This is a genomic window from Microvirga mediterraneensis, from assembly GCF_013520865.1.
In the GTDB taxonomy this organism is placed as follows: Bacteria; Pseudomonadota; Alphaproteobacteria; order Rhizobiales; family Beijerinckiaceae; genus Microvirga; species Microvirga mediterraneensis.
In genome coordinates this window covers 1-45,008 of sequence record NZ_JACDXJ010000004.1, presented here as the reverse complement: position 1 = coordinate 45,008, position 45,008 = coordinate 1, and the positions used below count along the sequence as shown (strand labels likewise).

53 protein-coding genes are annotated in these 45,008 nt (G+C 64.1%); 20 read left to right on the top strand and 33 right to left on the bottom strand.

What is annotated here, in order from left to right; translation table 11 throughout:
- The 18 genes from H0S73_RS25245 to H0S73_RS25160 all read right to left on the bottom strand — a co-directional run.
- A partial coding sequence (locus H0S73_RS25245) for a phage tail protein (protein WP_484502648.1) occupies window positions 1-1,135 on the bottom strand: 1,135 nt, incomplete at its 3' end.
- Window positions 1,136-1,139: 4 nt separating this feature from the next.
- Entirely contained in the window at window positions 1,140-1,754 is a 615-nt protein-coding gene (locus H0S73_RS25240; RefSeq protein WP_181054974.1) for a phage connector family protein, read from the bottom strand.
- A gap of 2 nt (window positions 1,755-1,756) precedes the next feature.
- Window positions 1,757-2,092, bottom strand: a complete 336-nt coding sequence (gene gp10, locus H0S73_RS25235) for a capsid staple protein (RefSeq protein WP_181054973.1) — start codon at window positions 2,090-2,092, stop codon at window positions 1,757-1,759.
- Window positions 2,093-2,167: 75 nt separating this feature from the next.
- Window positions 2,168-2,572 (bottom strand): hypothetical protein, encoded by a 405-nt coding sequence (locus tag H0S73_RS25230; RefSeq protein ID WP_181054972.1) that lies wholly within the window; start codon window positions 2,570-2,572, stop codon window positions 2,168-2,170.
- Window positions 2,573-2,613: 41 nt separating this feature from the next.
- Window positions 2,614-3,012, bottom strand: a complete 399-nt coding sequence (locus H0S73_RS25225) for a Bbp16 family capsid cement protein (RefSeq protein WP_181054971.1) — start codon at window positions 3,010-3,012, stop codon at window positions 2,614-2,616.
- Window positions 3,013-3,070: 58 nt separating this feature from the next.
- Window positions 3,071-4,093, bottom strand: coding sequence for a major capsid protein (locus tag H0S73_RS25220; protein ID WP_181054970.1), 1,023 nt, complete (start codon window positions 4,091-4,093; stop codon window positions 3,071-3,073).
- A gap of 72 nt (window positions 4,094-4,165) precedes the next feature.
- A complete protein-coding gene (locus tag H0S73_RS25215; protein ID WP_181054969.1) occupies window positions 4,166-4,939 on the bottom strand; it encodes a hypothetical protein in 774 nt (257 codons plus the stop codon).
- On the bottom strand, window positions 4,936-5,274 hold the full coding sequence (locus H0S73_RS25210; RefSeq protein ID WP_181054968.1) for a Bbp19 family protein: 339 nt from the start codon (window positions 5,272-5,274) through the stop codon (window positions 4,936-4,938). The genes H0S73_RS25215 and H0S73_RS25210 overlap by 4 nt, the downstream gene beginning before the upstream one ends.
- A complete protein-coding gene (locus H0S73_RS25205; protein ID WP_181054967.1) occupies window positions 5,271-7,019 on the bottom strand; it encodes a portal protein in 1,749 nt (582 codons plus the stop codon). Before H0S73_RS25205 ends, H0S73_RS25210 begins: the two co-directional genes overlap by 4 nt.
- Window positions 7,020-7,022: 3 nt before the next feature.
- Window positions 7,023-7,211 (bottom strand): hypothetical protein, encoded by a 189-nt coding sequence (locus H0S73_RS25200; RefSeq protein WP_181054966.1) that lies wholly within the window; start codon window positions 7,209-7,211, stop codon window positions 7,023-7,025.
- A gap of 43 nt (window positions 7,212-7,254) precedes the next feature.
- Window positions 7,255-8,757: a terminase gene (locus H0S73_RS25195; RefSeq protein WP_181054965.1), complete on the bottom strand. Its 1,503-nt coding sequence runs from the start codon at window positions 8,755-8,757 to the stop codon at window positions 7,255-7,257.
- Between the two features lie 234 nt (window positions 8,758-8,991).
- A complete protein-coding gene (locus H0S73_RS25190) occupies window positions 8,992-9,177 on the bottom strand; it encodes a hypothetical protein (protein WP_181054964.1) in 186 nt (61 codons plus the stop codon).
- A complete protein-coding gene (locus H0S73_RS25185; protein ID WP_181054963.1) occupies window positions 9,174-9,413 on the bottom strand; it encodes a hypothetical protein in 240 nt (79 codons plus the stop codon). The genes H0S73_RS25190 and H0S73_RS25185 overlap by 4 nt, the downstream gene beginning before the upstream one ends.
- Entirely contained in the window at window positions 9,410-9,991 is a 582-nt protein-coding gene (locus H0S73_RS25180; protein ID WP_181054962.1) for a hypothetical protein, read from the bottom strand. The genes H0S73_RS25185 and H0S73_RS25180 overlap by 4 nt, the downstream gene beginning before the upstream one ends.
- Window positions 9,988-10,257 carry a hypothetical protein gene (locus H0S73_RS25175; protein WP_181054961.1) on the bottom strand — a complete coding sequence of 90 codons (270 nt, stop codon included), beginning with the start codon at window positions 10,255-10,257 and terminating at the stop codon, window positions 9,988-9,990. Before H0S73_RS25175 ends, H0S73_RS25180 begins: the two co-directional genes overlap by 4 nt.
- Window positions 10,247-10,519: a hypothetical protein gene (locus H0S73_RS25170; RefSeq protein ID WP_181054960.1), complete on the bottom strand. Its 273-nt coding sequence runs from the start codon at window positions 10,517-10,519 to the stop codon at window positions 10,247-10,249. The genes H0S73_RS25175 and H0S73_RS25170 overlap by 11 nt, the downstream gene beginning before the upstream one ends.
- The gene (locus H0S73_RS25165) at window positions 10,509-10,859 is read right to left on the bottom strand and encodes a hypothetical protein (protein ID WP_181054959.1); all 351 of its coding nucleotides are present in this window, start codon (window positions 10,857-10,859) and stop codon (window positions 10,509-10,511) included. Before H0S73_RS25165 ends, H0S73_RS25170 begins: the two co-directional genes overlap by 11 nt.
- A 2-nt stretch (window positions 10,860-10,861) precedes the next feature.
- On the bottom strand, window positions 10,862-11,533 hold the full coding sequence (locus tag H0S73_RS25160) for a terminase small subunit (protein ID WP_181054958.1): 672 nt from the start codon (window positions 11,531-11,533) through the stop codon (window positions 10,862-10,864).
- A gap of 900 nt (window positions 11,534-12,433) precedes the next feature.
- Between H0S73_RS25160 and H0S73_RS25155 the strand changes: the two genes are divergently transcribed.
- From H0S73_RS25155 to H0S73_RS25135, 5 genes are all read left to right on the top strand, one after another.
- Window positions 12,434-12,616, top strand: a complete 183-nt coding sequence (locus H0S73_RS25155) for a hypothetical protein (protein WP_181054957.1) — start codon at window positions 12,434-12,436, stop codon at window positions 12,614-12,616.
- A gap of 5 nt (window positions 12,617-12,621) precedes the next feature.
- On the top strand, window positions 12,622-12,927 hold the full coding sequence (locus H0S73_RS25150; RefSeq protein ID WP_181054956.1) for a hypothetical protein: 306 nt from the start codon (window positions 12,622-12,624) through the stop codon (window positions 12,925-12,927).
- Window positions 12,920-13,153 (top strand): hypothetical protein, encoded by a 234-nt coding sequence (locus tag H0S73_RS25145; protein ID WP_181054955.1) that lies wholly within the window; start codon window positions 12,920-12,922, stop codon window positions 13,151-13,153. The genes H0S73_RS25150 and H0S73_RS25145 overlap by 8 nt, the downstream gene beginning before the upstream one ends.
- A 207-nt stretch (window positions 13,154-13,360) precedes the next feature.
- Window positions 13,361-13,684 (top strand): hypothetical protein, encoded by a 324-nt coding sequence (locus tag H0S73_RS25140; protein WP_181054954.1) that lies wholly within the window; start codon window positions 13,361-13,363, stop codon window positions 13,682-13,684.
- Window positions 13,681-14,547 carry a DNA cytosine methyltransferase gene (locus tag H0S73_RS25135; RefSeq protein ID WP_246389506.1) on the top strand — a complete coding sequence of 289 codons (867 nt, stop codon included), beginning with the start codon at window positions 13,681-13,683 and terminating at the stop codon, window positions 14,545-14,547. The genes H0S73_RS25140 and H0S73_RS25135 overlap by 4 nt, the downstream gene beginning before the upstream one ends.
- A gap of 29 nt (window positions 14,548-14,576) precedes the next feature.
- Here the strand turns inward: H0S73_RS25135 and H0S73_RS25130 are convergent, their stop codons facing one another.
- Window positions 14,577-14,768 carry a hypothetical protein gene (locus H0S73_RS25130; protein ID WP_181054953.1) on the bottom strand — a complete coding sequence of 64 codons (192 nt, stop codon included), beginning with the start codon at window positions 14,766-14,768 and terminating at the stop codon, window positions 14,577-14,579.
- Here H0S73_RS25130 and H0S73_RS25125 point away from each other — a divergent pair.
- From H0S73_RS25125 to H0S73_RS25090, 8 genes are all read left to right on the top strand, one after another.
- Complete coding sequence (locus H0S73_RS25125; protein WP_181054952.1) at window positions 14,760-15,443, top strand: hypothetical protein; 684 nt, start codon at window positions 14,760-14,762, stop codon at window positions 15,441-15,443. The genes H0S73_RS25130 and H0S73_RS25125 overlap by 9 nt on opposite strands.
- Window positions 15,440-15,772: a hypothetical protein gene (locus tag H0S73_RS25120; protein ID WP_181054951.1), complete on the top strand. Its 333-nt coding sequence runs from the start codon at window positions 15,440-15,442 to the stop codon at window positions 15,770-15,772. The genes H0S73_RS25125 and H0S73_RS25120 overlap by 4 nt, the downstream gene beginning before the upstream one ends.
- Entirely contained in the window at window positions 15,765-16,478 is a 714-nt protein-coding gene (locus tag H0S73_RS25115) for a hypothetical protein (protein WP_181054950.1), read from the top strand. The genes H0S73_RS25120 and H0S73_RS25115 overlap by 8 nt, the downstream gene beginning before the upstream one ends.
- A complete protein-coding gene (locus H0S73_RS25110; protein WP_181054949.1) occupies window positions 16,471-16,731 on the top strand; it encodes a hypothetical protein in 261 nt (86 codons plus the stop codon). Before H0S73_RS25115 ends, H0S73_RS25110 begins: the two co-directional genes overlap by 8 nt.
- On the top strand, window positions 16,724-16,966 hold the full coding sequence (locus tag H0S73_RS25105) for a hypothetical protein (RefSeq protein WP_181054948.1): 243 nt from the start codon (window positions 16,724-16,726) through the stop codon (window positions 16,964-16,966). The genes H0S73_RS25110 and H0S73_RS25105 overlap by 8 nt, the downstream gene beginning before the upstream one ends.
- A gap of 8 nt (window positions 16,967-16,974) precedes the next feature.
- Window positions 16,975-17,256, top strand: a complete 282-nt coding sequence (locus H0S73_RS25100) for a hypothetical protein (RefSeq protein WP_181054947.1) — start codon at window positions 16,975-16,977, stop codon at window positions 17,254-17,256.
- Window positions 17,257-17,657: 401 nt separating this feature from the next.
- On the top strand, window positions 17,658-20,201 hold the full coding sequence (locus H0S73_RS25095) for a VapE domain-containing protein (protein WP_181054946.1): 2,544 nt from the start codon (window positions 17,658-17,660) through the stop codon (window positions 20,199-20,201).
- Window positions 20,185-20,490: a hypothetical protein gene (locus H0S73_RS25090; protein WP_181054945.1), complete on the top strand. Its 306-nt coding sequence runs from the start codon at window positions 20,185-20,187 to the stop codon at window positions 20,488-20,490. The genes H0S73_RS25095 and H0S73_RS25090 overlap by 17 nt, the downstream gene beginning before the upstream one ends.
- Before the next feature lie 87 nt (window positions 20,491-20,577).
- On the opposite strand, the gene H0S73_RS25085 is transcribed toward H0S73_RS25090, so the two are convergent.
- Genes H0S73_RS25085 through H0S73_RS25065 form a run of 5 tightly spaced genes read right to left on the bottom strand, consistent with a single transcriptional unit; the run spans window position 20,578 to window position 23,510 of the window.
- Complete coding sequence (locus H0S73_RS25085; RefSeq protein WP_181054944.1) at window positions 20,578-20,985, bottom strand: hypothetical protein; 408 nt, start codon at window positions 20,983-20,985, stop codon at window positions 20,578-20,580.
- Complete coding sequence (locus tag H0S73_RS25080; RefSeq protein ID WP_181054943.1) at window positions 20,985-22,436, bottom strand: DEAD/DEAH box helicase family protein; 1,452 nt, start codon at window positions 22,434-22,436, stop codon at window positions 20,985-20,987. Before H0S73_RS25080 ends, H0S73_RS25085 begins: the two co-directional genes overlap by 1 nt.
- Window positions 22,433-22,912, bottom strand: coding sequence for a sigma-70 family RNA polymerase sigma factor (locus H0S73_RS25075; protein WP_181054942.1), 480 nt, complete (start codon window positions 22,910-22,912; stop codon window positions 22,433-22,435). The genes H0S73_RS25080 and H0S73_RS25075 overlap by 4 nt, the downstream gene beginning before the upstream one ends.
- Window positions 22,909-23,181, bottom strand: coding sequence for a hypothetical protein (locus H0S73_RS25070; protein ID WP_181054941.1), 273 nt, complete (start codon window positions 23,179-23,181; stop codon window positions 22,909-22,911). The genes H0S73_RS25075 and H0S73_RS25070 overlap by 4 nt, the downstream gene beginning before the upstream one ends.
- Entirely contained in the window at window positions 23,178-23,510 is a 333-nt protein-coding gene (locus H0S73_RS25065) for a hypothetical protein (protein ID WP_181054940.1), read from the bottom strand. The genes H0S73_RS25070 and H0S73_RS25065 overlap by 4 nt, the downstream gene beginning before the upstream one ends.
- 106 nt (window positions 23,511-23,616) lie before the next feature.
- Here H0S73_RS25065 and H0S73_RS25060 point away from each other — a divergent pair, with 106 nt between their 5' ends.
- The 6 genes from H0S73_RS25060 to H0S73_RS25035 all read left to right on the top strand — a co-directional run bounded on the left by H0S73_RS25060 (window position 23,617) and on the right by H0S73_RS25035 (window position 27,179).
- Window positions 23,617-24,435, top strand: coding sequence for a PD-(D/E)XK nuclease-like domain-containing protein (locus H0S73_RS25060; RefSeq protein ID WP_181054939.1), 819 nt, complete (start codon window positions 23,617-23,619; stop codon window positions 24,433-24,435).
- Between the two features lie 36 nt (window positions 24,436-24,471).
- Window positions 24,472-25,437, top strand: coding sequence for a recombinase RecT (locus H0S73_RS25055; RefSeq protein ID WP_181054938.1), 966 nt, complete (start codon window positions 24,472-24,474; stop codon window positions 25,435-25,437).
- Between the two features lie 100 nt (window positions 25,438-25,537).
- The gene (locus H0S73_RS25050) at window positions 25,538-25,834 is read left to right on the top strand and encodes a hypothetical protein (RefSeq protein WP_181054937.1); all 297 of its coding nucleotides are present in this window, start codon (window positions 25,538-25,540) and stop codon (window positions 25,832-25,834) included.
- 94 nt (window positions 25,835-25,928) lie between these two features.
- Window positions 25,929-26,246 (top strand): hypothetical protein, encoded by a 318-nt coding sequence (locus H0S73_RS25045; RefSeq protein ID WP_181054936.1) that lies wholly within the window; start codon window positions 25,929-25,931, stop codon window positions 26,244-26,246.
- Window positions 26,243-26,929: a ParA family partition ATPase gene (gene parA, locus H0S73_RS25040; RefSeq protein ID WP_181054935.1), complete on the top strand. Its 687-nt coding sequence runs from the start codon at window positions 26,243-26,245 to the stop codon at window positions 26,927-26,929. The genes H0S73_RS25045 and parA overlap by 4 nt, the downstream gene beginning before the upstream one ends.
- The gene (locus H0S73_RS25035) at window positions 26,922-27,179 is read left to right on the top strand and encodes a plasmid partition protein ParG (RefSeq protein WP_181054934.1); all 258 of its coding nucleotides are present in this window, start codon (window positions 26,922-26,924) and stop codon (window positions 27,177-27,179) included. Before parA ends, H0S73_RS25035 begins: the two co-directional genes overlap by 8 nt.
- A gap of 217 nt (window positions 27,180-27,396) precedes the next feature.
- On the opposite strand, the gene H0S73_RS25030 is transcribed toward H0S73_RS25035, so the two are convergent.
- The 3 genes from H0S73_RS25030 to H0S73_RS25020 are packed head-to-tail and all read right to left on the bottom strand — an operon-like array spanning window position 27,397 to window position 29,101.
- On the bottom strand, window positions 27,397-27,747 hold the full coding sequence (locus tag H0S73_RS25030) for a hypothetical protein (protein ID WP_181054933.1): 351 nt from the start codon (window positions 27,745-27,747) through the stop codon (window positions 27,397-27,399).
- 2 nt (window positions 27,748-27,749) lie between these two features.
- Window positions 27,750-28,301 (bottom strand): hypothetical protein, encoded by a 552-nt coding sequence (locus H0S73_RS25025; protein ID WP_181054932.1) that lies wholly within the window; start codon window positions 28,299-28,301, stop codon window positions 27,750-27,752.
- Entirely contained in the window at window positions 28,298-29,101 is an 804-nt protein-coding gene (locus H0S73_RS25020; RefSeq protein WP_246389504.1) for a hypothetical protein, read from the bottom strand. The genes H0S73_RS25025 and H0S73_RS25020 overlap by 4 nt, the downstream gene beginning before the upstream one ends.
- A gap of 182 nt (window positions 29,102-29,283) precedes the next feature.
- On the opposite strand from H0S73_RS25020, the gene H0S73_RS25015 reads away from it, so the two are divergent.
- Window positions 29,284-30,570: an acyltransferase family protein gene (locus tag H0S73_RS25015; RefSeq protein ID WP_181054931.1), complete on the top strand. Its 1,287-nt coding sequence runs from the start codon at window positions 29,284-29,286 to the stop codon at window positions 30,568-30,570.
- Here H0S73_RS25015 and H0S73_RS25010 read toward each other — a convergent pair.
- From H0S73_RS25010 to H0S73_RS24985, 6 genes are all read right to left on the bottom strand, one after another.
- The gene (locus H0S73_RS25010) at window positions 30,521-32,680 is read right to left on the bottom strand and encodes a peptidase G2 autoproteolytic cleavage domain-containing protein (RefSeq protein WP_181054930.1); all 2,160 of its coding nucleotides are present in this window, start codon (window positions 32,678-32,680) and stop codon (window positions 30,521-30,523) included. The two genes, H0S73_RS25015 and H0S73_RS25010, sit on opposite strands and share 50 nt — an antisense overlap.
- A 101-nt stretch (window positions 32,681-32,781) precedes the next feature.
- A complete protein-coding gene (locus tag H0S73_RS25005) occupies window positions 32,782-39,837 on the bottom strand; it encodes an LPD23 domain-containing protein (RefSeq protein ID WP_181054929.1) in 7,056 nt (2,351 codons plus the stop codon).
- Window positions 39,837-42,914 carry a transglycosylase SLT domain-containing protein gene (locus H0S73_RS25000; protein ID WP_181054928.1) on the bottom strand — a complete coding sequence of 1,026 codons (3,078 nt, stop codon included), beginning with the start codon at window positions 42,912-42,914 and terminating at the stop codon, window positions 39,837-39,839. Before H0S73_RS25000 ends, H0S73_RS25005 begins: the two co-directional genes overlap by 1 nt.
- Complete coding sequence (locus H0S73_RS24995) at window positions 42,914-43,456, bottom strand: virion core protein, T7 gp14 family (protein ID WP_181054927.1); 543 nt, start codon at window positions 43,454-43,456, stop codon at window positions 42,914-42,916. Before H0S73_RS24995 ends, H0S73_RS25000 begins: the two co-directional genes overlap by 1 nt.
- Window positions 43,457-43,459: 3 nt before the next feature.
- Window positions 43,460-43,897 carry a hypothetical protein gene (locus H0S73_RS24990; RefSeq protein WP_181054926.1) on the bottom strand — a complete coding sequence of 146 codons (438 nt, stop codon included), beginning with the start codon at window positions 43,895-43,897 and terminating at the stop codon, window positions 43,460-43,462.
- Window positions 43,898-43,916: 19 nt separating this feature from the next.
- A partial coding sequence (locus H0S73_RS24985) for a phage tail protein (RefSeq protein ID WP_484502647.1) occupies window positions 43,917-45,008 on the bottom strand: 1,092 nt, incomplete at its 5' end.

Genomic DNA, 45,008 nt, shown 5'->3' with positions numbered 1-45,008 from the left:
TGAGCGAGCCCGTGGGGGTGATCACGCCGCCCTCGGTTCCGGTCACGCGCCATTCGCCGGTCTCGGTGAACACGATCAGGTCCTGCATGGCGACGTAGTGCCGGATCTTCTGCAGCTTGCGCCCGGCGATGGTGAATTCCATCGCGTCTGAATCCTTGGCCGGGCGCGACACGGTGAAGTTCTGAAAGTTGCCCGACACCGTGGCCCAGGTGGTCTGCGGCCGCAGCACGGTCCCGCCGAAAATCCGCCGCTGCTGGAAATACGCCGAGGCGCGCGGGTAGGCGCCGGCCGCGCTGAACGGGTTGCGCCCATCCGGCGGCGTCTGAGACAGGTCGGGCTTGAAATTCTTGTCGCGGAAGCTCGACGAAGGCGCCGTGCCGATCAGGCCATAGAGCCCCGATTCCTCGCGGTAAACGTTGTAGAATAGCGTCCCCGGGATGCCGGCCCAATCGAGATCGTTATAGTTCGACGGATACCAGCGCAGGTCGTTGCTCGCGGTCCCAACCTCGCTGTAAAGGGTCTCCTGTCCGTCGGGGCGCACCGCCGTGACGCGGTAGCGATAGGTCTCGCCGGTATAATACTGGCTCGGGTTCTCGCCCGCCGGCGGCGATTGCGTGAAGTCCTTGTGTGCCGTGACCGTGATCGTAGGAGGCCCGCCGGTCGGCGGCGCGAAATTGATCACGCTCACGCGCCAGTCGTCGTGAGCATAGCGGGCGATCTCGCGCGGCGCATGGCTCGGGTGCGTGATCGTCAGAACGTCGTTCGACTGCTCGACGACAAGGCCCCGCAGATCTGCCGCAGCGTAGGGCAGCGACAGCACGAACGGCGCCCCGCCCGGCACCGTCACCAGAGCGCCGTTGCGGTAGACCCGCATGTAGAGATGGCCGAATTCAAGAATATAGGTGTCGCTGCTCGAAGCCTCGAACCCCACGAGGCGCACCGGCTGCGACCCGTCGCCGGCCGCGCCGACGAATTGCAGCCCGTCCCGGCGCGTGATGCCGCCATGGGCGTGAATGATCCAGTTCTGCAGCTTCTTGGCGCCCGTGCGGTACTTGGCGAGATCGACGCGCGCGTGAAGCGAGGGGGCGAGCTCGCCGCCCGTGAACGAGGATTGAAGGTTGCGTGCCAGTGCCATGCGACTACCCCCGCGCCTCGATCCAGTCGGGCATGACATCGCCGCCGAGGCGCGTCACGCCCTGGTTGCCGACGCTCACCGCGGCCTGTTCGAGCGTCTGCATGTATTTCTTCTCGGCGTCGTCGCGCTTCTCTTTCGATTTGGTCAGCGGCATGGCGATGTAGGAGGCCAGTTTCGCCGCCACGGCCGCCACGAACAGGGGCGTGAACGAAGGCACGAACGTCTCGCGCCTCGTGTAGACGATCACGCCGCCGTCCCGGTCGGTGTGCATGAGCCGCAGGGAGGAGCCGTCAGGCCCGGCCACGGATGACAGGGTGAACTCCGGCGAGACCTGCCCGCGCATGGAGCGCGCCACGCCCCGGATGGCGATCGCGTCGGACGGGATGCCGTAGGCATAGGCATAGCCCGAGGCCACGTCCACGTCGGACGGCGAGACGCCGCGGGCATAGGAGCGGGCGAACGGCCAGTCGAAGGCTTCCAGCGCCTCGTCGAGAGCCTGATCGTAGAACCGCGAGCACTCGGCCGCCTCTTTCGACCGCTGCTCGTCCATGGCCTGAATCCGGCTGTCCCCGATGATGCCGAGCGCGAGATTGCAGATATCGACCGGCGTTGCTGCCATGCTCACTCACCCTTGTTGTAGAGGGCGTCCGCCAGAGATCGTTTCGCCGACGGCATTTCGAGCGCCATGTCGGTGATCTGGAGCGAGGCCGAGGCATGTTCCTTGCCGTCGTCGTAACTTGACGTGGTGGCGCTCGTGACCTTGACCACCGCCACGAGGGAGAGTTCCTGCCCGGCCGTCAGGCCCTTGAGGTTGAGCCGCTTCATCGTGTCGTTGTCGAGATTGAGCGACAGGCCCCACGGGTACTGCTCGCCCTCGTAGGACGGAGACGCGAGCATTTCCCTTTCGCGCGCCTTGCGGTCCGCGTCGGAGAGTTTCATCGAGACGAGTTCTGCCATCACCCTACCCTTGATATGAGAACGGGGAGCGCGAGGCCCCCCGTTGGTTCGCGCCGACGCGTGACTGGATGGCGCTTAACGTTTGACCTCGTTGCCCTTGTCGTCGATCTCGACGATGTGCGGGGCGGCCGGGCCCGAATAGCTCTCGATGATCGCGCCCTCGTCGAAGAGCACGTCGTTGATGTAGCTCTTCTGGGTCAGGCGGACGCGGGCGCCGTCGAGCTGCTCGTGCTCGGGAGCCTGGAGGACGACCATCTGCTGGCCCGCAGGGACCACAACCGGGGCCGGATCGGGAGCGCCCTCGGCGGTGTTGTCCACCTCGGTGCCGACCGGGTTGGCGCGGTCCGAGGTGATCGGATCGCCGCCGTCATAGGTCTGCGGGTTCGACGGCCGCGGGGTCGGATCCTCGGCCACCGTGGCGCGCACGTCGCCCTGGTTCACGTCGTCGCGGGTCGTGTTTTCGTTCTTGCGGTTTGCCATCGTTTCAACCTTTCAATCAGCCCCCAGAGTGAAGCGGCCTGTTAGCCGCCGATCTGGGCCGCCGCCGTGCCGCGCGCCGTGAGGGTGCCCGCCGTGAAGGCGGACGAGGCGACATAGTTCAGGTCCACGTACCGCTTGGTGTTGACCGGGATGTGCGGGTAGTACGGCAGATCCTTGCCGGCCACGAGATCCGCCGCCGTGAAGGCTGGCGAAGCGGCGACCACGGTCGCGCCCGACATGTCGGCGCTGTCCGAGGTGCGGATCTGGATCGTCAGAGTGCCGGCGCCCACGAACGTCTGCCCGACCGTGAACTCGATCGGCGTGCCGGGGCCTGTCGTGCCGCGGCCGTTCTTCGGGCCAAGGTCGATCACGTTGGTGGACGACGCGGTGGCGGTGATCGCCTGCGCGTTGGAGAATTCGAGCTGCTTGTCCTGGATCATTTCAAAACCTCACCGATCCTTGAGAGCGGAAGAGGCCGGCGAACCGGCCCCGCTGTTATCAGACGACGCGGGCCTCGGTGTTGAGGATCGCGTCCACCGCGCGCAGGGGCACGCCGTTGATCGCCGTCACCGGCTTGCCGTAGATGGTTTCCGTGGTGATGTTGTTGGCGATCTTCTCCAGCTGCGCCGTGCGGATCAGCGAGCGCACCGTGCGGTTGCCGTACCAGGCCGCGCGCGGCATGCCGGATTCGGTCGCCGTGCCCGGGATGCGGTAGACCCGCTCCTCGGCGTCGATGATCTTGTTCAGGATCGACTTGAGGTAGGCCATGTCCGTGCGGGCGAGCGCCACGTCGATGTTGGCGATGCGGACCACATAGCGCCAGTCGCGCACGGTCAGGCCGAGGTGCCACTGGAAATGGTCGCGGTAGCCCTGATAGTTGTTGCCGTTGGCGTCCTGCAGCGTGACCTCACCGAGATCCTGATGCTGCAGGCCGGCGGTCGTGCCCTTGGGGTAGATGCCGTGGACGGAATCCTCGCCCCACACGATCATCCAGAGCGAGGTGTTGGTGGCACCGGTGCCGCCCGCGTCGATGATGTTGTAGCCCGACTGCGTGGGATCGGTGGAGAGCTTGCCCATGCGCGGGGCAAGGCCGAGGAACCGCTCCGGGTTCACTTCGGTGTTGCCGTAGAACAGGGTCGAGGAAGCTTCCTGCGACATGCTCTCCAGGAACGGGCGGACCTCCGAGGCGCGGAAGGCGCCGGCATTGCCGGACAGCTGCACCAGGGTCTTGTCGACCTCGGCGTAAGCCTCGAGCATGCCGGTGGTGTCGCGCACGGGCGCGGTGGTGCTCTTGGACTTCGGCACGCCGTAGTTCAGAAGGCGCCAAGCGACCGCAGGCAGGCCGGTGCGGATGACCGTCTTGTGGCCGGATCCGTCATTGGCCTCGCGGAACTGCATGTCGTCGAGGGCTTCGTTTACGCGGTTCATGGCTTCCACGATCGAGGAAGCCACGTTGCCGTTTGCGTCCGAGCGTTTCACGAGATCCGCCAGGGTCAGCACTTGCGCTGCAAGTAGTGTCATACTCTTACTCCTACACTGCTAACAAATCGGCGGATCATATGACGCCGAATATGGGCGTTGAAATGTTTACTATTATTTCATGCCCGGGTAAAGCGCCTGATGCAAAGGAATGGACGTTCCCATATTCCCTTGTCCACCGCCTTTTTCGGTCGAGGGCGCGCCCAAGGCCTTGCCGACATTGACCATGAAGCGGACGAACTCCGGATGGTTGCCCCACCCGTATTGACGCGCGGCCTCCCCGAGCTTCGGGCCGCCAAACTCCAGCAGGGCGCGATTGGCGATACCCATGTTCTGCTCGTACTCGGCCCCGCCATATTCCGGATCGTTGCGGGTCTCCTCGCCCCAGGCGCTCACCTGATCGGTCCAGGCCTTGACCTGCTTGCCGAGGATCTGCGCATGGAAATCGACCATGGCCTGCGCCTGCTCCGGCGGCACTTTATGGTCGAGACAGAACTGCGTGAACTCCTGCGCCTGAGCCGGGTCCGGCTCGGCGCCGTCGGGCAGGACGAACTTGTAATCCTCCGCCTTGAGTTCCGGCTCCGGCTCGTCCTTCTTTACGTCCTTGTCCGCCCCCTCTTCGCCTTCCTTGGGCTTGTCACCGTCACCCTCTTGAGCGTTGGCAGCCGGAACAGTGCCATCAACGGCCACTGCAAAACCCTCAGCGGGCTTGGCACCCTCAGCAGATCCAGCAGAACCGCCAGCAGCAGGAGCGCCGCCGTCAGATGGTGCCCCGCTGTCATTGCCAGCAGCGCCGCCAGCGGGAGCGCCACCGTCAGAACCCGATCCACCGCCCGCAGCACCCTCCGCATTCCGCACTCCCTGCAACAGCATCCATTTCAGATTCATTCGCTCTCTCCTTCGTCCTTCTCGGCCGCAGCCTTGCGCAGGCCTTCGACCGTCTGCTTTTCCTCAAGCACCTCGCGCTGCATGGTCAGGAAAGACCCCGGCGCGAGATCCTCGATTTTCTGCAAAAGCGTAATTCCGACGCTGCGACGGCCTTCGTTGAAGCCGGTCGACATCGCCTCGCCCGTGTAGGACAGGCCATAGACGCCAGCCGCATCGAGGAGCGACCACAGCACTCGCCGGCCCTCGCGGCTGTCCAGAACCTTGCGCAGGTCATCGCGCTCGCGGGTGGCGATCTCCTCGGCGAGTTCCTGTTCGAACTGTTCGAGGTGGGTCACTGGTTGACCCCGAGCACCTGGTCGAGGATGGAGCCGCCGTCAGAGGTGCGCGCCTCGGACAGGAGCTTGGCGGATTGAGCGGCGGCCGGCATGGCGGCGGCGGCCTGCTGCTGCTGCATGGCGGCCGCATTCTGGTCTCGGATCTGCTTCACGGCCTCGTCGGAGCGCACGACTGCGGGCGGCGTACCAATCGCGTCGGCGTATTCATCAATGGCCTGATCGAAATCAATCTTATCAAGCACTTCCGGCTTGACGCCCGCAAGGTTGCCGGTGAACCCGACGAGACGCTCGATTCCGCCGACCGTCACGGCGCGCTGCGCCTGGGCCAGGATCGACACGTATTCGACCTTGAGCTCTACGTCCGCCAACTCCTTCGGCGGCGGCGGGATCACCCCGTCCATGTCTTGCGCCCACATGGGCTTTGACACATCGACCAGCCGGTTGAACACGGCGTCGATGTTGATGTTCAGATCCTCGTTGTGCTGACGCTCCAGGACTGGCCCGAGGGCGAGCAGCTTCTCCTCGTGCCGCTCCTCGATCTCGCGCGCGGTGATCTCGCGCCGGTCGGACTGCGACAGCATCAGGAACAGGTCGGCATAATACGCGCTGTTGACGCGCTGCTCGGTGGCGTCGATCTCGCCGCGAATGGCCGTGATCCCGTCGGCGCGCTGCTCGTAGATCGGCCGGATGGCGGCCGATCCTTGAGCCACGTTCGTCGGGACAACCGTGTTCGCGCCGGGCAACCAGTTCACGCCAGTCAGGCCCGCAGGCGATTGCGTGGGCGGCGTCACCATGCGGTCGATCGCCTGGGCCTTCCTGCGCTCCAGAACCTGCAGGCCCTTGGCGTCCGGCAGGGCATACCAGCCCGGGCCGACACCGTAGACCTCACCGGCCTGCACGTCCCACCGCGGCGCCGCAATCCTGAGATCCCGGTAACCCTTGAACGAGAGCAGCTTGTCCTCGCCGTTCTCCTCCTCGAAGTACACGCACACGTAAGGCATGCCGCGAGGACCCTTGATGCCGCGCACCTGCTGCAGGTTCGGCTCGATGGCGTGGATCACCTTCACCATCTGGTCGTACTGGCTGCGGTCGTACATATCCCGCACGGTCTGGCTGCAGTTCTCGTAGCCGAACTTGCGCACCAACTGGAGCACCGTCATGCCGAAGGCGCGGTACACCGTGTCCACGCGGTCGTTCTTGTCCGTGCCGAGCCAGTACTGCCCCACGGGCAGGACCGTGAACCGCACGATGTTCTCGAAGTCGTCGTCGATGATGACCACGCCCGTGCCGTAATCGCCCACATCCGGGTAGATCTGCTGCCGCGAGGTGTAGAAGTTCGACGAGGCGAGAACATGCTGGATGCGCCGCGTCACCACATGCAGCCACATCTTGACGCCGGCCGCCTCGTCCCGCGCCGGGTCACCCGTGGTCAGACGGAACCAGGGCCGGGCCGGAGAGGTGATGCCGGACATCATGCCGGCGCCGAGCGTGCGGGAGGCCAGAAGCGGCGTGTTGTTGATGATCGATGAGGCGGACTTGCGGCGGCGCTGCTCCTCGGCCGTCCACAGACCCCGGGTCGGGCGGATGTTCTGGGAGATCTCGCGCCAGTCGCCCTCGTGGGGCGTACGCTCGTTCTTGAGCATGGCCAGGCGCTTGCGGAACGGCTCGGCCGGCCGATCGGTCAGGAGGAACCTGGGCTTGGTGAACGAGGGTTCCCGGTCAGCCGGGCGCGCCGTGCCTGCCATGGGTCACTGCCCGAGAAGCTGTTTGGTGCCGTAGGCGGTGCCGGTATCACCGGCAACAGGAGCCCGGATCGTCGAGCCCGCGCCAGCGGCGGCCCGGGCCCGGCGGGTGGCGTCGTCGCGCGCCCGGGTCACGTTCTCGTCGTTGAGCTTGGCCGGTTCAGGGGCCGCACGAGGCAAGGGGGGCGGGGTCATTTTCGGGGCCGAGAAACACACCTGACATATCTCCGCTCATAAATCAGCGTGGATCATAGTCAACGGTCGTGTTTATGTCACGCGATATTCCGGAGAATTCACGGCGAGTTTTGCCCGGATCCCTGGGCCCGATCGGCATGGCGTAGGTCATGGCAAGGGCGTCGGCGTTGTCGGGGGAACGGCCGATTTCCTGCTTCATGATCTCCTTGGGCTCCAGGATAATCGCGTTGTTTCCGTCGAAGGAGTAGTTCCGGGCAGCCAGCTCCTCCTCGAGTTCCGGGTCGTCGTCGATGGCGAGGCCATCCCGAAGAGCCTTCCTCATCTCGCCCCAGGCGTAGGCGTTCCAGTCGTGGTACTGCGGGTCTGCCACCGGCACCGACTTGCCGCCGTTGAACTCGATCAGGTTGATATGCGGGTCGATCTGCCGGATGCGATCGGCCACCGGTCCGCCCACGCCGGCCGCGTCAATGATCAGGGCATCCGCGAGGAGCTCCTGATACAGGGCCACGGTGCGCGCGGCGAGCTGCATCGTGTCCAGCTTCTTGAACTTGATCGGCTTGCGGCTGCGGGCGTCACGGCCGCGGCGAACCCGGATCACGCTCTGGTCGTCGCCATAGCGGGCCACGTCCAGGGAGATGATGATCGGGTCCGTGTCGTTGAAATAGACCTCGCGCTTCTGCGCCGCCTCGATGTCGCCCTTGGAGATGAACTGCGTCGCCGCCTGGGCCGGGAACTGCCCCTTGACGCGCACCCGGAAGAAGTCGGAATCCTCGCCCCAATCCTTGCGCCAACCCTCGATCGTGGCCTTGTTGGTCATGCGCGCGTTGCGGCTGTCGATCTGCCGCGTCTTGAAGCGGTGGCGCAACTTGTGAAACGTGTCGTAGAAAAATCCCGTGTTCTTGGTCGGGTTGCCGAACAGGAACCGCATCGGCTCGCCGTCGGTCAATCCGCCTTCCGAGACCTCGAAGATCGCGCGCGGGATGGCCGAGGCCTCGTCGAACAGGTACCACGGCGTCGAGCCGGCGTTGTGCAGGCCCGCAAAGGCTTCGGGCTGATGCTCGCGCCAGGCCATGGCGTCGATGCGCCAGGTCTCCGGGTGCTGAATGTGGGTGCAGCGCAGGGCACCACGGCCGGTCGAGACCTTCCACCAATGGGCCGAGATCGATCGCTTGCGCCATTTCGAGAACTCCGCCCACGTCTTGGTTTCCAGCTGCGGCGCGGAGTTGGCCGTCCAGATTCCCTTCGAGTGAGGGCGCGTGTCCAGGATGAAGCAGCCCAGGAACGACGACATGGCCGACTTGCCAATGCCGTGGCCCGAGGCCGTGGAGAACTGGATCGGCTCGACCGCGTTCACGCCGTCGAAGTTGCGCAGGCGGATCTCTTGGCCGAGTTCCTTCAGGAACCCCGACTGCCACTCGTCCGGCCCGTCATAATCGGCCAACTCGCCCTCGCCCCAGGGGAAGGCATAGCGCACATAGGCGAGCGGATCGTCGTAGAGGTCGGCGAAATCGTTGACGAGGCCGGCGTCGAGTTCGTCCTGGGTCATGGGTTCCGGAACCACTCCCATTGGATTACTTGACGCCAACACAGGCTCACTCCCTCATCATGGATGACAAGAGACGCGGGGCCCACTGTCCAGAACCCACCGAACCAACGAACAATCATCGACCATCTCACGACAGCATCGCCCCGATCAACAGCACCGCCGGCACGAGAACCTCGCGGATGATGGCATAGGACACGGCACCGGACAGGGCCGCCATACCGAGAGCGATCGCGTTCAATGGAGTGTCTCCGTCACCAGATCGGCCGCCGTAATGGCCACACGCGCCGCCTCGCGGCAGGCCTCCACCACCATTGACCCGTCGTCGTCATGTTCCATGGCGAGCCAGTCAGCGTCAGAGACTGCGATTCCGATCATGTGTTCGAGGTAAGCCCGCGCCACCACGTCGATACGAATATTCACCCGTATGCCCTCCTGATTTCCCGTCTGATCCTCTGCCGCGCCTGGTTCGCCGCGGCGTCTGCGTCCCGTGGCGTGCACGGCATGCTGATGTGAAACGACCGGCCACCGTGGCTCCATTCGAGCCGCAGGTGCTTGGTGCGTGTCAGGATCCCCTTGAGCCCGAGTTGCGCCAGGAACTCGACGGCCGCGACCGCATGGGCTCCGATATGGCGCGGGTTGAGGGGATCGGTTCTCATTGATGTTGCCGCCAGTCGAACCAGCGGATGCGCGGCGAACCCTCGTGGCGAGCGTCCCAGACGAACCAAGCGAACGCTGTCGTGGAGGTAGCCACCGGCCCGTCCCACCCATCGCGGTGCATCATCGGCAGGCGGGCAGACGAAACCCAGACGCGGGCAAGCGGCGTCTTCTCGAACCATGGGCGCCGTGCCTGACCTTCCAGGAAGGAGAGCCGCAGAAGCATGGCCACATAGGGCACGATATCGAGAGCACGATCGACGAAGGCCTGCGCGTGCTTGTAGGGCGGATTGGTCACGATCCCGCCAAGGCCGCGCGGCATGGCAAAGGGTTTCAGGAAGTCGAGCCCGGCCTCACTATCAGGACAGCCACGGCCCACGAGATCGGAGGCATGGACCTGATAGCCCGCCTCGCGAAATGGCAGGACGATCGCCCCGTCACCGCAGGCCGGTTCCCAGATTCTTTCAGGAAGGTAGACGCGCTCCACGTCGAGCAGGGAGCGAACCGCCTCGAGCGGCGTCGGATAGAAATCATCGCCACGCTCGGCCAGGGCATGACGGATCTTGACGCCACCCGTCACTGCAGCACCGCCTTCTCAGTCCCGGCGCGATGGTCCGGACGGATCATGGTGGCGCCTAGGTTCGAGCCGAGAGGCACGGTCCATTCCTCGTCCTGGAGCTTGAAGCGCACGAACGAGGCCTGCTGCTCGGCGAGCTCCGGCAGGACAGCCTTGCCGTCGGCATCCTCGTAGCCGGCGATATCGACCATCAGGAACGCGTCGGGCGTCTCCACCAGCAGGTCGTGAGTGTTGGCGCACCAGGCGACCACGCGAAAATCAGGCGGCACGGCGAGCCTCCTCAAGGGCTTTGATGCGATCAGCGACGGGGATCCCGGCCTCGCGCATGTACTCGTTGTATTTGCGTTGGCCCGCAGCGAGCCCGCGGGGGATCCTGACCTTGGGCGGACGGACCTCGTTCACCCAGGCCAGGACCGTTGAGTGGGGCGCCCCGAGTTGACGCGAGATCTCGGCCACGCTCTCGTCGATGCGCCGGGCCATGGTCTGGGCGAGAATCTTCTTCTCGGATGGAGGCAGGTCTCTAGGCAGCATGGCAGGATTCCCTCCAGCCCTTCTGGCGCTTCGGGCGATGGTTGACCGGGCATTTGACGCCACGCGTCCACCGCTCGATCGTCCCATAGGTCACGCCCATGTCGGCCGCGATCTTCGCCATGGCCTCGCCCTTTGCTTTGCGCTGCTTGGCCCGCTGGATCAGAAAGGCCCGTTGCCTGGGCTTGAACCGTGGGTGCTTGGCCGGGCGCGAGATACCATCCCGATCGGCCTGGTCGAGGGCTTCGATCCGCTCCGCGAGCGTGAACCCATTCTTACGCAACTTCTCACTGAGCCAGAGCAGGCCGCGTTCTTTGGCCCGCAATTTTTTGCGTAGATCCACGTTCATTTCCCGTCAGTTTCATCGGACATATCGGCCGACGTATTACGCAATCTAGCGCGCCTCCGAGCGGCCTGTAAAGCGGAACCTATGTCGAGAGATCCGTTTAACTCCATTTTGTCAGTAAATAGCTTGAGGTTCTTTCCGAGCTTCTCCAGGGCGTCGAGCTTGGAGTGCGCCTTGATCTTGATCGTGGTCTTCAGGGTGACGTTCTCGCCCTCCTCGCCGCGGATCTCGTGCTGCTCGATCTGGACCTCGGACAGAGCTGCGAGTTGATCGGCGTCGGCATGCGCCAGGTTGAGCCGGGCCGTGCCGTCCTCCTGGATGTCGAACACGTCGGCCAGCGAGAACGTGGCGACCTTGCGGAGCTCCTCGAGGACGCGGGCCTCGTCCATGGCAAGCCGCTGCTTGATCGCCGCCTCTCGCTCTGCAATCGCATCCTGGACGTGCTTGAAGGCCGGATCGTTGAGGAGCTTCCAGCCGACCTTGCCGGCATTCTCAGGGTGGCACCCGAACCCGGCTTCGCGCACGGCCCTGGAACTGTTCCTGTGCCGCATGTAGGCCCGCACGAAGAGACGCTGCCGATCAGTCCAATTGCCGGGCCCGAAGAACTCCTCGTCCTCCGCCAGAAGATCCACCAGCGGCGAGCCTGGATTCTTGCCCTTCCCCCTAGCCATGCCGTTCCTGTCCGCAAATGTAGCAAAATTTCAATGGTTATCTATCGCTACAAATATCACGACATATACGAAAAAGAAAAGCGGCCCGTATGAGGAGCCGCCTTGAAGGTGCCGGAACCTGAATTCACGGCGAAAGGAAAAAGGCAGATCAGCAAATCTGCGCCGGAGATAGTACATTGGAATGGCTGTAAAACAACCATGTTTTCGGCGAATGGGAGGATTGCCACAGGGGTAATTCGCCTTAAGTCTCAGAGGGTTGCCGTTCGCCATATGTCAACGATCCTGACCATTCAGGAAGCTGAACATCCGTTCATTAGATCGAAAGTCGAACTATTCCCGACCGGAGCGGGCGTACCCCTGCCAGGGGGAACGGCGGGGGTACGGTGATTATACCAATACATCAATGAGTTAGGCACTCGGATCCAGCACCGTTCCCCCTGTTCCACCTGTTTTTCCTATATATACCCCTAATAACGCTGACTATCCTCCTATATTATACACTTTGTTACATATATAGGACTATAATCAGTATTATTAGGGTATTTTTTATCTATAGAGGGGGAACGGGGGAACAATAGATATATAGAGAAGCTAAGTCATTGAAATAATTAATGAAAAACCGTTCCCCCAAGCGTTCCCCCTTGGTGGCGAACCGATGGCCGGAATGGTACGTTAAGCTATTGAAACATAATGGATTTATGGCGTTCCTCCCCGTACCCCCTACCTGGGGGAACGGCCAAAAAACGGGGGAACGGAGGCGCAGAGTGCCGGCCGCCGAGTATGTCGAGCGGCTCAGGGTGCGATTTTAGTCGACATATTCGCTGAAATTCCCGTTGACATATGGCGAACGTTTTGCCTAACATATGTCCGTTGGCAAGACACATGATGAGGGGAAAAATCATGAAAACGAAGGTGCAGACAAAGAGAAGGTTGTATGTAAAGCTGAATGCAATCATCCGCCGCGGGTCGGCTGCGACCTGGGCGCGCGAGGCTCATTCAGCGGTGGCCGAGATCAATTGGCGCAAGGCCGATAGTGCCCTGCGCGCAGCCCTCCGGGTCCAGGTGGCCGAGGCGGCGGAGTGATGGCGATGGCACAGACAGTCGGAGAAGTGCTCGCCCCGGTGCTCCTGCGGGAGCTGCAGAAGGAACAGGCGGCCGACGTGGCCGCCGACCTGCAGGTGATCAATGAATGGCGTGGGGTCCACCCTCATGCCGACCCGGGGATTATCGATTACGCGGTGCGCCGTCTGGGCCTCGAGGCCGCCTTCACGTTCGAGGCCTTGGCCCTGATCGCGGATGAATACCGGTCAATGGAGCGCCGTACCCAGGAGACCCACGCCCGCAATCGCCGGATCTGGGCCGCGCAGCGGTACGAGGAGAGCGCCCATGGCTGACCCCACCCTCACAGATCTGCTCGCCGAGGCCCGCGAGGAACTGCAATGGCGCCGTTGGGTCTATCCCCGGCGCGTCATGGACGGCGTGATGAAGCTGTCCGAGCAGACGAGGAAGATCGCCCTCCAGGAGGCGATTGTCGAGAACCTGCAGCGACAGGTCGAGGCCGAGATCGGCACCCATGCCGCCCGCAAAGTTCAACCCCTCTTCGCCGGAAGGGCGCACTGATGAAGGTTTTCGACCAAGCCGGCGAGATTCTCGCCATTGCAACCCTGATCATCGGTGGCGCCTTCGCGGCCGGCTGGAGCTCGCTCTATGAACTCATTCAGTAAACCACGCCCGTTCCGCGACGTGCTGCCCGCCTGGTTCCTGCGGGTCATGGCCTGCGCCGCCGTCGCCGTGTTCGTCCTCTACCCCATCTGGTGAGAAAGCATCATGACCATGAACGATTTAGCTGAACGGATAGAAGAGCTGCGGGACCGTGGAAGCTGGTCTCGCATTGGCTTCCTCGTGATCGACAACTTGGACGCCATTCTCACCGCTCTCCGTTCAGCAGATAAGAGCGAAAAGGGCGACCAGATCCTTGTAGCTGAAAACGCGGCTGGGGTAGTCCGCGCCATGATGCGGATTGATGGTGACGATTGCCAGTCTATCGCTGAGACGCTGCTGGAATGGCACGAAACCGATCCTAACCGGAAACTGCGTATTGTTCATTCGGCCATGCTCCAAGCCCCTCCCGTACAGGAGGACGCTCGATGAGCCTATCTCTAATGGGGGAAGGAAAACAGGGCGCATCCCCTGCGGGGTCAGGCTCTCGTCGTTCCGATCAAGCCGCTTCGCGTCTTGCCCCTTCGGGCTTCGATCCTTTGCGCAAGCTGCGCCACATCGACATGTTCGCGGGTATAGGCGGCTTCAGCCTTGGACTAGAGCGCACAGGCGGCTTTGAGACCGTACGCTTCCTCGAGAAAGACAACTTTTGCCGGCGCGTGCTCGCGAAGCATTGGCCAGAGGTGCGGCGCGACGAAGACGTAACGACAGCGGAGTATCGCGAAGGTGAAGCCGACATCATCACCGCAGGGTTCCCTTGCCAGGATCTTTCCTATGCCGGCAACGGCGCCGGATTGTCCGGAGCCCGTTCGGGACTCTTCTGGGAGGTGGTGCGAGCCGTTCGCGTGGTTCGACCCCTCTACGTCCTCTTGGAGAACGTGGCAGCATTGCTTGATCGAGGGATGGGCGTCGTACTCGGAGCCATGGCCTCGAGCCGGTATGATGCGGAATGGGATTGCGTACCGGCGGTCGCCGTTGGTGCCCCTTGTCTCCGTGACCGGCTATTCGTTGTTGCCTACCCCAACGGCACAGGACGGCGCGGGCTCGAGGAACGCAACCTCTTCGCGCAAACCGGGATCGCGCCACCACGCAGGCATCACGTTGACGGACTGGATCTGGTTGAAGTTGGGCCGTGGTCGTCCCTGCCCGACGTTCTCCGAGTGGATTATGGGATACCCGGCACGGCACACCGACTTAGAGCCGTAGGCAACTCGGTCCATCCGACCATCCCCGAGAAACTCGGCGGCGCCATCCGAGCCGCTTTCTCCGTTCCCCAACTCGAGGCCGCAGAATGAACCACCACGAGCGCACAGAATGCCCCGCGTCATGCGATGAGCACCCGCAGGGCGAAGACCGCGAGAGCGGGCTGAGTGGCGATAGCCATGCCAGCGCGGTCGGCGAAGCCGAGACGCCCGACCCATCTCCAGAAGAGACGAGACTGGTAGAGAGGCAACTTCTGGAATGGCTGCGTGAATTGGACATCGCGCACGGCACGGCAGAGGTCGTTGTGGATCATGTTTCCTCCCTCATCCAGCATCTTCTCAAGGAGAGGGATGAGGCGATTGCCCGAGCCAAGACCGCCGAAAAAGCCCTCGTCAAGCAGACGCCCGACGGATCAGAGTTCTACAAGCGGGATGGTGACGGCTACCGCGTCGATGTCGAAGCCTGCTTGGCCTATATCGCCAAGCGCCGCGAGAGCCAGCACAACACCATCTGCCAGAACGTCCGCGCCCGCAAATCCCTAGAGACAGAGAACGCCAGCCTCCGAGAAGAGTGCCGTGCCAAAGGCGAGACTATCGCCGCCATGCAGGGCCGGGTCGATTGGGCGTATACCCTGCGGGATGCCGCCGTGGCCAGCCACGAAGGTCAGAAGCGCAACACCGAGGCGTTCATGCGGGAACGAGACGAGGCCCGCGCAGAGAACGCCAGCCTCAAGGAGGCGCTGGAGGATCAACGCGCTTGGATGCGGGAACAGGTCATCGCCCTTTGGGAAGATACCGAGAAGCGATATGGCGACGTGGCCGACAGCGATGCTGAGGGCAAGGCCGGTGCTCATGCCAGAGGCCGGATCAAGGAAGCCGAGAGCATCAAGGATGCTATTTGCGAATGCCTCCGCGCCTTTACGGCGCTGAAGCCAACGTCCGCCCCCGCCCTCACCAACACCCAAGAGAACAAGGAGGAGGGACGATGAAGCCCGCCAATTTCTCCCCGGTTTATTGCGCCCTTTATCCTGAGTTTGCCGAGATAACGCGCCAGCATGGCTATGCGTTGGCGATCCATGGCTCTCTCAGCCGTGACATGGATCTGATCTGCATTCCCTGGGTAGACGAGCCATCCGAACCCCGAACTGTCATAGACGCGCTGATTTCTACCTTTGCCATCAAGGAAGTCGGGACGACCGAAACACGGGCGCACGGACGCGAGGTCCACACCCTCTCGATAGGGTTTGGAGAATGCGCCGTTGACTTATCGTTCATGCCCCGCCGCCTCACCCAGAACAAGGAAAACCAGAATGTCTGATCTGAGAGAAAAGATTGCGGGCGAGCTTCAGGGCTACTTCGACATGGAGACCCCTCGCGAGCTTATTGACGCTCTCGTGGCCATCGCCCTCCAAGAACGGCACCAGAGCGGGAGGGAGGGGTTCGATGAGCCCATGCTCGTCGCCGAAAATGCAGACGGTGACGTCATGGCGATGATGCGCGTCAATGGTGACAATTGCCAATCTATCGCCGAAACGCTGCTGGAGTGGCACGAAACAGATCCTAACCGGAAACTAAGGATTTGCACAACAGTCCCGCTTCCTCCCTCCCCCATCCCTGTCAGCAACGGTGAAGAGAAGGAGAGAGGGACGTCTATCTACATCGCAAGCAAGACGGCCCATGCTCCACGGTGGCGTGAGGCCCGCGCGAATGGTGCACCGATCATCTCCACATGGATCGACGAGGCTGGCGTCGGCGAGACGAAGTGCTTCGCGGACCTGTGGTGTCGCTGCGCCTCCGAGGCCGCCGAGGCTGATGTTCTGATCGTCTACCGGGAGCCCGGCGAGATCCTGAAAGGCGCATTCGTTGAGGTCGGCTGCGCCCTCAACGCCGGGAAGCCTGTTTATGCGGTCGGGTGCGATGACCTGTCATTCACCCATCATCGCCTCGTGACCAAGTTCGCCACGATCCGCGAGGCGATGACTGCTGCTATGTCCTCCCCCACCAAGGAGAGCGGTAATGTCTGACCTGAACGAAGTGCTGAAGCGCGTCGAGACGGCAGAAAAGCGTGAGTGCTTTATCGCTATAGTTGGTGGTGAGGTTCGGGCCGCCGTCGCCGTCGGTTGCCACGAGAAAGAACTAGTCGAATGGGCCGCCGACCCACGGGTTGAGCAAATCATCCGCGTTCCAGTTGAAGTACCGCGTCAACTGCTCTTCGAAAAATGGCCCGGGCTTGATGCTGCCAAGGCTCTCATCGCGAAAGGTTCACCCCATGGATGACATCATCGACCTGAACGCCGAACGAAACAAGCGCGAGCAACCCGATCCAGAGTTCTCTCTGAAAGACGACTATGGGCGACCGATGTTCATATTCGGCATCGAATACAGCATGGACGGCAAGCAGTGGTCGACCCGTATCATCGCCTATTCCTGGGAGGACGCCGAGGCTCGCCTTGCCGCGATCAAGGAAAGCGGGCGCGTCTACGGCCAGATCATGGGTGAGGTGCCAGCATGAGCGCTCCCATGGGCAAGACTAATCTGCGGGAGGCAGTCCATACCTGGATAAGGGACGACGCGGGGTTGTCCCTGAAAATGGTCATTCACCCCGTCGATGTGGATGCACTTTTATCTCGCCTCCTCCCTCTTCTCACCGCCGCTGAGACGGCAGCCCACGCCCGAGGCAAACAGGAAGGCTTCAGGGAAGGGATTGAGAAGGCGGCTGAGGTGGCTGAGAAGGTCGAAGCTCTCAGCAAGGTTGTTCCGCCCCTTGTCCGCGCAATCCGCTCCATCTCTCCCGGACCATAGGAGGGACTAACCCCTTGCTCTCACACACTCACAGCGCAGGACACCAAAGGGATCCGCGCCCCCCTCTTGCGAATCTCAAACCTTGAGCGCAGTCTAAGCGCGGCAATACGCCACCCTGCGGCCGGCAAACCGCAGGGTGGAACACGACGGGAAACACCATGGATCCGACACGCACAGGGCTAGAGCCCACCCACGCCCGTAAACCGTCCCGACTGGACGCAGGCGCCCTTCCTTTCCCCGCTATCCACACGCAACCCCTGCATTTGCGGGCCATATTGTGCTTGCATTCATGCGACACATACGTGCGCAAAAAATAACGACATCTCAGCTTGCAAAATTTGCAGCATATGTGATCTATTATTTTGCCTTGGCAGGGCGACGGGAAATCAAGGGCGCGGCATATGGCCGAAAAATTCGATACCGAGCAGATCAAGCGGGACAATCCGCTCTCTGACTATCTCCCCCGGCGAGGCTTCAACCTCAAGCGTGACGGGCGCGAGTGGAAATGCCTCTGCCCGTTCCATGCGGAAACGGACGCAAGCTTCACGATCTTCCAGTCGCGCGAGGGGTTCCAGAAATACCAGTGCTTCCCCTGCGGGGCCTTCGGCAACGTCATCGACTTCGTGCAGGAATACGACGGCGTGACGTTCCCCGAGGCCTGCGAGATCCTTGGCGGCACCCGCGAGGCTCCAGTCCGCGAGCGCGCCCCCCTGCCGACGGTCGAGGCGTTCGACCCCTATGCCGGGTTCGAGATCCTCGATCCTCCCGCTGACGCGGCAACGTTCACGCCAGGCAAACGCACCCCGCAGCTGCGCAATCCGAAGCGGGAGAGCGACGACAGGCCCAAGTTCGTCACCTACACGCCCACCCTCGTTCACCCCTACCGAACAGCCGACGGATCTCTGGTCGGGTACGTTCTTCGCGTTGACCTCGACGCCACCCACAAGATCACGCCCCTGCTGCTCTGGGCCCGCAAGGACGAATGGCAGGGATGGACCCACCACCCGATGCCGGAGCCGCGCCAGCTCTATGGCCTTGACCGGATCGCCGCAGCGCCCTCCAAGCAATGGCTCGTGGTCGAGGGCGAGAAATGCGCCGACGTGGCGACCGAACTGCTGCCGGCCCTGGTCGCCGTCTCGTGGCAGGGCGGCGGCAAGGCCCCGCACCGATCGGACTGGAGCCCCGCCAAGGGCAAGAGCGTCGTGGTCTGGATGGACAACGACGACGAGGGCGAGCGCACGGTTCTGGGCTTCTGGAAGGCCGACGACTGGCGCCCGGGCGTGGCCGAGCTGCTCCTGCGGGCCGGCGCCAAATCCGTGAAAGTGATCGGCCGCAACCACACCAAGCCCAAGGGATGGGACGTGGCCGACGCCCACATTGAGGACGGATGGGGTGCCGACGAGATCCTCGCCTATGCCAAAGACAAGGCCCGCGTCTGGACCCTCTCGAACATCGAGGGCCGCAAGGCGTCGTTGAAGAATTCCGGTTCCGTCACTGCCCCGCCGGGACCGGACAGCCCGGCCGGAGAGAGCAACCCCTCTCCGGCCACCTCCCGCCCGCAGATGAAGGTCGTGGCCGGCGGCCAGGCCGTCACCGCCTCGGCGCGTCAGCCGCAGCCCGAGCGCGTCGTCGTTCCCGGCGAGGTGCCGCAGATCAAGCGTTACTCGACAGCCCTTGCGATCGACGACACCGTGGAACTGGACCTGCTCCAGCGATACGAGATGGACGACAAGGGCAACCCGAAGAAGAAAAGCCTCCACAATTACATTGCGGCGAGCCGATACCATCCACACATGAAGGACGTGCTCGCCTGGGACGAATTCGCCGGCAAAATGGTGCTCGCCCGCCGGCCGCCCTGGATCGCCGGGACCGGACCGTGGGAGCAACGCGCCTTTGACGACGACGACGCCCGGCTCGCCGCCGCCTGGTTCTCGCGACAGCTCAACCTCAACCCGAAGGAGGACGAGTGCGGCAAGGCCATGTTGACCGCCTCGAAAGCCAACCGGATTAACCCCGTGCGCGCATACCTCGAATCCCTGCAATGGGACGGCGTGTCGCGGATCCAGGGTGAGGCCAATATCTGCGCCCCGTGGCTGACCGAGTACATGGGCGTACGCGATACCGTCATCAACCGGGCGTTCGGAACCCGGTGGCTCGTCTCGGCCGTGGCGCGCATCATCGAGGCCGGGTGCAAGGTCGACACCATGTTGATCCTCGAAGGGGGCCAGGGTGCCGGCAAATCCACGGCGCTGCGCATTCTCGCCACGATCGGACACCAGAGCTATTTCACGGATTCCGTGCACGATATCGTCGGCAAGGAGGCGGTACAACAGATCCGCGGCAAATGGATCATCGAGTTTTCCGAGCTCGACGCCATGAGCAAGCACGATTTCAACGCGGTCAAGGCCGTGGTCTCGCGCCAAGTCGACAACATCCGCGTCCCCTATGCCAAGCATGCGGAGGACTTCCCGCGCGCCTGCGTGTTTGCTGGAACCGTTAATCCAAGCGGAACAGGCTACCTCAAGGACCCGACCGGCGCGCGGCGCTTCTGGCCTGTCACCGTAGCCCGCATCGACACCGAGCGCCTCGCGGCCGACAAGGACCAGCTCTGGGCCGAGGCGGTGCATCTCTACCGCCAGGGCATGCAATGGCACCTCACCGACGACGAGGTGAAAATGGCCCAGAAAGTTCAGGCGGCGCGGCAGGAGCAGGAGCCTTGGGCTGAGGCCATCGACGGGATCATCAAGGGCAAGAACAAGATCGTTCTGAATTGGATCCGAGAGGGCTTAGGCATCCAACTCGTGCAATGGAATTCGAACGGCCAGAGCCGCGTCGCGAATTATCTCCGCTCGATCGGGTGGGAGCGGACCAAGAAGAGATTCAAAGGCTACAACGATGGGAAGCCCGTCAACTGCTTTGCCATACCCGGTGCGTCAGACGATTGACCACCGCGCCGATCGCGTGCCGATCGACGACCAGTGCGCCGAGATGCTGTCGATCATCACCGAGACGGAATTCGACCTGCAGCGGCGCACGGCGTCAGGCCAGATCACGCCGATGCAGGCCACCGACCGGCGACGCAGACGGCACGCGATTCTCGCCACCCTGAAATGGATCCAGGAGAACCGCGAGACCGTGATCGAGGCGCACAAAATGTTGCGCCCGGCACCCGAGGAAATGCCAGATTTAGACGACGTTTACCACGATGAGTCCTTGACCCCAGACGAGGAATGACTATTCTAAAACCGTTCCTGATTTTCCCGTCGGGGATATTGCCACAGGACAAGCCCGGTACGCTTCGCGCTGCCGGGTTTGTTCGTTTCAGAGATCCGGCACCCGCTCGATATCCTCCACCGAGCGCACCACCTTGCCGATCCCGCCGAGGCGACGCACCATCTCCAGGAACTTGCCCTGCTCTTCCGTGGCTTTTAGTCGACCCGTCTTCGCCTCGTAGGCCGTGAACGCGCCGACCGTCTTGCCGACCATATCGGGCGTGATCACCACGGGTGTGATCCCGATCATGTCGGAGCCACCCTTGACGAGACCGGCCCGGAACGGCCGCGCATTGCGGAGCACGATGTCGTTCGGCCCCAGGAACACGGCCTGCTTGCCGCTGCCCTTGTTGCGGACAACCTCTCCGGTCCAGGCCTGTCCCGTGTTGACCCGAAAGAGGCGCGCGCCGAGCTCCGACGCCCGCGTGAGAATGACGTCGATCAGCTCGCGTTCCATCACCACAACCTCAACGTTGCCGCCTGGTGCTCTGCCCGGCGCTGTGCCATCTGCTCACGGCCGCGCTCATACTTCTTGCGGACCGTCATCATGTTGGCCGCCCATCCGATCGGATCCTTGTAGCCGCGCATCTTGCCGAGCTTGATCAGATCCTCCACGGTCGTGGCCTCTTTCTCCTCCGCCTTCCTGCGCTCCCGCAGCTTCACCGGATCCACCTCCTCGAGGGTGCCGTCGACCTGCTTCACCTCGCGCGCCGCCGAGGCTGCGACCTGGTGCACGTGCCCGCAATAGGGACACTTGGACTTCTGCATGGGATAGACGCCGAAACATTCCTCGCAGGTGCGGACCGTGCCGCCGGAGGCCTGTTTCTTCTTCTCCGTCCCTTCAAGCTTCCACTCGCGCTCGTCGTCGGGCAGGCCGTGCTTGATGAGGCACCCGGCATGGTCAAGGATGATCGCCGGCTCAGTTTTCGGCCGCAGCGCACGCCCGACCATCTGCAGGTACAGGGACAACGATTGCGTCGGACGCGCGAGCCCGACCACTTCGAGCGTCACGTCCATGCCCGCCTGTGCCGACAGGTCGTAGCCCTCGCCGGCGAGGCTGCAATTACTGATCACCATCACGTCGCCCTTGGCCACGGCCCGCGCAACCATGGCGCGTTCGTTCCTTGGGGTGGTCCCGTCGAGGTGTGCCGCAGGTATCCCCGCGGCGTTGAAGGTGTCCACGATCTGCTTTGATTTCTTGATCGACGTGGCGAAATACATGGCCCGCTTGCCCATGGCGAGGCGCTGATAGTGGCTCACCATGTCCCCGATCAGGACCGACCCGTAGGCATCGTCCAACTCACTCGCCACATAATCGCCCATGCGGGTATGCACGCCCGTGAGATCCGGCATCGACGGCGCGAAGGCCCGATACTTGGAGAGGTAGCCCTGCTCCATCAGCCACGACACCGATGGCCCGCGCACCATATGGCCGGCATAGTCGTTCAGGCCCCGCCCATCGAGGCGCGCGGGCGTGGCGGTCAGGATGATGTGCTTGGCGCCCTTGGCCCACTCGAAAATCTTCGCCCAGGATCCGGCCGCGATGTGGTGGCCCTCGTCCCAGATGAGCAGATCCGGCGGCGTCAGCAGGTCGAGGCGCCGCACGACGGTCTGAATGGACACGATCTGCGTCGGGTGCTGCGGATAGTACGGCCAGCCCGAGGCGATGAAGGCATGGTCGAGCCCCGCGCGATCGAACGTCTGCGCCGTCTGGTCGATGAGGAAGTCCCGGTGCGTCATGAACCAGGCGCGTTTGCCCTTGGCACGGTTGTTGATCATCATGGACGCGCCCATGACGGTTTTGCCGGCGCCGGTCGGAACCTGGAGCACCACGGACTGGTGCTGACGGAGTTGAGCGCGGACCTCCTGCACGAGATCCGCCTGGAAGGGACGGAGGGTCAGGGTCACGCCACCATCCCCGCCAGATACGCCCGCCCCCGGTTGATGCGGCTTTTCACGGTGCCGGTCGGGACACCCTGCGCATGCGCGATTTCCTCAAGAGAATAGCCCTCGCCTGCCAGCACGGCCGCCTCGCCATAGGCCGGGTTCGTTGCCCCGAGATGGCGCAGAGCGTCCGCGAGGGCGACGCGCGGCTCCTGATCCCCCGGTGTTTCCAGCATGGCCGCCATCAGGCCCTCCGGGTCCTCCACCATGCGGGCTGCCCGGCGCGACAACTCGTAATGGCGGTTCCTCATCATCGTGAAGAGCCATGCCCCAAGGTTCGTGCCAGGCTCGAAATGATCCCAGGACCCAAGCGCACGCATGCAGGTCTCCTGCACGAGATCCTCCGCCTTGGTGCGATCGCGCGTCAGCGACAGAGCGAAGGCCCGCAGGTTCACCAGCAGCGCCACCACGGCGCGATCGAACTCGGCCGGTCGGGTCATGCATCCCCCCCGTTTTTCACGGAAGCCTCGCACCACTCCCGTGCCCGCTTGTCCTGCTCCTCGATACTGGGAACGACCCTTTTGAGATCGTAGTCGTAGAGAGAGACCACGCGGCGCTGATGCTCAGGAGCGTAGACGTTCGCGTAAGTTGGCATGGTCTCATAGAACCGCTCGACAGAGGCCACGACCCGCCCGTCGTCGTCGACCAGCATCTCCCAAAGCTTATGGCTCTCCCCGGCGCGTTCGGGTGTGATCCACTTCATGCTCATACGACGCCTCCCTCACGCAGACCGGCGAGAACGTCGAGCAGATAACGCCGGTTGAACGTCATCCCCGCGTCGAGCGGACGCTTGCAGCAGGGGCAGATCCGCTCGTCGAGACAGGCCGAGACCGCGTACAGATCAAGACCGACACGCTTGGCCGCCTCCATCACGCGCAGATTGTAGTGCGTCGGAACGCTGCCGTGGTTGCCGCGCTTGCCCTCGCTGTCCCAGCGCGAGACGACTGATTTCGAGACGCCCAATTCGGCCGCGAGTTTCCCCACGCCGTCGAACAACTCGAATAAGCGTCGCGCTTTCGTGTCCCGTTTCTCGGCCATCCGGATTAACCCCGTCAGAAAAATTTCAGTGAACATATATAAGCATGTTGACACATGGCGAACAACAGATATTTTGGTGACGTTGGCATTAAATACGGGTCACAATATGGAAACGGGAATTCACCAGATCACGAACGAGGCCTATCATTCCGGCCCCGGCATCTCGAAGTCGGGTCTCTGGGAGATCTGGCAGCGCACGCCCGCGCATTTCATCGGCGCCGAGCGCAAGACCAGCAAGGCGAAGGACTTCGGCACGGCCGCACACACCGCGATCCTCGAGCCGCACCTGTTCGAGAAGAGCTATTGCGTCGCCCCCGCGGGCAATAAAAACAGCAACGTCTACAAGGACGCCGCCGCCTACCTGATCAACCAGGGCTTCACGCTGCTGAACCCCGAGGAGATGGAAGCCGTCCTGAGGATCCGCGACGTGGCCGAGCGGCATCCGATCGTACGCGCCCTGCGGGCCGACGCCGCCGTGGAACAGTCCGCCTACTGGATCGATGAGGAGACCGGCGAGCTGTGCCGGGCGCGTCCGGACGTGTACTCCCGCAAGAACGCCCTGATCGGCGATATCAAGACCTCGAAGTCAGCCGCTCACGACAGTTTCTCGCGCGACGTGGCGAACTACGGCTACCACGTCCAGGAGGCCTATTACTCCGACGGCTGGCAGTTGGCCGGCGGCGGCGACGTGGGCGGGTTCGTGTTCATCGTCGTGGAAAAGGAGCCGCCCTACCTGTTCGCGGTCTACGAGCTCGACCCCGACAGCGTGGACGAGGGCCGCCAGATCTACCGCACGGCCCTGAAAATCTATGCCGAATGCCGCCGGACAAATCAGTGGCCCGGATATGCCGACAAGGTGCAGGAATTGCGCCTGCCAAAATGGGCGTTCCGGTTCGTCAATCCCTCCCTCGAAGCCGCCGAATAACCCGCCCTCGCCCCATCTCAGACAAGGATTGAATCCATGGCCGGAACCGCAGTCGCCACCACCAAACCCGTTAACCCCGTCGTTGCTTTGATCGAAAAACGAAAGAGCGATATTGCCGCACTCCTGCCCATGGCCGTGCCGAGTGAACGCTTCATTAAGACATTCAAGGCCACGATCCAGCGCCAGCCCGAACTCCTTGATTGTGATCCACAATCTGTTCTAGATAGTGTCACCAAGGCCGCCCAGGATGGGCTGATCATCGACGGTCGTGAGGCGGCAATCGTCAAATTTAACAGTACAAAAAAAGTACGAAACGAGCACGGTCAGTATGTCGATAAGATAGTAAAAACGGCTCAATATATACCAATGCGCAATGGACTGATAAAGCGCATCAGAAATACTGGAGAAGTCAGCACCCTTGACCAGACGATTGTTTATCAGCAAGAACTCGACGAGGGACGATTCGAATGGCAGGCCGGAGACGATGGATTCATCAGGCACAATCCGATCTATGACCGTGATCCAGGCAAGCCAGTCCTTGTTTATAGTATCGCTCGGCTTCGTGATGGCTCAATTTCGCGCTGCGTTATGCGCAAGGACCAAGTACTCAAGATCAAAGCCCGGTCGCGCTCAAGTAATAGTGGGCCCTGGGTAACCGACGAAGAGGAAATGTGGAAAAAGACCTGCCTGCGGCGCCACTCCAAAGACCTACCCATGGACGCCGATCTCCGCAGGATCTTCGACAGTGAAGACTACGACCCCCCGGCCACCATCGACGCCAAGGCCGAGCCCGTAGAGGAGACCAAGACCGAACCGGCAAAGCCTGCGCGCAAGAAGGCAGGAGCTGCGGCCGCCGCTCTCAACAACGAGCCGCCGCACGATCCCAAAACCGGCGAGATCCTGGATGCAGATTTCAGCGAGCCCGCAGCAGAGGAAGGCTCGCAGGAGGATCAGACCACCGACCCGGACGAGGGCAACAGCCCCGACGACGACGTGATCTGAAGTCAAAAGCCGGGGTCAGGTGCAGCAACACCCGATCCCGGAATAACGGCAAGAGGAACCAACCTCGGGGCCAAGAACAATCAAGTAAAGGAAAAGGCAGATGGCTAGACAAGCAGGCTATTCGGTCACGATAAAACTGTTCGTGCCGGTTGATCAGAAAGATATCAACGATACGATTGCCAAGGCCAAGGCCGTGCAGGCCGCCGAACATGGCGACATTTCCCGGATTGTGGAGATTGCCGAGGTCGAGAAGTTCGACCAACTCTTCACCAGCCGCAACACCGGCACGGGCCGCGCAGGCTCCGAGACCGACGAGGAGGCGAAGGTCTCCCCTCTCTTCGGGCGCGGAGGAAGAGGCCGAGCCCCCGCGCGGTTCGAGGAAGTCACGCTCAACTAAGTCGAAATAGGCCAGGGATGGGACGGTTCGCCGTCCTTTCTCTGGTCCTGATAATCGTAAATCTGTATCTGTGGCGAAACGACGGGAGACGGGAATGCGTGAGGACAAGGAAATTCCGACCATCATCTGCTATGAAGGCAGGCCGATTACGGAGTTGAGCCGGGAGGAGTTGATCGCCGCACTAGAGGAGGCGATCGACGAGAGAAAGGCATTCCCATCGGAGGCGCGAATTGTCACCGAGCGCAAGCCCTACAGCCATAGGCCCGAGCGCGTGGCTTACTACCCCACCGGCATGCTGCGGATGTATGCGGAATTCCGACAGCAACCACCCCGGCTCCAACAAGAGATGCGGACCGCAGACGGAGAGCGGCGGTGGTTCGACATTCCTCTTGAGATCGGGGGCGAGAAATGATCCTCGGCGTCCTGAATCAAAAAGGCGGGGTAGGCAAAACGTCACTCGCCACGAACTTGGCTCACACCTACGCCACCCAGGGCGCTCGCGTGCTCCTAGTGGACGCCGACCCGCAATCCAAGAGCGCCACCCGCTGGAGCTCCGCCCGGGAGATCGAGCAACTGTTCCCGGTAATCGGCATGGCCAAGCCTACCCTGCACAAGGACCTGCCGGCCGTGGCCCGCAATTACGATTTGACGATTATCGACGGCGCCCCGCAGTTGGCCGAGATCGGTCGTTCGATCCTGCTCGCCAGCGACATGATCGTGATCCCGGTCCAGCCCTCGCCTTATGACGTATGGTCTGCCGCCGATACGGTCGACTTGATCCGGGAAGCGCGCGTGTTTAAGGAAAACCTGAAAGCCGTCTTTGTGGTCAATCGCAAGATCGCAAATACGGCTATCGGCCGCGACGTGACCGAGGCCCTCGCGCAGCACGAGATTCCAACCCTCAAGACCCACCTCGTGCAGCGTGTGGTCTATGCCGAGAGCGCCGCCCAGGGCCTCGCGGTTGAGGAGATGGAGCCTGACAGTCAGGCGGCCAAGGAGATCCGCCAGGTGGCGTCCGAGATCCGGCGAGCCGGCGACAACTACGAGGCCATGCTGGCAACCGTGGCCGACACGATAGGGAACCCTGATGGCTAAGAAGACCGCCCTTGGCAAAGCGCCGCCCAAGCCCCGCACCGCCGACGAGTTCGTGGCGGCCGGCAGTGAGAATCTCGGCCAGCGCCTGGTTCGCTCCGCCGAGGAAGCGGTCGAGATGGTGAAGATGAAACGCCTCACCCTCGACGTGCCCGAGAGCCTGCACAAGCGCATCAAGCGCACCTGCGCCGACCGCGGCGAGATGATGGCCGATGTCCTGCGGGAGATCCTGGAAAAAGAATTCCCCGCCTGATGCGCGCGCCCGCGCGTAGAGGCCCGTTCCATAACATCGGTTATGCGCAATTCTGAAACAGAGTTGCGGATCATCGGTGCCAGCGTAGCCAAGCCCGCGTAGGCTTCCGGCACACTGCCTAGACCCTGCAAAATCAGTCACTTAAACAAAGAGGTCCGGCACCCTCCCAACCGAGCGCCGGGCCTCCCTAGACCGAGGTGAAGGAGGACACCCCGGGCTATCCCGGACGATGCGTGATCAGCTCCTTGATGAACCCGTCGAGCTTCTCACCCATCTTCTCGAAGCGCGTACCGAGACCGTCAATGGAATCGCTCAGCCGCTCCTCGACCTCCCGCAGCACCTCGCGAGACACCAGCCTCTCGGCCTGGGTGATCTGGTGCGCGTTGAGCGCCGCCTGCAGAACGATGATTTTTTCGTGCGCCTTGGCGGCGCTCTCGTTCGCCTCCTTGGCCGCCTTCTCGGCCGCAAGGGCCTTCTGCTCCGCCGCGATCCAGAATCGGATCACAGTCAGGGCCGCCCCGCCGATCATGAAGATGGTCGAGATGCTGATGTCCCAATTGAACTGCATGCTTACCGGCCCTTCGTCGGCAGGACGGTTTCGGCGATCGCCCGCTCGGCAATGGTGCGCACGGCATCCCCGGATCGCTTGGAGCCCGACGAGCTGCCAAGCCAGTAATTGATCACCTGCGTCATGGCCGCCCCGAGGACGCCGAGCAGGATGTTGGCGACAGTCGCCTGCCGCTCATCCAGGGCGAGAGGCTGCGCCAGGACAAGGTACAGAGCCCCGCCGAACATCAGCGTGACCAGGACCGAGACGAGCGGCGCTCCCCACGAGATCGCCGAGCCGGTTTGCGCCAGGGTGATCGTCTGCTGCCGGGCGTCCTGCGCATCCTGGATCTCCAACCGGAACACCTCCAGGGCGGAGCGCGCCTGCTCGGCAAAGGCCTCGGCCAGTGCCGGGTTAAGCGCGATCTGGTCCTGCGCTTTCTGCGGATCGTCGGTGCCGAACACGACCTTGGCCACATCGGCCACGCGACCGGCGGCCACGCCGGCATCCTTGCCCGCAAAGAGCCCGATCAACTCAGGGGCATATTGCAGCAACAGACCAACGATGGGGATCATGCAGACTTCCTTCCAAAGAGCGCCTCGAGGAGGCGCTGAAGCTTGTTCGCAAGGCTCACCTTGGCGGGCACAGGCTCGACCGGCTCCACGTCCGGAGGTGGCGGCACGGCGTCGATCACGGGGATGGTGGGCATAGGCACATAGCCTGCCGCCTTCAGGGCCGCTGCGAAGGCGCGGTAATACCCGGCGATCTTGGCCGCCTCGTCCAGGCCGTTGATGATCTTGCGGGCGCTGTAGGGGTCTGCGGCGACGCCCCGCTCGAAGTAATCCGCCAGCTTCTTGCCGGTGAACCAGCCATTCACCATCCCGCAATACATGATCGCGGCGGCCGTCTCCGGCTCCTCCGCCAGTTCCGGGAATGTCAGGAGATCCACGCCCAGCATGTTGCCCGCGCGCTTGTAGTTGTCGCGCCCGGTGATCTGGGCGAAGCCGCGCCCGCGATAGGTCCAGCCGTCATTGCCGCCGAGGTTGCCCATGCGGGCGCCGTAGACCTTGTTGGCCAGTTCCTGCGGCTTTCGCACATACATTTGCGCCGAGGCGATCGAGGGGAAGCGGGTTGGCCACACGTCGCGGATCCGGGCCGCCGAGGTGTAGGTCAGATTCTCGACGACCGGCTGCATCTTCGCGCCGGTCTCGTGAAATGCCGTGGCAAAGCAATACGCCAGGTGGTCGGGCGCCATCCCGGCCGGGATCGCATCGAGCATGGCGTCCATGCCCTGCACCTGCTTTTCGGTCAGCTTGCCGCCGAACAGGGAGCCGCGTACGGCCGCGAAGAACTTCGCTCGGTCCAGGATTGCCATGTGCGCCACCCCAAAATACGCAACAAAACTGGTGGCAAATTATCAGATATTTTTCGAACTATAAACCGAATATGACGTAGTAAATTGTGAGTAAAATATGACGTGACGTTTTGACCTTCCCCCGCTCCGGAAGCCCGTTTATAGAGGAAGGACTGTTGGCACGGTGGCGGGACACGAATCTGATGAAAGAGCGGCTTTCCTATCTGGACGGCTTGCGCGGCCTGGCCGCGCTCATTGTCGTTCTCCATCACGGGCTGATCTATGCGGCCCCGGCCCTGTATTTCGGGGAGGCGCGATACAGCCGGTTCGCGTGGGACGTGCCCTTGTCCGGTTCGCCGTTCCTGCTGTTCTTCGCCGGCAATTTCGCCGTGTCGGTCTTCTTTCTCCTGAGTGGGTTCGTGCTGGCGCACGTATTCTCACGGACCGTTGCCGGCCCCGCGGCCCTGGTGGCGAAACGCTATGTCCGGCTCACCGTCCCGATCACGGCGGCCAACCTCCTGTCCCTGGTGGTCACGGCCGCCATGATCGCGCTCCCGGCGCTTGCGGCTTACAGTCTGGTCCGCCCCGGCATGGCGGCCGATGCCTCGTTCCTTTCGAACGTGATCGGCGGCCTCGCCTTCTGCCTGAGGGAAGCATTCATTCACGCGACCCTGACCGGCATCGACGGCGGGACCTATAACGGCGTGCTGTGGACGATGCAGGTCGAGTTCATCGGCTCGGTTCTGCTGATTGCCGTGTTCACGCTCGCCCGTGCCCTGACCCGCACCGACGAGGCAAGACTGAACCTAGCCGCTGTGATCTGTGCTGTCCTGGCCCTGTGCTGGTATCAGTCGAACCTCGCCCTGTTTCCAACAGGCGTCCTCCTGTACCGACTTGGCCGCGCCCTGCCCGCCTCGCGTCCGATCGAGATCGCCGGCTATGGGCTACTCGCCCTCGGCCTGTATCTCGGCTGCATGCCGGAGAGCGGCCTGCGCCCGCAGATCCAGAACGCGCTCCTTCAGTTCACCGGCACCGATATGGTGACGCTGGCGAACCATTCGGTCCTGCGGCCGATCTTCAAGCTGTTCGGGGCCAATGTGTGGGTGCCGTTCCCGTTCCTGCCCGTCCCGCTGTGGCGTGCTTGGGGCGCTGTGCTCGTGCTGCTCGCAGTTCTGTGCAGCCCGTCGCTGCGCCGGGCCCTGTCGAGCCGGGCGTGCGCGTTTCTCGGGTTGATCTCGTTCCCGCTCTACCTCGTGCACGGCACGGTCCTGCAGGCGGTGTTCGTGCCGGTGTTCGAGCACTTCGGGCGCACGACCGGCGCCATGCTCGCCGCCCTTGCCGCGTTCGTTCCGGCCGCTCTGCTTATCGCCGTGGTGTTCACCCGACTTACCGAGGGCCGCGCGCTCCGGTGGTCGGAGCGCGCCGGCCGGTTCTTCCAGGTCAGCGGACAAGCCACTCCTCGACCGTCCCAGAGATATCGCGCAGCTTGAGCCAGCGGTCGCCCACCGGCTGACCCTTGCGGATCCGCAGCTTGCCGAGCAATCCGATCGTCACCCATTCGGGACGCTCGGACCGCGGCGTGTATTCCGCCTCCGGGTCATAGTCCGGGTTGAGCACACGCCGCTCTTGCGTCGAGCGCACGGCGTCGTCCGGCACCGTCACACCTTCCGGGATTTCGTCGACCGGGTAGCTGTGCGGCGTGATGTCGACGCGGGTCTCATCCGGATAGTGCAGTTCCTCACCGTCGCGCACCACCGTGCGGCCCGGAATCGTGATCTCGCTGCGATCCTCCCAGGACACGACCTCGTAAGGCTCCAGGACATAAGATCCCCACGCGTCGCGCAGGTATTTCTCGGTCCACCGGTTCCAGCCGGTATCGCCGACCACCATGGGGTTGGTCGACACGGCACCGACGATCGCCGCAGCGTCGTCCTCGGGCGTGGCCCCGCGCACCTTGCCGTTCTCGATCACCACGGTCAGTCCGCGCCGGTCCTCCCCTGCGGGGTTGCCGTCCGCCCATTCGAAATACTCGGCATAGTCCGCGCCCGCGCCCGAATAGGCCCCGTCCGACAAAACACTGCCGTCGCCGCGGATCATGATCTCCACATCGGCCAGGTTGCCGGAAAAGGCCCGCAGGAAGTTGAACGAGGTGGAACCTGCGCGGGCCACGTTCATATACAGGAGGTCGTTGGCAAAGGTGGTTTTCTGCGTGTCGAGCGACAGGCCGTTGCCGTTGGAGTTCTGGGCGTCGACCTGCATATCGCCCGCCGCCCCCACCAGAAGGCGCGCGCCGTTCGAGGCCACGCCACCGGTCCGGCGGCGGAACTGAATCGCCTGCGACGGGCTTTCCGCGCTCATCACCAGCGTGCCGAGTTCCATCCCAACCGCTGCCGCGCCGTCCGTCGACTGCCAGCCGAACTTCCACCGCTTCGGCGGATTGTAGAACGCGCCCATCGGGCCAAGGCGGTAGCCGATCGAGATCTGGCCGCCGTCGACAGGACCGCCGCCGGTCACGTCGATGCCGCGGGCGATCGTGTTGGAGTTGTGCATGTTGATGTCGACTTCGAGGCCCCACAGGTTCGTGTTGTTGAACCCCTTGTCCTCCGCCACGGTGTTGCCGCCGAAGGCGATGCACCCGTCGGCGGCCACGTTGCCGATCCCCCACAAGCCGAGCGATCCCGTCACCGGTGATGACGTGGTGACGTGGCCGGCCACGCCCGCTGCGTGGTTGGCCAGAGTCGAGTTGGCCGGAACCTTGATCGCGCCCTCAACGCCAGTAATGGCCGATCCCCCCCAGGAGCGCGGGCCGAAGCCGCCGATATCGACCGTGAAGCCTTCGACCGAATAGGTTTTCACATCGGTCCAGGAGGAGACATTATCCGGATTGTAGAAGAACCCAGCCTGATACGACCCGAACCCGGCCGGCGCCGTGCGCGTCTTGAAGGAGAGATCCGAACCGACGCCGATCGCCCGACCCGCGCCCCAGGCCCCGCTGGTTTTGGGGCCGTAGAACGTCAGGGTGGCCTCGTCCAGATAATAGTCGCCGTTGACGCCCACCCCTGCGGACGGGATTCCCGAGCCGCCGATAATCGTACTCGGGAAATCGGCCGTCACCCGCGGCTTACCGGCGTCGTCGAACCCCAGGAGCTTGCCGGCCCGCAGCGCCTTGGCCGGCAGGCGCATGTCGATTGCCCCGTCTCCGACCGGCGCCCGCAGGTCACGGGCCGTGCCCTCCTGGTAGATCTGCTGCACTTGCATGGCGAGCAGATCAAACGTGCGCTCGTGCGTCTCGGCATGGAATCCGCCCTGGTTGCCGATGCGGTTCGGCTGCGCGAGCGGAACCTGCCGCACGACGGTGATCTTGGTTCCAATCGGCAGGGGCGCGGCCGGCGAGATCGGATAGGTGACCGTGCCGCCGTCGTCGGAGTTGAGTCCCGCGACCGTGAACCCGGACGTGACCGTGGACAGGGAGCCGGCTGCGTCCTCGATCTCCAGGACGAGGTGCGACGCCGACAGGGCCTTGAACGGGAAGTCCCAATTCCGGTTCGCCCCGTCCGCGTTCCAGGTCTCCGACCGGCCGTTCCCTACCGCAACTGTCATCGGTACGCCTCACAAAATGCGTTACATATTCGCATGAAGTTTTAGCGTCTTTGTCCCGGAATATCTAGGACCGAATTACCAGCACCAAATATTTCAACATATTACCGACGCGAGAACAGAAAGTCGGTCCATTGCAGATCCCCCTCCTGCGCATGACGCCAAGCGTTGTTGCCGATGGTCGTCGCCTGCCCGATCGGGAGCCCGACAGCCATGCCGGCCGCGTCCGCCGTGTTCTTGGCGATGACGCGCGGATTGGCCTCGGATCCCTTGCCGATTTCGGTCGCCACCTTGAACCCGGCGCCGAGCATGCGCCCAACCGGGTTCGGGTCGCTCTCGAAGCCGCGGTCGAAGGCGGAGGCCGCGTCGCGCAGAAGCGGGATCGTGGCGAGCGGGTAGAGCGCCACCTTCCAGACCGCCCACGACGCATAGGCCGCCGGCAGGCCCTTCTCCTCCTTGTCCTCGTCGTCCGGCCCACGCCCGGTCAGCAGGTCGGCCATCACGGCCGGCACCACCACGAACCACAGGCCGCGCCAGAATACGTCGCGGGCGAGCTCCATGTCGCGGGTCTGGAAGGCCGTCCGGAAGTCCCGGTTCAAGGTCCACAAGTTGTTGAACAGGACGTTGAACGGCCCGTAGAACATGGTGAGCAGCTGGAAATTCGGGTCGACCTGGAGCGAGGACACGTCCTTGGTGCCGCCCGTGCCCTGCGACAGGCGCACCGCCCGGTCGCCCGCCTCGATCGCGCCCTGCTCGTCCGCCGGGAATTGCTCGAGATGGGCGTTGTAGCCGGCGAGCCAGGTCGGCACCGACACCCACCGGTCGGCCACCGCGATCCCCATGAAGCCGAACCGCTGCGCCGCGGCGAGCGCCCCGCCCTCGCCCTGGACCTTGGCCAGTCCGAGGCGCACCTCGCGGCTCAAGGTCGAGGCGCGGTTGCGCATCTCGGAGGATTTCGAGAATACGAACTCTTCGACCGCATTCCTCTGCCCGCCCTCCATCGGATTCGACGGACCGGCCATCCAGTATTGTTTCATGGCCGAGGCGAGCGGCCGCAGGCCCACGCGCGCCACCGACGGACCGAAGCCCGCAAACTGCGTTATCACCGTGGTCCAGCGATAGGCGAGCGCATAAATGCCGGCGTTCGACCGGACCTTGCCGAGGAACCGCTGGAACCCGTTCACGTCGCCGAGATCGTCGCCGTGCCAGATGCGTTTCAGCCACTTCTTGAACTCGTCCTGGAACGGCGCCCCGAGATGGTCGCGGATCGCGGTCGCAATCTGCGGATCCATCAGAATCTTGTTGACCTCCTTCACCGCCTCCCAATGGGTGATGTCGTGGACCACCTTCTCGATATGGCGCTGGATCACGTCGAGGTTGACGGAGAGCGGCTCCGAGTATTCCTCCACGCGGGATTTCAGATAGCCCGCCTCGCGCCCGAGCCGCGCGAATTGCGGATCCATCTGCAGGTCCTCCTTCGACATGAGCCGGGCCGACACGTCGACCGACTGCGCGTTGTCATAGACCAGCGGGTAATAGCCGCCCTGGTAGGTGCCATGCGGCGTCACCACCTCGCGCGCCTCCACCTTCACCGGCTCCAGGCCCGTGAGGCGCTTTTCCAGGGCGGAGGCTTCCGGCCACAGGGAATTGATCTGGTCCCAGATTTTCTGGATCGCGTCCCAATCCTGCTTGGTCAGGACCCCGAGCGCCTCGTCGAGTTTGGCTTGCGTGTCGACGCCGCCGCCCTTGCGCAGCCGCTCGCCCTTCATGAGACGGTCGAGGTTCGACGCCGTGCCCGTGTTCAGGGCGATGGCGAAGATCTCGGATTTCTTCAGGGACCGGCCCATGCCCGGGAAGTGGTGGCTCTCGGCGAGATAGCCCTTGGGGAACGTGTCCCAGACGGCGAGGATCGGCGCCATCACCTGTTCGCGCAAGGCAATCTCACGCGCCTCTGCGTCGGCGACCGGCTTCCACAGCATGCGCCGCCACGGCCCGTTGATGTCGCCGCCGTCGAGCCACTCGATCACCTGCTCGATGCGCGCCATGGTGGCGGCGGCCGAGAGCACCTGTGCCTGGAGCTTTTCCCACTTGGTCGGCGTGAACCCCTTGATGTCCTTGCGCCGGTCGGTGTTGGCCTCGAGCGCCGCCGTCAGCTCGTCCTTGGCGTTCTGGAAGTCGATCGCCTTGCGGTTCAGGATCAGCTTGTTCTTGAGCTTGCCGAGGTGCTCCAGATTCTGCACGGAATCGACCACGGCCCGCAGGTCGTCCACGGTCAGGTCCTTGTAGGAGACCGTCGCCGCCTCGTCCCTGAGATGCTGCGGAATGGCGATCATCTCGCCCGCCGCTTCCTTCTCCGCAATGAACGCCGCCAGGGCCTTGCGCCGCTCGATCGTGCGTAAGGATGTCGACGGCCGCAGGTCGTAGCGTTCGAGCAGACCCTCGATCTGGTCGAGATAGTCCGGATCCACGCTCGCCGGCCGCTTCCGGTTGCCGAAGCGGTTCAGGTAGCGCGTCGCGCGCTCAACCTCCTCCTTGGCCCGGCGCGATTCCAGGGCGAGGTAGTGGGCGAACAGTTGCTTGCGCTTCCACTCCGCCGCCGCCTTGAAGTCCCCGGCGAGGATCGCCTTCTCGGCCTCGGACGCAGCCTTCTGTTCCTGCCGCGTGTAGAACCCGACACGCTGCGCGTCCGCGATCTTTTTCGCCGCGATGATGTCGCGCGCCATCCGGGCCGCCACCTGACGCGGCATGGGGTTGTTCACGCCGCCCCGACGGGACAGCGCCCGCATTTCGGTCTCGATGAACTCGGCCCGCTTGTCGTTGTGCATGGCGGCCACGGCCTCGTCGGCAAGCCGCGCCTGGTCGTTGAGCAGGTCGCCGTAGCGGTCGCGCATGCGTAAGGCGACCTCCTCCGTGATGGCGCGGGCCATGGGCGGCGCCGAGAGGAGATCCTGCACCAGGGCGTCGCCGCTCTCGTAGCCGAAGGCCTCCGCGAGGATGTCGGGATGCACGGCCGCCACATCCTTGCGTTTGTTCGTCGCCGGGTCCGCATAGATCGGCGGCACGTAGCGCGGCAGGCGCGTGAGCACGGAATCGCCATAGCGGTCGACGAGATAGGCCCGGTCGAGTACCATGCGCGCGCCCGGCACGACCACGCCCTCGGCGATGCTCTGCCCCGTCCGCAGGTAATGCGTCACCTGATAGACCGGCATGCGGGAGAACTCGTCGACCACCTCCTCGCGCACGGCTTTCTTGTTCTCGCGCCACTCGCGGGAGGTTTCCCGCTTTACGTCAGCGAGGAGCCGCGCCTGGAGATCGGCCTTGGCCTGCTCGGTTGCCGCCTCGGCCAGTTGGCGGTAGCGCTGGAACTCGGCGTCTTCCATGCCGGTCGTCGCCTGATCCATCCAGCCGCGAAACTCACGAGCGTTTTGCTGTGCATTGATCTCCTCCTCCGTCGCCAGCATGCGGTCGAACACCGCCTTGATCTCCGGTGTGACCGTCACGTTCAGGCGCGTGATCTTGCGATAGATGAACGTCAGCCACGCCCGGAAGCGCGAGAACGCCCCCTGCAGCGCCTCAGACGGCGCCTTGCCCTCGAAGAGGTACGCCTCGAATCCCCGGGCGAATTGCTCGTGCGCGTCGACCGTGATCTTGTCATCGGTCAGCCCGAGCCAGTCCTTGATCTGCTGCCAGTCGTCCTTGAGCGCCTGCGGGGCATTCTCGGCCAGGGCCATGTCGCGCGTCACCTCCAGGAAGAAGTGACCGCTCTCGTGCAGGAACGTGCTCAGGTCCGCCTTTTCGAACAGGTTGATGATCGTCCGGCCGGTGCCGAACTGGATCGAGCCGCGCTTGTCGGCCCGCGGGCCGCCGAGATCACTCTTGCCCTGGAAGTATTCGCGCGGGGCGCCCACCGACTGCATGGCCTCGCCGTGCGTGTCTGTCCGCACGATCACGATCTGCTGCCCGTCCGGCACGTCCTGCGTATACCACGGCAGGTCCGGCTCCTGGCCCGCCTGCCGCTCCGCCTCGCGGGCCTCGACGTTGCGCGCCTCCACCTCGCCCGCAATGCGCCGATAGTATTCGAACCGGGCGGCTTGCGCGAGCTTCTGCTTGGCCGTCATCAGGTCCGTGGGATCGGCCAGCATGGAACGCTGCTGCAGGCGCTGGACCTCCGATTGCAGGCGCTCCACCGCCTCGCCCTCGTAGATCTCGCCCATGGTCGTGTTGCCGCCGGGCGCGAACCCTTCCGTGGCCTGAATGGCATGCGCGATCTCGTGCAGCAGGATCGAGCGCAGTTTTTCCGGGGTTCCGGCCGAAGCCTCGATCTCGCCCGTGTCCTCGTAGAACGCGCCGTCGTCCTTCTCACCGAGGGACAGGGCCACCTCGCTGTCCGCCAAGGCCGGGTAGGCCTTGAACAGTTTGTCGTGTGTGAGCACGTCGCCGAGGCGCCCGACGAAACGATTTTCCGTAAAAGCGGAAACGTTCACCGTCGCATCCGCGTCCGCGATCTCGAACCGCCATGCGCCGTCGACGCCCTGGAACCAGCCGGTCGCCTCGAAGATCTCGTCCGGATAGGCTCCTTGAGCCTGCATGCGGGCCGCTTCCTGGAGCGCCGGCACTTCCGCCCCGTCGAGCCGCACCGCGCCCTGCACGCCCGCGAACTGGAACAAGGCCCCTTGCTCCGCGTCCCGGTTGGTGATCGCCTCCAGCTCCTGCCGGATGGTCTCGTTCGAGAGCGATTGCACCGACAGCCCCAGCTCGTCCAGCGTCCGGCCCATGGTGTCGAGCCGGGCTAGGTATTCCGTCGACAGGTCCACGGAATCGGGCGTGCGTCCGCCCGTATAGATGCTATCGCCGCCGAGCTCTCGGTCGAGCGCCGCGAGCAGGTCGTCGATCGAGGGGCGGGTCTCGCCGAATTCCGGGAAGTAGCCCGCCTCCCACGCAGCCAGCGCCGCGTCGTCGAGGTTCATGCCCTTGCCCGATTTGGCCAGGAGCGTGCCGCCGACATCGCGGGCGCGCAACTCGCCGCCCGAATCCTGCAGGCCGCCCTTCGACCGCAGGAAGGTGGACAGGCTCGGCCCCAGGGCCTTGCGCTTTTCCCGGTCGACCGCCACCTCGCGGCCGGCGCGCAGATCGTCGAGGAGCAGGTCGAGATCGTCCGTCGACTGGTAGGACAGTTGTTCCGGGAAAGCGAAGCGGATTTCCACGCCGCGGTCCTGGTAGAGTTGGAATGCGTCGCCGCCGGTCTTGTCGGCGAGGGTGGAAAAGAACGCCTGCCACACGGTCGCGTATTGCTCGGCCACGTCGAGGGAGCGCCCGGCCGCCACCGCCTTGTCGCGGATATCCAGGAACACCTGCTGCCCCGGGGCCTCGCGGGCACTCTCGGCTTTCAGGGCTTCGAGATCCTCCTCCATCAGGCGGGCGCGGGTTTCCTGCCATGCCTCGTTGAACGCCTCGGCTTCAGCCTGGGTCATGTCCTCCGGAGACAGCCGCAGATGCGGGATCAGGGCATTGCCGAGATCCGTCCCGGCGAGTTTCGTCGCATAATCGGAAAGTCGCATTTCCACATCGCCGCCGGTCGCCATGGCCTCGGCATAGGCCCCGGGGAAATCGTCGAATTGCAGGTCGGCCGGGTTGACGTTGTAGGACTGAAACAGTTCGTTCAGCCGCTCGACCGGCACGTAGACAGTCTTGGCGGCATCCGACGTCGCCGCCTCGAACGCCTCCTTGAACTTCTGCGGGTTGCGCTCGCGCAGGCCGTCGTCCTTCAGATCCTCGTTCAGTTGCGTGAAGATCGCGACCGTCTTCTGCGACCGGCGCGCGGCCCCGAGATCCTTGACGAAGCCAGGCGCGGCGAACAGCGGCCCCATGATGGTCATCGCCTTGGCGGTCTCGATGCCAGCCTCGCCGATGCGCGCGGCCCATTGGCCCGGCGTCAGGAAATCGAACTCGCCGTCGCTCGCCGACTTGGCCAGTTCGCCGCCGAGGATGGTCATGGCTTCCTGTGCCATCTCGGTCGTGATCTCGGTCGCGCCCGCCTCGCCGACCTGCTTGGCCGCCGCCGTCATGGCCGCCCGGAAGGTCGGGCGTTTCAAGGCCTCTTTCAGCCCCTCGCGGCCGAACAGGCGCGTGGCCTCGTCGAGCCCGAGCGCCTTCAAGGCCGGCACGGTCTGGAGCATGGTCCCGAGCGAGAACGTCTCCAGGCCCGCATTGACGAAGCCCGACAGGGCCGCCGCGAGCCGGGCCGCATCCGGATCCAGCCGGTTGCCCTGCTCGTCCTTGAACCCGAGGAACTCGCGATAGGCGAGGCCCGATTCCAGTTCGTAGGCCTTGAGCGCCGCGCCGGCCGCCGCGCCCGCCTTGGCACCGACGGCAAGGCCCGCAGCCGCGCCAGGCACGGCGCCGACGCCACCCGCCGCCGCGCCACCAACGCCACCGATCAGCGCACCGGTTCCGCCGCCGACGGCCGCGCCCTTGAACCCGGCAATCCCGCTTTCGATCATCATCGGCGCCATCTGGGCCGCGCTCGTCCAGGCCCCGGAGAACCAGCCGTCGGCGCCGAACTCGTCACGCGCCTGCGCTTCGATCCGGTCGGCCTCGGCGATCATCTCCGGCGTGGCGCGGCCATAAAGCTGCGCATGCCCGATCTCGGCAAGGCGCGTCTGCCGGTAACCTTCCGAGAACGCCGCCCCACCAGACTGGAACAGCCACGACAGGCCGGACAGGCGCTCGAGCTCGTCGAGCTTGACCACGGCGCCGTTGTCCTCAGAGGAGAACCATTCCCGCAGGCCGGGATTGGCCTCCAGCGCCTTGCGCATCTTGGAGACCGTTTCGCGCTTCTCCAGCGCGCCGAGGTTCGCCACCGCGAAATCCACCATCAGCCCGTCGCGGTCGGCGATCGCCCGTGCCTTGCCATAGGTTTCCGGGTCGTGCTGCTCGGCCAGTTGCAGGCCGCGCGACACCTTGGCGGATTCCTCCTGCTTGACCTCCTCGAAGAAGCCGGCGAACTCGTCCGGACGGTCGATCTTGGGCAAGGCCGGCAGGGCACCCGACGGCGGCTCGAAGGTGGTCGCCGCGCCGAGGGATGTAACCTCGCTGGTCTGACGCCTCTTCTCGGTTTCCTCTTGGGCGACCTCTTTGAAGAAAGCGTCAAACTCGGACATCACTCACCTATGCGTAAAGGATATTCGCGGCGTAACCACTGCGAATATAGCATAGACAAATCCAAGTCAGTAGGCACCCTTCCTAGAGCCGCTGCAGCTTGAGTTTTGAACCGGTTTATTTTGTCTGACGGAACTGGCACCGGGCGCCCTGTATGTGCGGTCAATATTTCATTGTATATGGAAGCGGTTTTTTTCGACGTGGGCGCCTCGCCGGTCAGCCGGCGGTGCGTCTCGATGATCATGGTCCGGGCCTCATCCGGCACGTCCTCCAGTTTGGACGCCACATCGAACACTCCCGTGGTCTCGCCGATCGGCGGCAGATTGTTGCGGATCCGGCTCTCGTTCTCCTCCGGCCGGCCCATCTCGAACCGGTACTTGGCCTTCCCGGAGAAGAACCCGCCCTGCGTGACCGGCGTGGAAAGCGCATCCACGATTTTCTGTATTTCCTCATTGGTGGCTTTGCGCTTCTGCGCCACCTGCACGGCCGAGACCTCCTGCTCGAGGCGCATGAAGAACAGTCCGGCGCGCGCCTCGCTTTCGGCCGTGGCCTCCTTGCCCGTGGTAGCGATCCCCATCTTGCCGAGCGCCATGGTGCCGAGTTCCTTGACGGTCAGGATGCCGGCACCCTGGGACGCGTCGCGCACGCCCTTCTTGGCATCGGCCTGCTTCTGCGCAAAGTGGCGCAGGTGCTCGCCCGACAGCCGGTCGGCATAGTCCATCAGGTTGAAATCGTCGGCCGCAAGCTGCTCCGGCGTCATCTGGGACAGGCGGTAATAGGTGCCCTCGTCGGTCTTGTCGCGCTTGGTCTCGCGCCGGTCCTCATAGTCCTGCATGCGCTTGACCGTCTCCGGGCTCTGCTCGATCAGGGCCGAGTAGATCTCCGGCGGCAGGTCGTCGACGGACCCGCCCTGGAGGACATGCGCCCAAGCCTGGTTGCCCGTGTCCTTCAGGACGGACTTGCGTTGCCGCTCCATCTGCGCGATCCGCGCCTCGGTCTGGCGCACCACCGTGTCGCGGATATTCTCCGGCGCCGCCTGCGCATAGGCCCGCATGGCGTCCGGATCGAAATCGTCCGGGCGCACGCGGGTCGAGACGGCCGGCGGCACGTCCACCGGGGCATTGACGAGCGGCGTCATGGTGACGGGCGAGGGTGTGGTCGTGTCGAGCACGGGAGCTCCCGCAACCGGCGCCGTGACCGGGAAGGCTCCTTGAGCAGCGATCGCCGCATAGGGGCTCGTCACGCCTGACGCCATGCGCGCCATGTTGGCGGGCATCGGCAGGTTGCCGTAGCCCGCCGCCATCGTGGGCTGTCCGAGGTAGCCCGTCGTCTGGGTTTCCTGGGTGGCGCCCCGGGCCCATTGCGGCAGGCCGCCCCACGACCGCGCGCGACCGATATCGAGGTGGAGGTGCCCCGGGCCGTCCTCGTAGAAGCCCACGCCCGTGAATCCGACCTGCCGAGCCAGTTGCAGGAACGCGGTTTTTTCCTCGTCCGGCAGATCCTTGATGTTGAAATCGAACGCGTCGCCGTGCATGTGGCGCGAGGACTTGGCTCCGCCCACGCTCGCATTCGTGCCCGGATCGCGGAAGCCGGAATTCATCTCGACGCGGCGCCCGGTCAACTCCTCGAAGCGGCGGCCGAGCTCGTTCGCCATCACGAGCGCGCGCTGATCGACGAACGCCCCGGGGCGCCCGCGGAAGACCTGATCCGGCTTGTAATAGCTGTCCGCCGGGAATTCGGCCTGCGTCACCCGCCGCCCCACGGGGGGCAGGTCCGGCATGTCGCGCAGGGTGGGCTTGGTCTCGACCGGCCCGCCCATTTCCTCGGCATAGCGCGTCAGGGTCTTGCGGACGTAGGGCTCCGTCTCCTCGCGTCTGGGAAGGACGGCGTAATCCCGGCCCGCATTGAGCCACTTGTCGGCGTTGGCCGGGCCGGCATTGTAGGCGATCAACGCCGCCTCGATATCGCCGCTGTATTTGGTGAGCTGCTGCTGCAGGTAGAACGCGCCGTGCTCCAGGTTCACGGCCGGGTTCTGCTTGTAGAACTCCTGCACCTGAGCGTCGCTCATCTTCGACAGGCCGTAGATCCCGCCGAGCGCGTCGTCGATCTCTTTGGCCGTGCCGGGCATGACCTGCATCAGGCCGGCGGCGCCCTTGGGCGAGACCGCGCCGGGATTGCCCGAGGATTCCGATCCGACCACCGCGCGCACCAGCTTGGTGCCGGGCGAGCCCGCGACCGTCACGCCGGAGAGATAGTCCTGCGCCTGCTGCCGGCGCAACGGTACCTCGAGCGCGCGCTGGATCTCAATATGGTCCGCGCCCTCGATCTCGCCCTTGTTGGTCTCGTAATAGTTCAGCGCCGCCTTGGCGTCGTCGTCCCGCAGCATGCGCCCGAAGATCGCCTTGTGCACGCCCGAGATCGCCACGCGCGACTTGTAGTCGATCACGTCCTGGGCAGATCCGGCATTGGCCGCCGCCACCGCACGCCGGATGTTCCCCATCTCCTCCTGCAGGATCTCCGGCTTGTCGTAGCCGTTGACCGCGTTCAGCGTCGCCGTCTTCACAGCCGCGTCCTGGGCTTCCGCCTGGAACTTGACCCGGTTGTCCGCCTCGTGCTTGACCGCCGCCGTCTCGTATGACATGCGCGAACGGGTGCGGATCTGGTTGAACCGCTCGGCCTGGGCCGGATCCTTGAGGGTGCCGGTCACGGCGCGGTACACGTCCTCCTCGATCGTGGCGAAGCGTCCCGCCGCGCCCATGGCCTCGGACCCTTGAGTGGTGAACAGGCCCTTGCGCACCGTGCCGTCGGGAAGGGTCTCGTCGGTATACAGCGCCCGGTTGAGGCGCGAGGAATAATCGGCCTGGGCCTGCAGCAGTTGTGCCGCCTGGTCCTTCTCCTGCTGCCGCTCGGCCTCGTTCGAGAATGCCACGCCCGCCCGCGCGATCTCGCCGCCCAGGCCCTGGAGCGCCCGTCCCGTCGCCGCCCCGGAATCGTCCGGCGAGGCCGACGGGTGCTGATACTGGTTCGGCGCCGGAGCGTCCCTAACCTGCCGCTGATCGTAAGTCGGAACCGTTGGCATCAGGTCAGTTTCCCTATGCTAGAAGGACCCATTTTGTACCACTTGTCCGCCACCTGACCGAAGCCGGACACCACGGAGCCGACGGCGCCGATCATGCCGGCCTGCCGGGCCGACTTGGCCTGCATGCGGTTCAGGTTCGCCTCGGCGCGGAAGTTCATCCCCTGCGCCTCGTAGCCCAGGGCCTCGCGTTCGGTGTTGTTGCGGATGGTAAGCACGTCGAGCGCGCCCAACTGCGCCGTGTCGGCCGTGACGTTGAGCGGCGAGCCCGAGGTGAGATCAACGCCGTTCGCCGCCATCGCGGCGGTCTGCTTGCCCCGCAGGGCCGAGACGCGCCGGTTGTGCTCCTGCGCCTCCTGCTCTCCGCGCTTGCGGGCATCCTCGGCCGCGCGCTGCGCCAGGACGTTGTTGTTCTCGTTCACGGCCGCGTTGTACTTGGCCGAGGCCGCCGCGGCGTTGCCCTGCTGGATCGCGCCGACCGCGCCCACGGCCGCGCTCGCGAGAGACGATACCATGGCGATCATCGGGAGAGCGGCGACACACATCTATCAATCTCCCATCGTGAAGCGGTGGAACGGCCGCCCGAGCGGGCCGTGCGGTTCTGCATCATGGATTTTAAAGCCGAGCCATGCAAGCCAGCGCACCGCTTTTTCGTTGCGCATATCTACCCAATTTTCCAGCTTGGGGAAGATAGTTTTGAACTCTGATATGTAAGCCTTATTGCGACGCAGGAAGGCGCGCTCGTACCGCTCGATCAGGGGCGTGCCGACGAGCCAGGGCGTACCGCATTCCAGGGTCATGAGCGAGGAGCGCGACACCCCGAACAGGCACGCATGCTCGCCGTCGACGAGGCCGCACCAGGCTTTGACCGCCGAGCGCATCACGAACAGGATCGCGTCCTCCGGCTTGAGCAGGGTCTGCGCCATGCACTCGCGCCGGTCGGCCTCGCGGATGTTCGCCGCCACCGCCGCGATATCGTCCCACACGGCCGGGCGAATCGTGATCTCAGGTCGCATAGTCGATGTTCGGCGCAATGGACAGGATCGAGGCCGGGAGCGGATAGCGCTGCCGCAGGCAGACCGTGCCGGCCGTGTCGTAGCCGGATCCCGCCGTGATGGTGATCGTATCGGTGATCAGGCTTGGGGCGTCGCCGTAATCCTCGAAGGAACGCGCCTTGTGCTCGTTCATGTCGTCCCAGGAGCCGCCGACCTCGATGCCGCTGGTGTGCAGCACCGACAGGCTGACCTCGCCGACGCCCTTAACCACGCCCTCCGTGGTACGGTCGCCCAAAGCGAAGGCCAGACTCTCGAACAGGCTGTCGTAGCCGAGGCCGAGGCGGATCGTCGAGGCGGCGAACGGCAGATCGACAGCCCCGCCGGTCACGACCAGTTCCCCGTCGAGGCCGACCACAGCGCCATCGGCGAGCCCCAGGACCGCGCGCCCTTCGAGATGATCGAGGCCGGCCACCCTGGACACCGCCGACCCGGCATAGGTCAGGCCGCTATCGACATAGAACGTCTGCTCCCGCGGCGTGGTCGAGAGGTTCGGCACCATGCGCTCGATGTAGCGTCGGGCGACGCCGCCCACCACGCGCCGCACCACGAAATAAGGCACGTCGACATCGTTCTCCGGCACCACCGCGACGCTCTCCACGGTGCCGTCGGTCGTATGCTGCCCCCAGGCCCAGACCTCATGCTCCCGCAGGTAGGTAAGTGCGTTCACGGTGCCGTCGTCCATCACGCACCAGATGATCCCGTAGGGGTTCTTCTGCTGCGCCCAAGCGACCACGCGCCGGGTCTCGAACAGGTGCGAGGACAACAGCGTGAGATCGGACCCGGAATAGTTGTCGCTCTCGAACTTATAGCCCAGATCGCGCACCTGCCGGCCGGAGCGCAGGACGAACAGAATCTGGTCGCCGGTCACCATGGGCGGCACATCGCCGATGCCGTATTCGGATTGAGGCGTCGCCTTGAGCGAGCCCGTGGGGGTGATCACGCCGCCCTCGGTTCCGGTCACGCGCCATTCGCCGGTCTCGGTGAACACGATCAGGTCCTGCATGGCGACGTAGTGCCGGATCTTCTGCAGCTTGCGCCCGGC

What these genes read in the sequence shown, in the direction of transcription:
- H0S73_RS25220 (WP_181054970.1), bottom strand. Translation starts at nt 4,093, where the DNA reads ATGACACTACTTGCAGCGCAAGTGCTGACCCTGGCGGATCTCGTGAAA.
- H0S73_RS25105 (WP_181054948.1), top strand. Translation starts at nt 16,724, where the DNA reads ATGGATGACATCATCGACCTGAACGCCGAACGAAACAAGCGCGAGCAA.
- H0S73_RS25200 (WP_181054966.1), bottom strand. Translation starts at nt 7,211, where the DNA reads ATGACCCCGCCCCCCTTGCCTCGTGCGGCCCCTGAACCGGCCAAGCTC.
- gp10 (WP_181054973.1), bottom strand. Translation starts at nt 2,092, where the DNA reads ATGGCAGAACTCGTCTCGATGAAACTCTCCGACGCGGACCGCAAGGCG.
- H0S73_RS25205 (WP_181054967.1), bottom strand. Translation starts at nt 7,019, where the DNA reads ATGGCAGGCACGGCGCGCCCGGCTGACCGGGAACCCTCGTTCACCAAG.
- H0S73_RS25110 (WP_181054949.1), top strand. Translation starts at nt 16,471, where the DNA reads ATGTCTGACCTGAACGAAGTGCTGAAGCGCGTCGAGACGGCAGAAAAG.
- H0S73_RS25000 (WP_181054928.1), bottom strand. Translation starts at nt 42,914, where the DNA reads ATGCCAACGGTTCCGACTTACGATCAGCGGCAGGTTAGGGACGCTCCG.
- H0S73_RS25120 (WP_181054951.1), top strand. Translation starts at nt 15,440, where the DNA reads ATGAAGCCCGCCAATTTCTCCCCGGTTTATTGCGCCCTTTATCCTGAG.
- H0S73_RS25225 (WP_181054971.1), bottom strand. Translation starts at nt 3,012, where the DNA reads ATGATCCAGGACAAGCAGCTCGAATTCTCCAACGCGCAGGCGATCACC.
- H0S73_RS25140 (WP_181054954.1), top strand. Translation starts at nt 13,361, where the DNA reads ATGACCATGAACGATTTAGCTGAACGGATAGAAGAGCTGCGGGACCGT.
- H0S73_RS25015 (WP_181054931.1), top strand. Translation starts at nt 29,284, where the DNA reads ATGAAAGAGCGGCTTTCCTATCTGGACGGCTTGCGCGGCCTGGCCGCG.
- H0S73_RS25100 (WP_181054947.1), top strand. Translation starts at nt 16,975, where the DNA reads ATGGGCAAGACTAATCTGCGGGAGGCAGTCCATACCTGGATAAGGGAC.
- H0S73_RS25070 (WP_181054941.1), bottom strand. Translation starts at nt 23,181, where the DNA reads ATGAGCATGAAGTGGATCACACCCGAACGCGCCGGGGAGAGCCATAAG.
- H0S73_RS25095 (WP_181054946.1), top strand. Translation starts at nt 17,658, where the DNA reads ATGGCCGAAAAATTCGATACCGAGCAGATCAAGCGGGACAATCCGCTC.
- H0S73_RS25010 (WP_181054930.1), bottom strand. Translation starts at nt 32,680, where the DNA reads ATGACAGTTGCGGTAGGGAACGGCCGGTCGGAGACCTGGAACGCGGAC.
- H0S73_RS25045 (WP_181054936.1), top strand. Translation starts at nt 25,929, where the DNA reads ATGCGTGAGGACAAGGAAATTCCGACCATCATCTGCTATGAAGGCAGG.
- H0S73_RS25050 (WP_181054937.1), top strand. Translation starts at nt 25,538, where the DNA reads ATGGCTAGACAAGCAGGCTATTCGGTCACGATAAAACTGTTCGTGCCG.
- H0S73_RS25030 (WP_181054933.1), bottom strand. Translation starts at nt 27,747, where the DNA reads ATGCAGTTCAATTGGGACATCAGCATCTCGACCATCTTCATGATCGGC.
- H0S73_RS25065 (WP_181054940.1), bottom strand. Translation starts at nt 23,510, where the DNA reads ATGGCCGAGAAACGGGACACGAAAGCGCGACGCTTATTCGAGTTGTTC.
- H0S73_RS25170 (WP_181054960.1), bottom strand. Translation starts at nt 10,519, where the DNA reads ATGCTGCCTAGAGACCTGCCTCCATCCGAGAAGAAGATTCTCGCCCAG.
- H0S73_RS25240 (WP_181054974.1), bottom strand. Translation starts at nt 1,754, where the DNA reads ATGGCAGCAACGCCGGTCGATATCTGCAATCTCGCGCTCGGCATCATC.
- H0S73_RS25130 (WP_181054953.1), bottom strand. Translation starts at nt 14,768, where the DNA reads ATGATCCACAACGACCTCTGCCGTGCCGTGCGCGATGTCCAATTCACG.
- H0S73_RS25150 (WP_181054956.1), top strand. Translation starts at nt 12,622, where the DNA reads ATGGCACAGACAGTCGGAGAAGTGCTCGCCCCGGTGCTCCTGCGGGAG.
- parA (WP_181054935.1), top strand. Translation starts at nt 26,243, where the DNA reads ATGATCCTCGGCGTCCTGAATCAAAAAGGCGGGGTAGGCAAAACGTCA.
- H0S73_RS25035 (WP_181054934.1), top strand. Translation starts at nt 26,922, where the DNA reads ATGGCTAAGAAGACCGCCCTTGGCAAAGCGCCGCCCAAGCCCCGCACC.
- H0S73_RS25135 (WP_246389506.1), top strand. Translation starts at nt 13,681, where the DNA reads ATGAGCCTATCTCTAATGGGGGAAGGAAAACAGGGCGCATCCCCTGCG.
- H0S73_RS25025 (WP_181054932.1), bottom strand. Translation starts at nt 28,301, where the DNA reads ATGATCCCCATCGTTGGTCTGTTGCTGCAATATGCCCCTGAGTTGATC.
- H0S73_RS25115 (WP_181054950.1), top strand. Translation starts at nt 15,765, where the DNA reads ATGTCTGATCTGAGAGAAAAGATTGCGGGCGAGCTTCAGGGCTACTTC.
- H0S73_RS25185 (WP_181054963.1), bottom strand. Translation starts at nt 9,413, where the DNA reads ATGAGAACCGATCCCCTCAACCCGCGCCATATCGGAGCCCATGCGGTC.
- H0S73_RS25005 (WP_181054929.1), bottom strand. Translation starts at nt 39,837, where the DNA reads ATGTCCGAGTTTGACGCTTTCTTCAAAGAGGTCGCCCAAGAGGAAACC.
- H0S73_RS25020 (WP_246389504.1), bottom strand. Translation starts at nt 29,101, where the DNA reads ATGGCAATCCTGGACCGAGCGAAGTTCTTCGCGGCCGTACGCGGCTCC.
- H0S73_RS24995 (WP_181054927.1), bottom strand. Translation starts at nt 43,456, where the DNA reads ATGTGTGTCGCCGCTCTCCCGATGATCGCCATGGTATCGTCTCTCGCG.
- H0S73_RS25085 (WP_181054944.1), bottom strand. Translation starts at nt 20,985, where the DNA reads ATGGAACGCGAGCTGATCGACGTCATTCTCACGCGGGCGTCGGAGCTC.
- H0S73_RS25145 (WP_181054955.1), top strand. Translation starts at nt 12,920, where the DNA reads ATGGCTGACCCCACCCTCACAGATCTGCTCGCCGAGGCCCGCGAGGAA.
- H0S73_RS25155 (WP_181054957.1), top strand. Translation starts at nt 12,434, where the DNA reads ATGAAAACGAAGGTGCAGACAAAGAGAAGGTTGTATGTAAAGCTGAAT.
- H0S73_RS25160 (WP_181054958.1), bottom strand. Translation starts at nt 11,533, where the DNA reads ATGGCTAGGGGGAAGGGCAAGAATCCAGGCTCGCCGCTGGTGGATCTT.
- H0S73_RS25060 (WP_181054939.1), top strand. Translation starts at nt 23,617, where the DNA reads ATGGAAACGGGAATTCACCAGATCACGAACGAGGCCTATCATTCCGGC.
- H0S73_RS25075 (WP_181054942.1), bottom strand. Translation starts at nt 22,912, where the DNA reads ATGACCCGACCGGCCGAGTTCGATCGCGCCGTGGTGGCGCTGCTGGTG.
- H0S73_RS25195 (WP_181054965.1), bottom strand. Translation starts at nt 8,757, where the DNA reads ATGACCCAGGACGAACTCGACGCCGGCCTCGTCAACGATTTCGCCGAC.
- H0S73_RS25215 (WP_181054969.1), bottom strand. Translation starts at nt 4,939, where the DNA reads ATGAATCTGAAATGGATGCTGTTGCAGGGAGTGCGGAATGCGGAGGGT.
- H0S73_RS25230 (WP_181054972.1), bottom strand. Translation starts at nt 2,572, where the DNA reads ATGGCAAACCGCAAGAACGAAAACACGACCCGCGACGACGTGAACCAG.
- H0S73_RS25055 (WP_181054938.1), top strand. Translation starts at nt 24,472, where the DNA reads ATGGCCGGAACCGCAGTCGCCACCACCAAACCCGTTAACCCCGTCGTT.